Genomic DNA, 56,861 nt, shown 5'->3' on the forward strand with positions numbered 1-56,861 from the left:
CCCCGGCCGGGGGCGCGCCGTCGGATGCTGTCGAGTCGCCTGCTGTCGCGCAGGCCGACACCGCCGCATCGCCCGCGATAGCGCCCGAGGTCGAGGCCGTCATCGAGCGCTGGAATCCGCAGGGCGTGGCCCTGCTGCGGGCGATGGAGCAGACCGGCAACGGCACCCAGGTGGTGCTCTACGCCGTCGACGACGCCAACACCACCCTCGTGCGCACCGAACTCGCCCGCTTCGAACCGCGCATCGATCTCGCCGATCCGGCCACTTTCACACAGGTGGACGAGCCGCCCGCCGCGCTGATCCTGTTCGACGCGGGCAGCGTCCTCGGTGCCGACGTACTGGCCCTGATCGAGCGGTTGCGCGCGGCGAAGCAGCCGATCCTGCTCGCCATGAACGGCTTCCACGCCTATCAGGACTGGCGCGCGACCCGCGAACGCAGTATCGCGCTGCTGGCCGCCCACGGCATCACCGATCTCGACGTGCTCGCTGTGTCCGCGAAACTGGCCGCCGCGGCCCGCGCCGCCGACGACTCCGCCCTGCTCGACCGCTCCGGCCTGGCCGGTCTGCACGCCGCCCTGGCCGCCGCCACCGCCGCCGAACCCACCGACGGCGCCCAGCGCCGCAGCGCGGTGCTCACCCGCGTGCTCGCCGACACCAGGGCGCGGGTCGAGGAGCAGATCGCCACCCTGCGCACGGGCGCCGAGTCGGCCCGGATCAGGGAGGAGCGCGTCGCCCTGCTGGCCGGGCGCGACGGCGGCCGCCAGACCGGCCTGTCGGCGGTGCGCAGCCAGGTGCAGCTGGCCCGCGTCGACCTGACCACCGAACTCGGCGCGCTGGTGCGCACCCTGCACACTCGATCCCGCGCCGAACTCGACCGCTGCGACCGCGCCGAACTGCGCGCCTACCCGCAGCGCTTGCAGCAGGCCACCAGCGAACTCTCCGTCGCCGTCGACGCCGCGATCGACGAGCGCGTGGCCGAGACCGCCCGTCGCATCGGCACCGCCGCGCCCGCCCCGCACAGGCGCGATCCGGCGCCCCGTGTCGGTCCCGATCCCGAACCGAGACACCGTGGTGTCGAAGATCACCTGATGATCGCGCTCGGCGCGTCGGCCGGTGTCGGCCTCGGCCGGTTGATAGTGGCGCCCCTGTCGCTGGTGCCGACATGGGACTTCGCCAGCGTCCCGGTGACGCTGCTGCTCGGCGCGGGCGCGGCCGCCTGGGTGGTGCGCGCGCGGGCCCAGCTGGCCGAGCGCAATCACCTGTCGCAGTGGGTCTCCGAAGCGCTGGTGAATGTGAAAGCCCAGCTCGAGCAGCGTGTCGCGGCGGTGCTGGTGGATGTGGAGGCCGAATTGGCCGAGCATGTCGTCACCGAATCCACGGCTCGGGCGGTCGCTGTCGACCGGCGTGTCGCCGAGCTCGACGCCCTGGCGCGGCGGCTGGTCGCGGAGCGTCCGGCGCAGCTGTCGGCCTGTGAGCGCGATGTCGCCGCGCTCGATCGCTGGGACGCCGCGATTGCGTGAGCGACCTGTGGGTAATAGGAAGCGAACCCGATTCCGTCCCGGCCTTCATATCGCGTTAACCTTGAGGCAGGAACCTGGGCGTCCGCTCCGTGCCGGCTGATGCGCGGCCCCCGTCCGTGGACGGTGCTGTACACCGTCCATCTGGGGTTGTGCGGTGGTTTGCTCGCTGCGGACGTCTGCCCGCCCTTGGGGGAACCACCCATCTCAGGAGAGTTTTCATGACCTCAGCGACCATTCCTGGTCTTCGTGGATCCGACGGCACCGCGCCGACCGAGCACAGCGAACTGCTCGCCTGGGTACAGGAAGTCGCAGAGCTCACCCAGCCCGACCGTGTGGTCTGGGCCGACGGCTCCGATGCGGAATGGGATCGCCTGACCACCCAGCTGGTCGAGGCGGGCACCTTCAAGAAGCTCGACGAGAAGAAGAAGCCGAACTCGTTCCTGGCGCTGTCGGACCCCTCCGACGTCGCCCGCGTCGAGTCGCGCACCTACATCTGCTCCAAGACCGAGGCCGACGCCGGTCCGACCAACAACTGGGTCGACCCCGCCGAGATGCGCGCCACCATGACCGAGCTGTACCGCGGCTCGATGAAGGGCCGCACCATGTACGTGGTGCCGTTCTGCATGGGCCCGCTCGGTGCCGAGGACCCCAAGCTGGGCGTGGAGATCACCGACTCCGAGTACGTCGTGGTCTCGATGCGCGTGATGACCCGCATGGGCCAGGCCGCCCTGGACAAGCTGGGCGCCGACAAGCCGTTCGTGAAGGCCCTGCACTCCGTGGGCGCGCCGCTGGCCGAGGGCGAGGCCGACGTGCCGTGGCCGTGCAGCGACACCAAGTACATCACCCACTTCCCCGAGGACCGTGAGATCTGGTCCTACGGTTCGGGCTACGGCGGCAACGCGCTGCTCGGCAAGAAGTGCTACTCGCTGCGCATCGCCTCGGCGATGGCCCACGACGAGGGCTGGCTGGCCGAGCACATGCTGATCCTCAAGCTGATCTCGCCCGAGAACAAGAACTACTACGTGGCCGCCGCGTTCCCGAGCGCCTGTGGCAAGACCAACCTCGCGATGATCCAGCCGACCATCCCCGGCTGGCGCGCGGAGACCCTGGGCGACGACATCGCCTGGATGCGTTTCGGCGAGGACGGCCGCCTCTACGCGGTGAACCCGGAGTTCGGTTTCTTCGGCGTCGCGCCGGGCACCAACCACAGCTCCAACCCCAACGCGATGGCCACCATCGAGGCGGGCAACACCGTCTACACCAATGTCGCGCTCACCGACGACAACGATGTGTGGTGGGAGGGTCTCGAGGGCGAGCCCGATCACCTGATCGACTGGAAGGGCAACGACTGGTCGCTGCGCGAGACCGAGACGCTGGCCGCGCACCCCAACTCGCGCTACTGCACCCCGATGTCGCAGTGCCCGATCCTGGCCCCCGAGTGGGACGACCCGCAGGGTGTGCCGATCTCGGCGATCCTGTTCGGCGGCCGCCGCAAGACCACCATCCCCCTGGTCACCGAGTCCTTCGGCTGGGAGCACGGCGTGTTCATGGGCGCCACTGTCGGCTCGGAGCAGACCGCCGCCGCCGAGGGCAAGGTCGGCACCGTGCGCCGCGACCCGATGGCGATGCTGCCCTTCCTGGGTTACCACGTGGGCGACTACCTCAACCACTGGATCAATGTCGGCAAGAACGCCGACGCGGACAAGCTGCCGAAGATCTTCTACGTCAACTGGTTCCGTCGTGGCGAGGACGGCCGCTTCCTGTGGCCCGGATTCGGTGAGAACTCCCGCGTGCTGGAGTGGATCGTCGGCCGCATCGAGGGCCGCTCCGGTGCCGCCGCCACCGCCGTCGGCAATGTGCCCTCGGCCGCCGACCTCGACCTCGAGGGCCTGAACGTGGAGGCCGCCGACGTCGACGAGGCGCTCGCGGTGAACGCCGAGGAGTGGCGCAAGGAGATCCCCTCGATCGAGGAGTGGTTCGAGTTCATCGGCGACAAGCTGCCCTCGGGCATCCGCGACGAGTTCGAGGCCCTCAAGGAGCGCCTGGGCTGACCCCCACCTGAACGCCCGAACCGCCCGTACCACATCCGGTACGGGCGGTTTTCGTTTCGGTGTTCAGTCGAGTCCGAGATACCGGATGACGGCACGGTCGAGGTCGGTGAGTTCCTCGCGTGTCAGGTAGGCGATGGGATCGCCCTTCAAGTAGGCGATATCGAGCGAACGGATCTGGTCGACGAGCAACAGTGTCGCTCGTCCATCGATCTTCGTCTCGGGACGAAATCGCGACGGCTGCGCGCTGGTCGAGGTCGGCACCACCGTCACCATCGTCCAGTCCGTCCGTGAAAGCACGACACCGAAGCGGCGACCGCGTTGCTCGTGTCCACGACGCGCTTCGCCGAGATCTATGCGGTAGATCGCACCCCGGATCACCAGGCATCAGGCTCTTCGTCGAGTCTTTCCCCCGCGGCCATGATGCGATCAGCATCAGCCTGTGCTTCGGCGTGCCAGCGTTCTCGATCGAGTACGCGTAATGCACGGCGTAGGACGTCTGATGCGGTCTCGCCGTCGCGGCTGAGACGCTCGACGAGTTCCCTGTCCGATTGTGTGGCGCGGAAGGCGATAGTGCTCATACCAGCGAGTTTAACACTTGTTAAACGACTGCCGGATGGGTTGACGCCCTGACCAGCGCCGGTCGGACCCGGCTTGTCGCCGGGCTCGGCGCGGTTTCTGCTATTCAGCGAAGGGCGCGAGTGCGACGAACTGCCGGAAGCCGGTGGTGTTGAGGCAGTGCACGCGCCCGTTCGGAACCGCGGCGGCCTCGGCCGCGAAGCGGATGGCCAGGTGCTTTTTGAGCTGGTGTCGCGGCTGCCGGGCGAGCAGTTCGTCGACGAAGCCGGGGTCGAGATCGGCGAGTCTGCTGCCGAGGACGTCCACCGAGGCGCCCGCGGACACGAACCCGCCCGGGTCGCCGGGCCGCGCGGCGGCATCGGGGTTGAGATGGGCGGCGATGGCCGCGCCGATCGATTCGGCCCGGTCCTCCGGCGCGCCGTGCCGCCGCGCGAAGACCGCCGCCGACTCCCCGCCGACGACGGCGAAACACCGGCCCGGTGTCGGTTCTTCGAGTTTGAGATCGTGCAGCAGGCTGGCCACGTAGCCGATCTCGTCGTCGTGGTCGACACCATCCAGCTCGGCCAGCGCGCGAGCGAAGAAATAGGTGCGATAGGAGTGGGCGAGCAGTGTGTCCGAAAGATGCTCGCGCGCTTCGAGTTCGGCGGCCCGCGCCAGCGCGGTATCGGGAACGCGCAGCTCGGCCAGGTCGAGCCTGCCCGCGCCACGACGGCCCAGCGCCAGCCGTATCCGGCCCGCGACCAAGCCGGGTGCGGCGCGCAGTACCCCGGCGATGACGTCTCGTCGCTGCGCACCGGTCAGCGTGCCGCCGGTGGTGGTGGCCCAGTTCCAGTCGAGCGTATTCGGCATGGAGATCTCCTCGGGTGTCGTCGGCGGAGCCTGATCCGAGTCTCATGGAGTCCGTGCGCGCGGTGAAGTGGCGTAGATGCCAGCCTTGCATGGATTCGTGCCAAACTGGGGCGCATGATCGATGTCGCCGTGCTCGCGCTGGACGGCGTGATGACCTACGACCTGGCCTGCGCGGTCCAGGTCTTCCGGCACGGGCCGGGCAAGACCGGCGAGCCCGCCGGATTCGACATGAACGTCTGCGGTCAGCGTCCGGGCCCGGTCTGGACACCCAATGGCTTCGGCCTGCACGTCGAACACGGCCTCGAGCTGCTCGAACAGGCCGATCTGATCGTCGTCCCCGGCATCGGTCTACCGACTCTGCCGACCCCGGAACCCGTCCTCGACGCCCTGCGCGCGGCCGCCGCCCGCGAGGCCACCATCGCCAGTATCTGCATCGGCGCCTTCGTCCTGGCTCAGGCGGGTCTGCTCGACGACCGCCCCGCCACGACCCACTGGGCCTACTGCGACGAGTTCGCCCAGCTCTTCCCGGCGGTGAAACTCGACCCCGCCGCCCTCTACATCGACGACGGCGACATCCTCACCTCGGCCGGACTGTCCGCGGGCCTGGACCTGTGCCTGCACATCGCCCGCCGCGAACTCGGCGCGAGCGCCGCCGCCGAACTGGCCCGCTGGAATGTCGTCCCGCCGCACCGCGAAGGTGGCCAGGCCCAGTACATCCCGCAGGCGATGGGCGGCACCGATCCGCGCGGGGGCCTGGCGGCGACACTGGCCTGGGCGGTGGCGAATCCGGCCGCCGCGCAGGATGTCTCCGCGCTGGCCGCGCACGCGCTGATGAGCGAGCGCACCTTCATCCGCCGCTTCAAGGCCGAGGTGGGCACGACCCCGCGCGCCTGGCTCGACGCGCAACGCGTGGGGGCCGCGCGAGAACTCTTGGAAACCACCGCACTTCCGGTCGAGACGGTCGCGCATCGCGCCGGGTTCGGCAGTGTGACCGCGCTGCGCGACAACCTGCGTGCCGCAACGGGGCTCACGCCCTCGGCGTATCGTCGCGCCCGCCGTCGATGAGTCACGGTCGGTTCGAGGCGAGGTTTTCAGACCGCAAGTTTCTCGAATCGATGTCCGGTGAACGATTTCCCGGCTTGTCAGCGGGTACATCTACAGATGTCAGAGAGTCGTCCACGGCGGAGGGTCATCGTCACTTATATTCCTCTCAGCTCCCGAGTACGTCGCATCATCTGAGCTGACTCGCTTTTCGATCCGCCGATGTGGACCACGATGAGATCGACGCTGAGAGGTGATTGACGCATGACCGATCTGGTGACCGGATTCGAGGCCGACACCTACTCGAGCACGCCGCTGCAGCGGGTAGCGGGCCGCCTGCAGCGCGCCCTGCCACCGGGCTGGCAGGTCGACGTGGTCGACCTACCAGCCAAGGGCGAAGTGGCCGCGCAGCCGGTGCTACGCGTCCAGATGCCGGAGGACTAGGCAAGTCCGGAAGGGGATCACTAGCCCGTCCAGCAGAGTGATGCGCACTGCTGTCGACGGTGTGCCTTTGCGGATCGCTAGCCCGTCCACCCCATGGGCATCAGCACCGACTTCTGCTCGCAGAACGCGTCCAGACCCTCCGGACCGTTCTCGCGGCCGATGCCGGAGTTCTTGTACCCACCGAACGGTGACGTCGGGTCGAAGGCGTACCAGTTGATCGCGTACGTGCCGGTGCGCACCCTGGCCGCGATCTCGACACCGTGCTCGATATCGGTGGTCCACACCGACCCGGCCAGGCCGTAGTCGGAGTCGTTGGCGATGGCGACGGCCTCGTCCTCGGTGTCGTAGGGGATCACCGACAGCACCGGCCCGAAGATCTCCTCCTGGGCGATGGTGCTGGAATTGTCGACATCGGCGAAGATCGTCGGCTCGACGAACCAGCCGCGCTCGAGCCCTTCCGGCCTGCCGCCGCCGAGCACCAGCCGTGCGCCCTCGGCCTTGCCCTTGGCGATGTAGCTCTCCACCCGGTCGCGCTGCTTCTCGCTGATCAGCGGGCCGAGCTGGGTGGCCGGATCGCCGGGATCGCCGGTCTGCATGGTCTTCACGTGGGCGACCAGCGCGTCCACGATCTCGTCGTAGCGGCTGCGCGGGGCCAGGATGCGCGTCTGCGCGACGCAGCCCTGCCCGCTGTTCATCAGCCCGGAGAAGGCCAGCACGGGAATGCTCGCCGCCAGGTCGACATCGGGCAGCACGATGGCGGCCGACTTGCCGCCCAGTTCGAGTGAGACGGTCTTGAGCTGCTCGCCCGCGATGGCGGCCAGCTTGCGGCCCACCGCGGTGCTGCCGGTGAAGGTCACCTTGTCGACGCCGGGGTGGCCTGCCAGATATTCGCTGGCCTCGGCGTCGGCGGGCAGCACCGAGAGCACGCCGTCGGGCAGCCCGGCCTCGGTGAAGATGTCGGCGAGCAGATTCGCGGTGAGCGGGGTCAGCGGCGAGGGCTTGAGCACCACCGTGCAGCCGGCCAGCAGCGCGGGGCCGAGCTTGTTCGCCGCGAGGAACAGCGGCACGTTCCACGCGGTGATCGCCGCGACGACGCCGCGCGGTTCCCGTGAGACGCGCGAGGTTCCGAACAACCCGACCCGGGTCTCGTTCCATGCGAACGTCTTCGCGAGCGCGGCCCACGCGTCGAGCGCGGCGACGGCCGGAATCTGATTGAGTGTCAAGGCCGCTGACGCCGGTGCGCCCATCTCCGCGGTGAGCGCCGCGAGCAATTCGGGCGAACGCTGCTCGATGAGCCGGGCGGCCTTGCTGAGTACCTCGGCTCGTTCCAGTGGGCTTGTCGATGGCCACGGTCCGCTGTCGAACGCGTCGCGCGCCGCGGCGACGGCCGCGTCCACGTCGGCGTTCGTTACCGCGGGCACGCTGCCGACGGTCTCCTCCGTTGCGGGTGAGACCACGGAAATGCGGTCACTACCGGCCGGGGTGGTCCACTTCCCGCCGATGAACAGACTGTCGTAGTGCATAAGAACACGTTACAGTTTTGCCGCCGGATTGTCTGCAACATGTTCTAATTCGCTGTCCCGCAACGACTGTGAACAGGGCGAATTCCAACCTGTCGGTTCGCTTTTCGGGTAAACGCACTATTGCGTTCTGTTGTTGAAAAGGGGATGCTTTAGCTACTGATCAGCTCGCTCGATTCATCGGACCTTAACAGCGAATTGGGGAGACCGACTCATGGCTGTGCAAGTGATCGGCCGATCGTTGATGACCAGCGACCAGACCGACCATCAAGCGAAGAGTGTGGGCAGCGGGGGATGGGTTGTGTCATTCCTGCCCGGCCGCACACTCACCATCGAGCAGGCAACTGCCGCCATCCAGGCCGCTGAGGCGGTCGCGCAGGTGGGAATGCTCGCCGATCAAGTCGGCTTGACGACACTGGAGACAGTAGGTCTGGCCATTCAGGAATCGCCGTGGGCGAGTGCGCTGCCCGCGCCGGTGCGCCGCACACGGCGGCTGAGCTGGCTGGCGTGAACGCTACTTGGTAGCCACCACGACCAGATTGCTGACGAATAGCTCGCGCAGTACCGGAACCCGGACGATCCACCACGCCCAGCGCGGGTGATACCTCGGGAACACCGTTCGCACCTCGGCTGAAGTCGTTGCCGCCCAGCGCAGCCCGTCGGCCGCCGACACCGCGAACAACGAACGGCCGAACCTGTTCTTCGGTTCGTGTCCGTGCTTGCGCCGGTACCGCCGCGCCGCGTACTCGCCACCGAGGTAATGCCAGAGCCCGGTCTCGTGACCGCCGAAGGGCCCGTGCCACACCGTGTACGAGAACACGATGAGGCCACCCGGCTTGGTCACGCGCACCATCTCCTCTGCCATCACCCACGGATACGGCACGTGCTCGGCGACATTGGAGGAGAAGCACACGTCGAAGGCGTTGTCGCGGAAGGGCAGTGCCATGCCGGAACCGCGCACCGAGCCGGCCACCCGCAGTCCGGCGGCGTGCATCTCCGACGGGTCGGGCTCCACCGAGACGTAGCGGGCGCCCGCGGCGGTGAACTCGTCGGCGAAGTAGCCGGGCCCGCCGCCGACGTCGAGCACGACGGTGCCGGTGAGATCGCGGTCGGTGATGTCGGCGTAGAAGTCGCCGATCAGCTCCGCGCTGTCGGTGGCGATGCCGCCGTAGAACCGGCCGGGGTCGGACTGCTCGAACCGGAAGCTGGTGAGCAGGCGCAGCGAGCGGCGCAGGGTCGCGCGATCGGCGAAACGCGATGTTCGGCGTCGCTGGACGGGCTGCGCGGATCTCTGCAGGGATGCGGTCGGCACGGCAGGAGTTTATGGGCTCGCCGTCAGGGCGCCGAAGCCGGACGCACTGCGGCGATAGTGGCCGCGCATGTCTGTCGTGTAGAACACACTCCGCTAGGGTAGGGGCCGACGTCTGTCCGACACCGACCCGAAGGCGAGACCCGACCGTGCGTGAAGTCCTCCTGCTGTGCTGGCGTGACACGGGGCACCCGCAGGGCGGGGGCAGCGAGCGGTACCTGGAGCAGGTGGGCGCCCAGCTGGCGGCCCGCGGGGTCAAGGTCACCCTGCGTACGGCCGGTTATCCGGGTGCCCCGCGCCGCGAGCGCGTCGACGGCATCGACATCAGCCGCGCGGGTGGCCGCTTCACCGTCTACCCGCGCGCCCTGGCCGCCATCCTGGCCGGTCGGCTCGGTGTCGGCCCGCTGCGCGGCGTGCGCCCCGACGTGGTCATCGACACCCAGAACGGCATCCCCTTCTTCGCGGGCGCCACCGGCGTGCCCTCGGTGGTGCTGGTGCACCACGGGCACCGCGAGCAGTGGCCGGTCGCGGGCAAGCTGGTCGGGCGGATCGGCTGGTGGATCGAGTCCAAGCTGTCCCCGCGCGTGCATCGCGACAACCAGTACCTCACGGTGTCGCTGCCCTCGGCCGAGGAACTGGCCGTGCTCGGCGTCGACCGCGAGCGCATCGCCGTGGTCCGCAACGGTGCCGAGCCGGTGCCCGCCGAGGTCGTCCCCGGTGACGCCGCCACCCGCGCCGACCACCCCCGCATCGCCGTCCTGTCGCGCCTGGTCCCGCACAAGCAGATCGAGGACGCCCTCACCGCCGTCGCGCACCTGCGCGAGCAGTTCCCCGACGTGCACCTCGACGTCATCGGTGACGGCTGGTGGGCCCCCAACCTGCGCGAATGCGCCGCCACCCTCGGTATCGCCGACGCTGTCACCTTCCACGGCCACGTCGACGAACGCCGCAAGCACGAGATCCTGTCCTCCGCGTGGGTGCACGTGATGCCCTCCCGCAAGGAAGGCTGGGGCCTGGCCGTCATCGAGGCCGCCCAGCACGGCGTCCCCACCATCGGCTACCGCAGCTCCCGCGGCCTCACCGACTCCATCGTCGACGGCGTCACCGGTTTGCTCGTCGACGATGCCCCCGCCCTGGCCCTCGCGGCCGCCGACCTGCTCGCCGACCCGGAGACCCGCCAGGTCATGGGCGAGAAGGCCCGCGCCCGGGCCCGTGAGTTCTCCTGGGAGCAGACCGGCTCCGGCGTCTACGAGGTCCTCGCCGCCGCCGCCACCGGCACCTTCACCACCGGCCTGGTCGCACCCCCCGCCCAGCACTGACCCGCCAGCCGCCTCGATCTCTGTCGCGGTGCCGCGCCGGTCGGGTCAGCGGCGGCGCAGGGCGGTCGTCAGGAGGGCCGTGACGAGGAGTGTGGCCCAGAGGAGGTGGGCGGCGATGGAGAGACGCCGTTGGGTGGAGGTCGCTATGTCCCGTGGGGTGGGGTCGGGGACGCGGTAGAGGGACAGGTTGTCGTCGGTGTGGACGAGTCGGGTCGCGGCCAGGGTCTTCTCGGAGGTTCCGAGGGGGCCGGGGGTGGTGCGTTCCACGAGGATCCAGCCCACGCCGAGGTCGGCGAGGGTGGTGGGTGGGGCGCCTGCGAGTAGGGCGTCCTCGACGGACTGTGCGCGGTTGCCTTCGCCGGTGACCGCGTAACCACGTACGCGGAGTTCGCCGGTCTGGAGCACGTCGTCGGGCAGGATGCGGGGAGCCGGGTCGAGGACGGGAGCTGTTCCGCTGTACGGGAATCGGCGGAACATGCCGCCGGGGAGGACGGCTACGTCGCCGGGTCCGTCGATCTTCTCCACCACCTGTGCCCAGCTGCCTGGATAGTGCACCGGACGCATCTCGTTGCCCACTCCCCAGGCGAGGTCGGCGAGCGGGAGAACGAGGAGCGCGATGAAAAGTGCCGCGACTGCGGATGTTCCAGAAGATCGGCGCTGAAACCACACCGCGACCTGCTGACACGCGGCCGCCGCGCACAGCACATACGCGGGCATCGCCAGCGCCACATACTTCTGCGTATCCCGCAGCAACCCGGCCCCGGGCACGTGCACCACCAGCCACTCGCCGACAGCCAGCCCCCACGGCGTCGCGCCGAGCGCGGGCAGCACGATCGCCGCCGCCGCGATCACCAGCAGGGTCCGCCCGTCGCGCCCGCGCGTCCACACCGCCCGCACTCCGAGCGCCACGATGGCGAGCAGGAAAACGGTCGCTACCAGCGCCAACGGTGTCGTCCGGCTGGCGGGTACCGCTTCGCTGTTCCAGATCCCGCCGAGCCCGGCCAGGCTGCCCAGCGTGCCCAGCCACGGTTCGGCCCGCGCCGCGAACGCCGCCACACCGGCGGGGTCCGAGGGTTCGGCGCCCGAGCCGAGCGCCGTCGCGGTCAGCCACGGCGCGCAACTCACCAACCACAGCACGACAGCCGGGAGCAGCGCCCGACGACCGACCAGCGCGAGTCCGATGATCGCCGCCAGCAGCGACCCGGTGGGTGTCAGTCCCGCCGCCGCGAAGCTCGCCGCCAGCGCGGCCCAGGCCCCGAGGCGTTCCGGTGCGAGGGCCCGGCGTACCCGCACCGCCGCCAGTGCCGCCCACGGCAGTGCCGCGTATCCGGCGAGCAGACTCCAGTGCCCTTGTAGAAGCCTTTCGGCGACAAAGGGATTCCACAGCGCGAGGGTCGCGGCGACCAGCTGTGCTGGCAGCGACGCGTCGACGAACCGGCGGGCCAGCGCGGCGGCGCCGTACCCCGCCGCCCACAGCGCGACGATGAGAATGGCCTTCACCAGAATGCCGCCGTCGATCACCGGCGACAGCACCGCCAGCAGCGCGTCCTGCGGGACCGCGCGCGGGGCGGCGGCACCGAGGCCGAGGGCGGAGTCGGTGAGATAGGAACGGGGGGTGCTCACCGCGTCACGTAGCAGCAGATAGCCCGAGCCCGCCAGCGGCCCGATGATGACCAGCGTGAGCAGCGCACAGTATCCGGCGACCCAGGCCCTCGCACGCGAATTACTCACCACCCGCACCTTACGTCCCGTCCCAGGGCGCGGAGACCGGGGTCGAGTGGGCCGGTTCCCGGTTGCGCCGACCTGGCCCGGTGCGGTCCGTAGCCGGGCGGACACGCCAGGTGAGTCCGGTCGGACTCACATTTTCGGGGTACCGCCCGCGCCCGGCACACACAGGTGCGACGATGAGGCGTGTCCTCGGTCCGTCGCCCCCCTGTCGTTGCTGACCTGACCTGGGTGACGGCCGGCGCGATGACCGCCAACGTCGCCGGTTACCTGCTGCAACTGCTCGCCGGTCGCTGGCTCGGCGTCGCGGGCTACAGCGAGTTCGCCAGCCTGCTGGCCGTGCAGTTGCTGTGCGCGGTGCCCGCCCTGGCCATGCAGAACGTGGTCGCGCGCGAGGTGGTGCGCGGGGCGAGCCTGTCGGCCGTGCGCGCGATGCAGTGGCGTTGCGCCGCGCTGGTCGCCGCGGTGGCGGTGGTGCTGGTTCCGGTCGTCGCCGGGTTGCTCCATGTGGGGGTGTGGGCCGCGGCAGGCGCGTTGGGTGCGGCGCCCGCGCTGGTCATCCTGTCGGGGGAGCAGGGAATCCTGCAGGGCGGCAACCGTTTCCGTCAGCTCGCGGTCGTCCTCGCGATGGCGGGAACCGCCCGCGTCGCCCCCGCGCTGCTGGCCCTCGCGCTCGGGGGTGGAGCGGCGGGCGCCCTGTGGGCCGGAGCCGCGGGCATCATCGGCGCCGCCGCGCTCGCCGCCCGCATAGCCCGCGCCGATGCCGACAACCTTGCCGCCGCGTCGACCGAGGGCGATTCCATGCCGTCGGACGACCCCTCGGCGCGAAACCCGGCGACCCGAGAAGCCGGCACGAGACGACCCGCCATCGGCGTGCTCCCCGTCCTGCGCGCCGTGCAGGTCCAGGCCGCCCTCATGGCCCTGTCCTCCGCCGACCTCATCGTCGTGCGCATCGTCCTCGACGACGTCGACGCCAGCCGCTACTCCCTCGGCACCATCGCCACCAAGATCGCCTTCTGGCTCCCGCAGGCCGTCGGCGTGGTGCTGTATCCGCGCATGGCCCAGCCCACCCACTCCGCGCGGGCCATCCGCGACGCGCTCTCGGTGCTGTCGGTGATCGGCATCGTCGCGGTGCTCGGTGCGGCGGTGGCCGCCCCGCTGGCCCCGCTGTTCGCCGGACAGGACTACGCGCCGATCCAGGGCCTGCTGTGGATGTTCGCCCTGCACGGCGCGATCCTGGCCGTCCTGCAGGGCGCGCTGCTCTCGGCCATCGCCGTGGAACGCACGGCGCTGGCCGCGGTCACCTGGGTGGGTCTGGCGCTCGAGGTGACCCTCATGCTCGCCTTCGCCCGCTCGATCGGCACGCTGATCAGCACCGCGGTCTCCGTCGCCGCCGTCACCACGACGATCGTCGCGGTTGTCGTCCTGCGCACCGCCGCGCGCGCCACCCCGCGCGAACCCGTCACCGCGTAATCGGCGTCCAGCAATCCACAATCCCGCACCCTGTGGACAACTACCTGTGGATAACTTCGGTCCGACCGGAAACCGCCAGCTGGGGCCGGGGAACACCCGTTCGACCCGTTCCTGGACCCTTCATCCACACACCATGCACCGAACCCCTGTGGATAACCTGCAAACCGCGAGCGCAACCGAACCGCTGCCCCGGAAACGCCGACGGCCCCGGTCGTGATGACCGGGGCCGTCGGGATCGAACAGTCCTCAGGGACGCTTGTTGGTGTCGATCTGCTCGGTGGGACCGTCGTAGTCCCCGCGCGGGAACTGCGTGGTCGGAGCGTCGTCGTCATCCCACCTCGTCGCGCCTGACTCACGCGTCTCGGGCTCCGGCGCCGGGGCGGGTGCCGGACGGCCACCGCGCGGGCTCGCGTGGGCAGGTGTGCCGCCACCACCGCGCAGGCCCAGGAACAGGCCGGCCAGCAGCGCGATCACACCGAGAATGCCGAACACGATCGGCACGATCCGGCCGAACAGCGAGAGCTTGTCGGTGTTCTCCTTGGCGATCGCGATCTGCGACTCGATGGTCGACTCGTCGAAGACGATGTGCGACTTGAGCGCGGTCACCTCGGGCTTGTCGCCGTTGCGGGCGTAGAACAGGTGGATCGACTCGCCGCCCTTGATGACGGTGCCGGTCTGCGGCTCGACCCACAGGTCACGCACATTGGTGTAGTAGCGGGTCATGGTGACCGGGGTGTCGTCGTCGCCCACGCCCCACTTCTTGGCGGGCAGCGTCAGCCGGTTGGTCGGCGACTGCACCACGTCCCAGGTGCTGGTGACCGGCGCGATCATCTGGAACCGGTAGACCTTCAGGTTGTTGATCTCGGTCTCTTCGATGAAGTTGGCATCGAAGGACTTGCGCACGTTGATGTCGAAGTACGGGTAGGTCTTCTTCTCGGTGCCGATCGGGAAGCGGTAGCCCAGGCCGGTGTGCTGCACCGGCTCCATGACGCTGCCGTTCTTGTCCACGGTGACCGCGATCGAGCCGTTGGGGTTGGCCTCGACCGGCTCGCCGGTGGTGCGCGAGATGGTGACGCGGTCGATCATGGCGCTGAGCAGGCCGGTGTCGCCCTGCACATCGGTGCGGCGCAGCGTCTGGCCCGCCTGCAGTGTCATCTGGTCGGCGTCGGAGGGCTCCTCGACGGTGACGAAGCGCTGCGAGACCAGCGGCACGTCCTTGTTCACGACGGCCGGACCGTCACCGGTGGTCAGCGACTTGGAGTCGAGCACGAGGCTCTCCTCACCCGGCTGGTTCTCGGCGATGGTGGTGATCTCGAGGTCGAGCGGAGTCTTGGCGACCTTGCTCACCGTGTAGGTGGGGATCATCAGCGCGGCGACGAGTAATGCCGCGCCCAGACCCACGAGCACGCAGGCAACCGTCCTTCTGGTTCCGGCACTCAGTGCCATGCAAACTCTCCTCGTCGTTCGAACACGGATCATCCGGTGGTCTGGTATTGCGACCACAGGCCCTCGTGAGCCCCGACACTAACAGCCCACACCTATGGACATGGGCCCTGCGCCCGGTAAATCGCCGACACGCTCGCCCAGGGAATTGCCGACACGGCAGACTGGACCTCGATGACGATCGCCACAGCCCCCGTTCCGCCCCCACGCGCCTTCATTCCCGCTCTGGAGGGAATGCGCGGGATGGCGGCGCTCGGTGTGCTGCTCACCCACGTCGCGTTCCAGACCGGCAGCGGGCACATCCGGGTACTCGGCCCGATCCTGGAACGCTTCGACATGGCGGTCGCGGTGTTCTTCGCGCTGTCGGGGTTCCTGCTCTGGCGTCCGCACGCGGCCCGCGCGCACGGGTACGGCAGTGCCCCGTCCACCGGCCGCTACCTGCTGCACCGCTTCGCGCGGATCATGCCCGCGTACTGGGTCGTGGTGGTGTTCGTGCTGGTCCTGCTGCCGAGCGCGGCGCAGTCGGCCAATCTGCGGGTGTGGGTGTCGAACCTGTTCCTGCTGCAGGTCTTCGTGCCGCTGACGCTCACCGACGGCCTCACCCAGATGTGGAGCCTGTCGGTGGAGGTGGCCTTCTACCTGGTGCTGCCGGTGCTGGCCTGGCTGGTGGTGCGGCTGCGCGGCCGCGCGGCGCGCTGGCGGGTGCCGGTGCTCGGCGTGCTCATCGCGGTGAGCCTGACCTGGAACTTCTGGCCGGTGCCGACCCCGGACGCCATCCACGCCGACAACTGGCTGCCCGGCTACCTGCCCTGGTTCGGCGCGGGCATGGTGCTCGCTGAGTTGATCCACCTGGTCGCGCCCGCCTCGCGCTGGGGCCGGGTGCTGTCCAACCAGCGGCTCATGTGGGCGATCGCGCTGGTGGCGTTCCTGATCTCGGCGACCGAATACGGTGGCCCCGCCGGTCTCGAACGCGCCGAACCCTGGCAGTACGCGGTGAAGATGCTGCTCGGGATGATCATCGGCTTCGGTCTGCTCGCCCCGCTGGTGCTGCGCCCGGTCGAGGCGAAGCCGCACCGCTGGCTGGAATCGCCCCCCGCCGCCGTGCTCGGCCGCTGGTCCTACGGCATCTTCCTGTGGCACCTGGTGGTGCTCACCATGGTCTTCCCCGTCTTCGCCATCCTCCCGTTCAACGGGCACCTACTCTACGTCCTCACCCTCACCGTCCTGGGCACGCTGCCACTGGCCGCCGCGAGCTACGCCCTCATCGAGGAACCGGCCCGCCTGTGGGCCCGCCGCGTCGACAAGCGCGCCGCCGAGGCCAAGGCAGCCCGCCGCGCCGCCCGCGAATCGACCCCCGCCCCGGCGTCGACGCACTGATCGGGACCGCGCACGTCGACAGCGGCCCGTATCACCGCCGATCGGCGGGGTCGAGCTGTGGCCGAATCCCGGTGCGCTCGCTCGACTGCTGTCAGTCGCGGCGGCGGGGGAGTGCGGCGAGGCCGACCGCGATGACGGCAAGGACCGCCGGTGCCTGAGCCCAGATTGACCCGCCCATGTACGGCGTCCCGGAGCGCCAGGTCCCCGTCGACAACGCCGCCGCCGAGATCAGCGTGCCCACGCCCGCGATCCACGGCAGCGTCTCGGCCGTCATCCGGGGCCGGAAACGACTACACGCCAACCCGATCACCGTGAACGCCGCACCGATCGGCCCGCTGATGACCGCGATCGCACCGGTGAGTCCGACCGCGCCGACCCAGCGCACACCCCAGGTCGTCGGCGCGGGACCCTGATCGGGTAGCGGACGGCGACGCGGAATCGCGAGCAGCGCAAGAGGAATCAACAGCAGCAGGCCACCGAAGATCGATAGGCGATACCACCGGTCGGCCGGGAAGGAGACGGTGATCTCCCCGGTGGTTCCCTCCGGAATCAGCCAGCCCTGCTGCCACCCGTCGACGACCACCGGCGCCAGTTCGGCTCCCGATGCGGTCCGCGCCTCCCAACCCACATTGGTACTGAGCGGCAGCACCAGCAGTCGGGTGCCGGAGGAATCACCACCGGGAGGGGTGCTGTCCGGTGCGGTCTCTTCGCCGTCGGCGGGAACCGGTGAACCCGCCTGGTCCTGTTCGCCGATGGCGGGCGCACCCGGGTAAGGGTCGGTGCGGGTCAGGCGCAGGCGGTCGACCGTGAAGAGTTCGGTCGGGACCACGGTGAGGTCGGGATGTCCGGGCAGCAGTTCGATATCGGCGGCATCGGCCTCGCACGGACGCGCGGAAACCGTTGCGCCGGACCGGAGTTCGTCGGCAGTGGCGGTGATCGTCGTGTGCACCGCACGCCCGCCGACCGCGATCACCGGACCCTGCTCGCAGCCGATGGTGACCAGCCGGTCGCCGGGAGCGGGCGCCGGATAGTCGGGTCCGAGCACCTCGACCTCGGCGAGCCCCGGGGGCTGGGTGAGCACGAAGCCCAGCGCCGTGCGGTCGAGCACCTCACGCCAGGACCGGATGCTGATCTCCACCCGATCGGTCACCGTGGGATACAGCGAGATCCGTGCGGGCTCACCGTGTTCGCGGTCGGGCAGCTCGCGCACCTGCGGCCCGTTGCCGAGGTTGACCACCACGCTGGTGGCGGTGGCGGGCAGGCCGCCGAGGGCGGTGGTGATGTCGAGACCGGTGACCTCGGCGGGCTCCGGGAGTTCCAGTACCAGGGTCGGTTTGCCGCCGAGCGGTTCGCGCACAGTGGATTCCGGTGCGGTCCAGGTGGTCTTCGGATCGCCGTCGGTGGCCGCGAAGGCGGCGCCGCGCAGGTCGGCGACGTCGGCCTTGCCGCGCGCGACCGGGCGGGTGGGATCGGTGAGCAGGGCTTCGAGCGCGGGGCCGGGCCGGGTGCGCACGGTGAGATCGGTGCCGACGGTCAGTGGTTCCGGCACCGCCAGCGTGCGGGTGAACACGCCCGGTTCCTCGGCGGGCAGGCCGAGACCCTTGCTGCAGTGCACGCGGCCGGGGCCGTCGAAACAGTTGCTGCGCCCGGGGAATTCCTGTCCCAGATCCCAGCCGCTGGGCACCGTCCCGGCGGGGACGTCGGGCAGGACGATCCGGTGCCGGATGTCCACCCGCACCGGTGCCTCGCGGTTGGAGTAGTCGTCGAGCGTCAGTTCGCTGATGCCGAACTGTCCACCGGCGGTGCCGGTCTCGGTGCGCGCGGCGGTGATCATCACCCACTCGGTGGACCCCGCGGGCAGCGGAACCGCCACCGGCTCACCGGGTTCGGTGATCCGCGCCGACACGGTGCCGCGCGGCGTGCGCACCTCGACCCACTTCACCGGATCGCCCAGTGCCGCCGCGGTGGTGGTGAAGCGCAGCGAGCCGGAGGTGATCGGCTGGTCCAGGTCGAGCCGAATCCATTGCCCCAGTGCGGCTTCGGAGCCATTGCTGATCCAGGCCGTGCTCGGATCGCCGTCGACGGCCGCCGCGGTGGAACTGCCGGGCGCGGCGCCGCCGATCTGGGTGGCGTCGGCGGCCGAGCTCGACGCGGTCACCTTCGCGCCCGACCATTCGCCCTGCACCAGCCCGGCGCCCTCGACGGGATAGTCCGGAACGAGGTTGTGGGTGCGCCGGGCGTCGTCGGCGGCGCGGACCGCGGAGTTGTGGTTGTCGACGCGGCCGAAATCGGATTCGCGGTCCATCGGGGTATCGGTCAGCAGCACCGGGCGCGGCGGGAGTCCGGCGCGGCGGGCGTCGGCGTCGAGAATCACCGGCGCGGTGGGGTTCTCGTTGTCGCGCCGGACCCGTTCCAGCACCTCGGGCCCGCCCTTGACCACGGGCACCGTGTCGAGCGGCACGGTGTAGGCGCCGGGGAACGCCGGCGGTGCGCCGGTGCCGCTGCGCACCTCGACCGGGGTGCCGGGACCGGGCACCTCGACGCGGTAGATCTCGATCGCGGGATAGGGCGGCAGCAGATCGTTGTCGACCACCAGGCCCTCGTCGGCCGCGCGCGGGCCGATGGGCGCACCGAACTCGGCCACCTTCGTCAGCCCTGGTGAGCCCTCGATCGCGGCGTGCGCCAGCATCGGCCGGGTGGAGCGCGAGGTCTCGGGGTCGAGGTCGTTGCGCAGGACCAGCACGCCGATGCCCTGGTCGGCCAGGGTCGCGGCCAGCCCGGCGGACGGGCGTCCGTCGGCGATGAGCCGCTGCACGGAGTCCATCGCCCGGATGGTGCCCGGCGGGTTCAGCGGCACGGAATCCCGGACGGCCCAAGGGGTTTGCGCGAGCGCCTGGAGGGGTTCGTCGCGGGTGAGTCCCCAGATCTGGCTGCCGAAGGGCGCGCCGGGGACGATCAGCGCACGCGTGTCGGCGGCATTGTCGGCCAGCCACTGCGCGGTGTCGGTCCAGTATCGCGGCACCTCGTCGTAGGCGCCGCGCGGGGCGAGCCTGCCGGTCCAGGCCAGCGAGGTCGCCAGGGTGAGCGCGGCCAGGACCAGCGCGGCCACCGCGACGAGCCGGTCGCGCTCGGGATGGGCGAACGCGGTCAGCGACCGGCGCAGCGGCGCCGAGGCGGGCAGGGCCACCCGGCCGAGCAGATGGGCCAGGCCCAGCACCAGCGGCAGGCGGATCAACGGCTCGAGCTTGTGCACATTGCGCAGCGGTGCGCCGCCCGCGTCCAGGAAGACCCGCACCGATTCGGCGAACGGCCCGCCCATCGTGCCGACATACCCCGCGCAGATCCCCGCCAGCCCGACGCACAGGATCAGCACGATCCGCCCCCGGTACGGCATCGACTTGCGGGCCAGCCCCGCCATGCCCGCCGCCGCGAGCAGCCCGGTGGCCAGCACCGCGGCGGGCTGGGTCACCAGCACCGCGCCCGCGATGCGCTCCGGGGAGACGAACGGCGTCCAGCTGTCGGTGCCGCGCAGCACCTCGCTCAGCGACGCCCACTGCGTGGTCACCCCGGAGGACTCGATGTAGTCCAGGAACGGCGGACTCACCTTCCCCAGCAGCAGCAGCGGCACCACCCACCAGAAGGTCGCCAGCACCAGCAGCGGAATCCACGCCCGGGTGAACTTCCACCAGGCCCGATTCGGCCGGTACGAGGCCCACCACAGCGCCGCGGGCAGGAATGCCGCCACCGTCGCGACCGCGTTCACCGACCCCATCAACGCCAGCGCGAGTGCGCTACCAGCAGGAGAGAGGGCCCCGCCCCGCCGGATCGCGGGCACGTCGTCGCCACCCTGGCCGGTCGGCGGCGCGTCTCCGCCCGCCACGCCGCCGCGAGCGCGCCCACGCAGCGCCACCCCCAGCGCGGCGGGCGCGAGCAGCACCCACGGCGCCAGCATCATCGGCAGCGTCTCCGAGGAGATCGAACCGAGTGTCGTGAGCACCCGGGGCGACAGGGCGAAGGCGATACCCGCGATCACGCGTGACCCGCGCGCGCCGATGCCCAGCGTCTCGCACAGTTTGACGATGCCCCAGAAGCCCGCGAGCAGCAGCAGCGCCCACCAGACGCGCTGGGTCACCCAGGCGGGCACGTGCAGCAGATGTCCGGCGGAGAAGAAGGTGCCGTGCGGGAAGAAGTAGCCGTACGCCTGGTTCTGGACCTGGCCCATCGGGGCCTGGCTGTTCCACAGATGCGAGGCCCGCGCGAGGAAGCCGAGCGGGTTCTGCGCGAGATCGTATTTGGTGTCGGCGACGGTGAGGCCGGGCGCCTGCGCGAAGGTCAGTACGAAGGCGGCTACCACCGAGCCGACGAACCAGCGCCAGCCCAGTGGCGCCTTGTTCAGTTGCCCCGAACCGGGGCGCGACGCGCGGGCGTCGGCCTCAGCGGCTGCCGTATTCAGGGGCGTTGAGCAGCGAGGAATCCTTGTCACCGCTGCGGTCGATCGAGGGCGCCGTGTTCTGCTGCACCGCGGCCGTGATCGCGAAGACGGCGATTGCGCTCAGCAGGGCGCCGCCGACCGCGCTGGCAACAGCCGGAACAGCAAACTTCATCGCGCACTCCAATACGCTCGACGTCGGGCCTTTCTCCGGCCAACCTAGCAGGTGCGAGCCCGTTGGTCAGTCTTCGGGCAGGTGACAATCCAGCGCGCCGAGCAGGGTGCGGAGTTTGGCCGTGGTCTCGGCCAGCTCGGCCGCCGGATCGGAATCCGCGACGATCCCGCCGCCCGCGCTCGCCCGCAGGCCGCGCCCGTCGGCCGACAGCTCACCGCCGCGAATCGCCACCAGCCACTCGCCGTCGCCATCGGCCGCGCACCAGCCCACCGCGCCGCCGTAGAAACCGCGCCGCGGTTCGTCGGCGGTGATCGCGGCGAGCGCGTCGTCGAAGGGGGTGCCGTTGACGGCAGGCGTCGGATGCAGCAGCAGGGCCAGTTCGAGCGCGGTGGTCGACGGATCGCGCAGCACGCCGTGGATGGGAGTGGCCAGGTGCCACACCTGCTCGGTGCTCATCAGTTCCGGCGAGTCGGGGATGTGCAGTTCGGCGCACACCGGCGTCAGCTGCTGCCGGATCCACTCCACCACATACCCGTGCTCGTCACGATTCTTGCTGCTGGACAATAATTCTCGCGCCTGTGCCGCATCGTCTGCCGGATCGGCGAGCCGGGGCAGCGTCCCCGCCAGCGGGTGCAGAGACACCCGATCACCGTGCCGTTCGACCAGCACCTCGGGCGTCGCGCCGAGCAGCGTCTCCCCGGGCCGTCCGGCGGCGCTCAGATCCACGGAGTAGATATTCGCCCGCGGATGCGCGATGAGCAGATGCGCCGCAACGACTTCCGGCTCCAGCGAGGCCGCCGCCTCCACGAGCACCGAACGCGCCGCGACCACTTTCACCAGCGCGTCGTCCAGCGCGGCGAGCTGCTCGACGAGCTTGGTCACCCGGGCCACATGCTCTGCCTCACTGGGTATTTCGGTGACGACCCGCACGGCGGGCAACTCCGGCACCGCGGCGGGCCGCCAAGGTCCCGCGGTGTGTTCGACGGTCTCCGGCTGCCACAGCGCGGCGGGCTCGCGCGGATCGAAGGGCAACGCACCGACGATCACGCGCGGCGCTCGGTCCGCGCCGTCCGCTCCGCCATCGACGTGCGCCATCGCGTCGGCCCCGTCGGCCACCGTCGCCCCGGGCAGCACCGGATCGCCCAGCCCCTGCCACGAGCGCAGCGCCGCGACAGCCTGCCGGGGATCGGCGAAACTCGCCACCACCCCCGACGCACGCAGCACCGAGTCGGGTCGGGCGAGCAGGAACCGGTTCATGGTCCGTCGACCCTAGCGCCACCCACCGACGCGAACAGCGACCCAGCTCACTGCGGTGGCGGCGGCACCAGGAAGACCGGCCGGTGCCCGTGCTTGAGCACCGCCTCGGCCACGCTGCTGTGCAGCAGCGCCCGCAGCCCGCTCGCCCCGCGCGTCCCCGCGACGATCACGTCCACATCCAGCTCGTCGGCGCAGTCCACGATGGCGTTCCAGATGGTGGTGGTGCATTCGGCGGTGCGCGGTTCGGCGGCGATCCCGGCCAGTTTCGCCAGGTGCACGCCCTCGGCGTTGATCTTGCGCGCCTCGACGTAGGCGATGTCCTCGAGCTCCTCGTCGGGCACCCAGTCCGGCTGCATCACCCCGGCCAGCCCGGAGATCCGGGCGGCCTGCCGCACCATCGGTTCCCAGGCGGTGAGCAGGATCGCGCGCTCGGCGCTGAGGAAGCGGCCCGCGTACTCGATGGCCCGCTTGGCGTGTTCGGAACCGTCGTAGGCGATGAGCATCCGATCGCAAGCCATGACGACCTCCTGCGCAGGTCCGGCGTCTTTGGCACCAGATTACCCCGGTCGCGACCGGGCCAACCGCAAGCTGTTCTCAACCTGTTGCGATGCGATGCGGGCAACGCGGACTACCGTGGAGCTCATGCGGAAATCGCCTGTGGTCGTGTTCGCAGTCCTCGCCGCCGTCGCCACCGCCTGCTCGGGAGGGTCGTCCTCGGAGACGACGCCCGCGGCGAGCAGCGGCGCCCCGTCCTCGGCGGCTCCCGGCGAGGCGAGCCCGGTGGCTCCGGTCCCCAAGGACTGCGGCGCCGACTACCTCGCCCAGTTCAGCCAGCGCGAGAAGCTCGCCCAGTTGCTCACCGTCGGCATCACCGGCTCCGACGACGCCACCAACGTGGTGAGCACCGAGCAGGTGGGCGGCATCTTCGTCGGCAGCTGGACCGATCCGAGCCTGCTGGACAAGTCCCAGCTCGACGCGGTGAAGGCGCTGGCCAAGGTGCCGCTGATGGTCACCATCGACGAGGAGGGCGGCCGCGTCTCGCGCGCGGCCAACGTCATCGGCGCGATCCCGTCGGCCAGGGAGATCGCGCAGACCGATACGCCCGAGCAGTACTACCAGGACACCCTGGCCCGCTCGAAAGCCCTCAAAGACCTCGGTATCACCGTCAACTTCGCCCCCGATGTCGACGTGAGCAGCCAGCCCGACGACAGCGTCATCGGCGATCGTTCCTTCAGCGACGACCCCGAGGTGGTCACGAAGTTCGCCGACGCCTACATCCGCGCGTCCAACGAGGTCGGCCTCGGTTCGGTGATCAAGCACTTCCCGGGCCACGGTTCCGGCTCCGGCGATTCGCACACCGGCGCGGTCACCACCCCGCCGCTGTCGGAGCTGCAGGACAAGGACCTGGTGCCGTTCCGCAACCTGGTCGGTTCCGGTGCCGCCGTGATGGTCGGCCACCTCGACGTGCCCGGCCTGACCGATCCGGGCGTGCCCGCCAGCATCAGCCCGGCCGCCATGTCGCTGCTGCGTGAGGGCACCGGCTACGGCGCCGCGCCCTTCGACGGCCCGATCTTCACCGACGATCTGGGTGGCATGGCCGCCATCACCGCCCGGCTCTCGATCGAGGAAGCGGTCGAGGCCGCGCTGGTCGCGGGCGCCGACAATGCCCTGTGGATCAGCACCAGCGCGGTGCCGCAGGTGCTCGACCGTTTGGAACAGTCGGTGGCGAGTGGCAAACTGCCCGCCGACAAGGTCGACGCGTCGGTGCTGCGGATGGCGCGCTACAAAGGCGCATCGCTGCCCTGCTGAGCGGCGTGGCGACTGTGCGGCAAATGGGCACGGGTGAACTTACCTTGAAGTAAGATATACGTTCACCCTGCGGTAGGAGTAGTGGATGGCGGGCGGAACGAAGCGACTTCCCCGTGCGGTTCGTGAGCAGCAGATGCTCGACGCCGCGGTCGAGGTTTTCGCGCGCAAGGGCTTCCACGACACCTCGATGGACGCCATCGCGGCCGAGGCCAAGATCTCCAAACCCATGCTCTACCTGTACTACGGCTCCAAGGACGAGCTGTTCCGCGCCTGCATCCAGCGCGAGGGCCTGCGCTTCATCGAGGCCGTCGCGCCCGCGGGCAACCCGCAGCTGACCCCGCACGAGCAGGTCCGCACCGCGCTGGAGGGCTTCCTCGATTTCGTCGACCGCAACCGCCAGTCCTGGCAGGTGCTCTACCGTCAGGCAATCGGTCAGCAAGCTTTCGCCTCCGAGATCGACAATGCCCGCGAGCGCGTCATCGAGCTCACCGCCAAGCTGCTGGAATCCAGCGCCAAGCACGCCGAGCCCGGCACCAACTTCGAGGTGGTCGCCGCGGCCGTGATCGGCGCCGGCGAGGCCATCGCCGACCGGGTCGCCGGCGGCCGCATCGAGGTGGCCGAGGCGGTCGATCTGCTCGACGATCTGGCCTGGCGCGGTCTGGCCGGTCGCAAGAAGAACGACTAGCGCTTGCCAGAGTCCCGTCGGCCTGCGAATGTGCACGGCTAGAAGTTTCTCGACAGACGGGGTGGGAAGTGTTCGGCATGTTGAAGCCGTGCGCACATGGCGCGGCGAAGTACGGCATCGATCCGGGGCGGTGGCAGGCACACATGTGCGGGCTGTGTCTGGGCCTGCGCGACGGGCACGGCCAGCTGGCCCGCACCGCGACCAATACCGACGCCATCGTGCTGAGCGTGCTCACCGAAGCGCAATCCGCTGCCGCCGATACCCGCACCACGGCCGGACCCTGCCCCCTGCGCGGGATGCGCCGGGCCTCGGTCGTCTCCGCGAACGCCCCCGGCGTCCAGCTCGCCGCCACCGCGTCATTGCTGTTGGGAGCGGCCAAGATTCGCGACCACGCCGACGACGGTGACGCCGCCGCCCTCGCCCGCCGTCCCATGCGCCGAATGTCGAACGCGTGGACCGCGCACGCCCTGCGCGAAGCCGATCGGATCGGCCTCGACGCCCAACCCCTGTTGACCGCCATCGCCGACCAGCCCCGCCTCGAGGCGCTGGCAATGCGGACCGTGCTGGACCGGCACGCGGCCCAGCGGGCGGTGAGCTCCGGGCGGTCCCAGCTCGAGGTGCCGCGTACGGCCGCTGCTCGGACGGGGCTGGATGCTTCCGAACCGCGCGTGAACATGGGTGCGGCTGAGCCCGGCCCAACGCCCCAAGCTGGGCCGCGTGCCGACCTCGCACCGGTCACCCTCGATGATCTCACCGGCCCCACCCAGCTCTGCGCGGCCACCCTGTTCGGCCACACCGCCACCTTGGGGGGCCGCCCGGAAAACGTTGCCGCCCTTCAGGAAATCGGCCGCCACATCGGCCGCATCGCCCACCTGGCCGACGCCATCGAAGACCGCGAACGCGACCTCGCCCGCGGCCGCTTCAACCCCCTCGAAGCCACCGGCACCGACATGCCCCGCGCCTACCAGCTGGTGCGCGAGAGCGAGCGGATCATCCGCCGCACCGCCGCCGCCGCCGAACTCGACCAGCTGCCCACCGTGCGCTGGGCACTACTCGACCCGCTGACCGCCCTGCTGCGGCGCATCGGCACCGGCCTGGGGATCGCGGTGGGTCACGCCTGCCGCACTTCCGCCGCGGCCCAGCCGCATTCCGCACACCAGGCCCCGCAGCGGCCCGGCCCCACGCGCCCCGGACCGTTCAAGGCGGGCGGGGTCGTCCTCGGTTTGTACTGCACCGGTCTGGCCTGCTGCTTCGACCACACCAGCCCGTGCACCGGCGAGCAGAAGGACGCGTGGATAAAGCGCTGCGACTGCGGCAGTTGCTGCGACTGCGGCAGCGCGTGCGGCGACTGCTGCAGCTGCTGCGGTGACGACGGCTGCTGCGGCGACTGCGGATGCGATTGCTCCTGCTAGGAAATCCTCACTCGCACTTGACCACCGGGATCGGGTCGTACTTCACCGTGCGGGTGTGCCGCGACACCTGGGCGCCGGTCTTGCGATCGGTGATCACCCGGGTGTCGGAGATGGTGAAGCCCGGCGCGCCCTCGGTGGCGATGCAGTCCTTGCCCTTGGGCAGGGTGATCTCGTTGGGCTCGGTCGGCTTGGTCTTCTCGCCGGTGATCGACTCCACGTCAACGGTTTTCGTGCCCCACAGGCGCACGGTGATGTCGGAGCCGGTGGCCACCGTCTGGATATAGACGCCGGTCGCGTAGGTGTTGCGGAAGGCCAGGTCGATCGCGCCGTCGAACACGGTCGCCTCGCGCGCCGCCGGGTACCGCGAGATGTAGTAGCTGTGCTCGGTGTGCCCGCCGTCTTCCATCCCGGCGAAGTAGGCGGCGTTGTACAGCGTGGTGGCGAACTGGCTGATGCCGCCGCCGACGGCCGTACTCGGCCTGCCCTTGTCGATGATGCCCGACTCCACGTAGCCCTCGGCCGCGGTGCGCGGACCGGTGAACTCGTTGAGCGAGAACGTATCTCCCGGCTTCACCACCGCGCCGTCCACCTTGGCGGCGACGGTGCGGATGTTCACCCCGGACGGGCCGCTGAAGCCACCGGTGGTGAACTCGCCGATCATCTCGGTGATGCCCAGCCCCTCGGCGGCCTCGGTGGTGAGCTTGGGCTCGATGCGCTCGTAGACCGCCGCCACGGTGCGATCCCCGGACAGGCTCAGCAGCGAGGGCAGCTTCTCCAGTGTCTTGGCCCAGTCGACCTTCTCGCCCACCACCGCGGGCACCACGGTGGGCTTGCCCGCGCCCACGGTGAACGTGGCGTCCTTGGGTTCGATCTCGGAGGCCGCCAATTGCGGTGCGAGCGCGGCGATCACGGCGTCGTTGTCGATCTTCGGGGCCAGCCCGCCGTTGCCGTCGGGTACGAAGCTGAGCACGCTCGCGATCTGCACGGGCGAGAGCTCGGCCCGGATGTCCTTGCCGGACACGACGATCGGCGCGGCGATGGCCGGATTCGCGATCTGCGCCAGCGCCGCCTGCACTGCCTCGATGCGCACCGCGACCGGCGCCGCCACCACGGGCAGATCCAGGGCATTGCCCTCGGCCCAGTGCGTGGTGATCTCGGCGCGCGCGCCCTCGGTGTCGAGCACCCGGCCCGGCACGGGGGCGACCGCGACCGGCGTGCCGTTGTCGAAGCGCACGGTGCCCTCGACGGTCGGGTTGTCGTGGGTGCGGAACTGCGCGAGCTGCTCGTCGAGCGCGGCGGTGTCGACGGCGCTGGCCACCTGCACCTCGCGGCTGCCGAACAGTGACACCAGCCTGCTGACCGGATTGAGCGGCTGGTCGCCGACCGCGTCCCAGGTGCCGTCCCAGTCCACCTGCAGGCCCGCCGTGGCGGGCACCATGCTCGACTGCACGTCACCGATGCGCACCGCCAGCGGCTGTTCGGCGCGCGGGCCGAGCTGGTCGTGCAGCAGTGCGTCGGCCTCGGCCTTGTCCATCCCGCCGACATCCACTCCGGCGACGATGGTGCCGCGCGGCACCTCTCCGGCGCTGAAGGCCAGGTCGGCCAGGTAGGCGGCGGTTCCGAGGGCCAGCACCGCGCCCACCGCGATGCCGATCCGCTTGATCAGTTGCTGCTGGTCACCGGGCTGGGTGGGCGGCTGCGGCGCGCTCGACCAGCGGTCACGGGTGACAGTGCTCAGGGGCATGGTGGGCAGGGCGGTGGTGTCGGCATCGAAAGTGCGATTTGCTTCGAGCAACTTGCGTAGTCCGACCTCGCCCCTTCGGTCGGCCGGTTGCCCGGCGGTCGACTCGGTGGGCACGGAGGTCCTTCCGTCGAATTGTTCAGCTCCCGATGTTTGCGGGGCCCCGGCCAAGGGTAATGCGCGTCGGCATTCTCGGCAGCCCGGCGATCGGGGGCGGACGTACGAAGGCTCCGCGTAGTTGCCGGGTCGGGGGTCTGGCAACTACACGGAGCCGATCTGTTTATCGCGGCCCGGAGCGGGGCGTTACAGCCGTTTCCGGGGAATTTCCGGACGGTAGTGGACGGCCGCCAGCGACCGGCGGGTGCCCGCGCGCGACAATCGGGGGTGAGACTCGCCACCACGGACCGGACAACGAGGGAGAACTGATGCAGCTGGGAATGATCGGCCTCGGCCGGATGGGGGCCAATATCGTGCGCCGCATCGTGGCCGACGGGAACACCGCGGTGGGTCACGAGCGCCACCAGGGCCACATCGACGAGCTCTCCGAGGAGCTCGGCGACAGCTTCCAGGGCAGCACCGACCTGAAGGAGTTCGTCGGCATGCTCGACGCGCCCCGGGTGGTCTGGGTGATGATCCCCGCCGGCGCGACCGGCGCCGCGATCGACGAGCTGGCCGAGCTGCTCGAGCCGGGCGACATCATCATCGACGGCGGCAACAGCCGCTACCACGAGGACATCAAGCGCGCGAAGGCGCTGGCGCCCAAGGGGATTCACTACCTCGACATCGGCACCTCCGGTGGTGTGTTCGGCCTGAAGCGCGGCTTCTGCCTGATGATCGGTGGCGAGGCCGAGCAGGTGCGATACCTCGAGCCGCTGTTCCAGTCGATCGCCCCCGGTGTCGAGGCCGCGCCGCGCACCCCGGGCCGCACCGGCGAGCCGACCCCGTCCGAGCAGGGCTGGCTGCACTGCGGCCCGGCCGGTGCCGGTCATTTCGTGAAGATGGTGCACAACGGCATCGAGTACGGCGCGATGTCGGCCTACGCCGAGGGCCTCAACATCCTCCAGCACGCCAATATGGGCGCCGCGCACGGTGACGGCGAGCACTCCGCCGAGGAGACCCCGCTCGAGCACCCCGAGTACTACCAGTACGACCTGGACATCCCCGAGATCACCGAGGTGTGGCGGCGCGGCTCGGTGGTGGCGTCCTGGCTGCTCGATCTCACCGCGGGCGCCCTGTTCGCCGACCCCAACCTGGACTCGTTCAGCGGCCGGGTGTCCGATTCCGGCGAGGGTCGCTGGACCATCGACGCCGCCATCGACACCGCGGTCCCGGTCCCGGTGCTCTCGGCCGCGCTGTTCCAGCGCTTCTCCTCGCGCGGTGAGGCGCTCTACGCCGACAAGATGCTCTCGGCCATGCGCAAGGCCTTCGGCGGCCACAACGAGCTGCCGCAGAAGTAACCCCCTCGCGGACCGCGGCCTCCTGCCATCCGGCGGGAGGCCGCGAGCGCGCGAATCCTACCTGCGACAACGCCGCCGCAAGAGTAAAACGATTATGTTCCACAAAAGTGAGAACACGTTCTTGTTTTCCCGGACAACCGTCCAGTCCGGCCGCTACGGTGTCGCCAGAAGGGGGATGGAGCAGGGCTTTGGAGGAAAACATGATCCGGACTTCGCGTCTCGCCGCTGGCGTCGCCACCACCGCGCTCGTCGTCGCCGGTGTCGGCGTAGGGCTCGGTGCCGGCGTCGCCACGGCCGCGGGCGACTGCTCGGTCAGCAGTCACGCGACCAAGAAGGACGCCAGCACCGTCGGTGTCACCCACGTCTACGACAAGGTCGCCAGTGCCGAGGAAATCGGCGTGGGTACCACCGTCACCTACAAGGTGATCGTGGGCACCACCGGCATCGGCAACCCGTACGTCAACACCATCACCGACTTCCCGCCGACCGGCTTCGGCGCCCCGGTCAAGACCACCATCACCGCCTACCACGCGATCGGCGGCCAGGTCACCGAAGACGTCACCCCGGTCCCCAACGCGGGCGGCTGGAAGGTCACCAGCACCGGCTGGTTCGTCAACTCCGGCAACCCGGTCACGCTCACCATCACCTACCCGGTGCCCGACAGCGTCAAGGCGGGCCAGCAGATCACCAGCGGTGGCGTCGGCGTCGCGGGCACCGTGGGTGTCGGCAACGAGATGCCCAACCTCACCGCCTGCTTCACCGCGCGCGCGGCCAACGCGGGCGAGACGGTGATCGGCAGCCTGGGCGAGAACGGCCTCGGCTCCTCGGATGGACAGCTGAGCTCCACCGGCTCGCTGTCGGACATCCTCTCCGACGTGCTGCGCAATCTGATCGGTAGCTGATCGCGTAGCACCAGGCCACCGGGACGATTCGCGCTGTCGTCCCGGTGGCTCGGCAGTATCCCCTCGCTGTAAGGACTTTCCCCGTGCTCCTCCGTGCCCTGGCCGCCGCCGCGGCCCTGCTGCTGTTGCCGACCGCGACGGCCGGTGCCGACGCCTCACGCCTGGACCACATCGACCGGCCCGGCCAACGTCAGCAGACCCTGCACGTGTACTCCGCGGCCATGGGCCGGGTGATCCCCCTGCAGGTCATCACCCCCTACGACACCAGCGAGCCCCGCCCCACCCTGTATCTGCTCAACGGCGCGGGCGGCGGCGAGGACATCGCGAACTGGTACACCCAGACCGACATCGTGCAGTTCTTCGCCGACAAGAACGTCAACGTGGTGACCCCGGCCGCGGGCAAGTTCTCCTATTACACCGACTGGCAGCGCGACGACCCGAAGCTCGGCCGCCACCAGTGGCAGACCTTCCTCACCGAGGAACTGCCCCCGATCATCGACGCCACCCTGAACACCACCGGCGTCAATGCCATTGCCGGACTGTCCATGTCGGCCACCGCCGTGCTCAACCTGGCCATCGCCGCCCCCGACCGCTACCGCGCCGTCGGCGCCTACAGCGGCTGCGCCTCGGTCTCCGACCCGATGGGCCGCGCCTACGTCGACCTCGTCTTCGCCCGCGCCGGTGCCGATCCCGCCAATATGTGGGGCCCGCCCGGCGACCCGGCCTGGCGCGCCAACGACGCCTACCTGAACGCGGAAGGCTTGCGCGGCAAGGCGATCTACCTCTCCAGTGCCACCGGCCTGCCCGGCGTCGCCGAACAGATCCCGGCGGGCGCGAGCCCCGGCAAGGTCATCGGCCTCACCGACCAGATCCTGCTCGGCGGCGCCATCGAGGCCGCCACCAACCTGTGCACCCAGCGCCTGGCCGCCCGCCTGCACGAGCTGAATATCCCCGCCCAGACCGTCTTCCGTCCGGCGGGCACCCACACCTGGAAGTACTGGGAAGAGGATCTGCACAATTCCTGGCCGCTGCTCGCCGAAGCGATCGGCGCGCACTAGTCAAGCCCCTGAAAGTTAGGCGGAACAACAACTTCGAGTCACCCGATGTGTTGATCAGCTCCACAAAATTCTCGAAAGGCCAGTCAATGCACCGTCGTATGGCACGAATCCTGGTAGCCACCGCCGCCGTCGCGGGCATCGCCGCGGGCGGCATCGCCCCCGCGCTCGCCGCCCCCGCACCCGCCGCCCCCGCCGTCATCGCCGAGTCCGGCTCCGCGGGCACCGGTTCCGCCCTCATCGACTTCCCCCTCGGCTTCATCAAACTCCTGATCTGCGGCCCCTGGGGTTCCAGCCAGCCGCACCCGAACCCGATGTGCCGCTGACAACGGATGCATCCACAACCGGTCTCGACAGCCCGGTAGCAGCACCCGACATCCCGGTCACAGAACTCGAAGTCTCGAAAGGCTCATCAATGCATCACCGAATGATCCGTCTCCTGGTCGCCACCGCCGCCCTCGCCGGCATCGCCACCGCCGCCCCCACCGCCCTGGCCGCCCCGGCCACCTCCACCCCGACCGCCATCGCCGAATCCGGCTCCGGCGGCACCGGTTCCGCCCTCCTCGACGCCCCGGTGGGCCTCCTGAAGGTCATCCTCTGCGGCGGCACCGCAGGCCCCCACCCCATCCCCTTCTGCAACAGCTGACCCGCGAGAAAGGCCGCGGCGACACCCGTAACCGGATGCCGCCGCGGCTTTTTCGCTGTGTGTGGTCACCTTCTGTAGAGTCGCGGCAATTGTGCACCCGTCCGGCATTCGGCAGAATACTGCCGAATGCCCCCCGGGGTTGCAGCTGCTCACCGTCTGCGCTGCAAATCGGCAGAATATTGCTGAAACTATTGGCTGGGGGTAATGTACTCCGTTGTCGAGGGTAGTTCGGCAGAATTCTGCCTATCATAGGAGGCCTGGGTGGAGGCGTTGGGGGAAATCGGATCCTGCATACGTGCTGAGCGTCGCAGACTCGCGCTGACGCAGGAACAACTCGCGGAGATCGCCGATACCTCCACACGCACAGTGCGCGACATCGAGCACGGTACCGGCTCGACCAGTATCGGGACCGTGGCTGCGGTCGCCGGGGCGGTGGGGCTGACGTTGCGGGTAGCGTGATGACGGACCTCGAATCATTGCGCCGAGTGGGTAGCGCCGATGTCTACAAGGCGGGTCAACTCGCGGCCTCGATCAACCGGACAAGTGCCGGGGGGACCGAGTTCGCGTACATACCCGGTTACGCCGGAGATCCGGTGGCATCCACCCTTCCGGTCGGCACCGCAGTGATCAGGAATGGATCAGGCTCGCTGCCGCCGTTCTTTGCCGGTCTGCTTCCGGAAGGGCACCGCTTGACGGTTCTGCGCCGGGCTGTGAAGACCAGCGCTGACGACGAACTCAGTCTGCTGCTCGCTGTCGGGGCAGACGTCCCGGGTGACGTGCAGGTCATTCCTGCGGGCGAGGAACTCGCCGACGGCCCAGCGCTGGCCGATTGTGCGTCGGCCGAAGACCTGGACTTCGATCGGCTGGTCGACGATGTCGACCGGCAGGCAATTCCCGGCGTGCAGAACAAGGCGAGTGCATCGATGATCAGCACGCCGGTCGCGGCTGGATTCGGTCGATTCATCCTGAAGCTGTCGCAGTCGGGTTTTCCCCACCTGATCGATAACGAGGCGGCACATCTGGCTGCCGCACGGGTGATGAAACTTCCGGTCGCGCAAGCTGATCTCGTGTGTGACAGGAGTGACCGGCCCGGCCTTCTCGTCCGCCGATTCGATCGCATCTACGAGAATGATGGGTGGCAGCGACTGGCGTTCGAGGACGCTACCCAGGTTCTGGGACTACCGCCATCGGCCAAATACAACATCGACGCTGTCGATGTCGTGACGGCAGTCGCGGGGATAGTTGGAGCGCCGCTGGTAGCAGTTCGAAGCCTGTACCTGCAGTATCTGTTTGCCTGGCTGACCGGCAACGGTGACCTGCATGGAAAGAACATCGGGGTGCTGCGGGACATCGTGGGGCGTTGGGAGATCTCGCCGATCTATGACATCCCCTGCACCCTGATCTATGGCGACGAATCGATGGCGTTGCCGATAGCGGGGCGAACGAAGAACCTGCGAGTGAAGCATTGGCTCGATTTCGCGGGAGAGATAGGACTGCCCCGCAAAGCTGCGGTATCCGCACAGCGCATTGCCCTACGAGCCGCTGCCACAGTTGATTTCGATCGCCTGCCATTCACCGGTTCGCCCAGGAACCGGGTAGTGCGCGAGCTGCGGTTGCGTCGCGCCGAACTGGAGTAGCCGTCCTATTCCCTCTGAGAACGCCGACGGCGGGTACTTTCGACTGCCAGAAAGCACCCGCCGTGGCCTTTAGTGTGTGACTACCGCTCGATGATCGCCACGACGCCCTGGCCGCCCGCGGCGCAGATGGAGACCAGTGCGCGGCCGGAGCCCTTCTCCGCCAGCATCTTCGCGGTCGAGGCGACGATGCGGCCGCCGGTGGCGGCGAACGGGTGGCCCGCGGCCAGCGAGGAGCCGTTGACGTTGAGCTTGCTGCGGTCGATCGAGCCCAGCGCGCCGTCGAGGCCCAGGCGCTCCTTGCAGTAGGCGTCGGACTCCCACGCGGCCAGCGTGCACAGCACCACCGAGGCGAAGGCCTCGTGGATCTCGTAGTAGTCGAAGTCCTGCAGGGTCAGGCCGTTGCGGGCCAGCAGACGCGGCACCGCGTAGGTGGGCGCCATCAGCAGGCCGTCGGGGCCGTGGATGTAGTCCACCGAGGCGACCTCGGAGTCCACCAGGTGCGCCAGCACCGGCAGGTTGCGCTCGGTGGCCCACTCCTCGGTGGACAGCAGCACCGCCGACGCGCCGTCGGTGAGCGGGGTCGAGTTGCCCGCGGTCATGGTGGCGTCGCCCAGCTTGGTGCCGAACACCGGCTTGAGGGTGGCCAGCTTCTCCACGGTGGAGCCCGGACGCAGGTTGTCGTCGCGGGTCAGGCCGAGGAACGGGGTGATCAGGTCGTCGAAGAAGCCCCGGTCGTAGGCGGCGGCCATGTTCTTGTGCGAGAGGTAGGCCAGCTCGTCCTGCGCCTCGCGGGCGATGCCGAACTCCTTGGCGGTGATGGCGGCGTGCTCACCCATCGACAGCCCGGTGCGCGGCTCGGCATTGCGCGGGATCTCGATGCCGAGGAACGAGGGGCGCAGCTGCCCGACCAGCTTGAGCCGGTCCTTGTTGGTCTTGGCGCGGTTGGCGGTGAGCATCCACTCGCGCATGTCCTCGCTGACGCCGATCGGCGCGTCGGAGGTGGTGTCGGTGCCGCCGCCGATGCCGGACTCGATGCGGCCCATCGCGATGGCGTCACCGACGGTCGCGATGGACTGCAGGCCGGTGCCACAGGCGAGCTGCAGGTCGTGGGCGGGGGTGTAGGGGGAGAGCTTGGAGCCGAGCACGCTCTCGCGGATCAGGCTGTGCTCGCCGACCTTCTTGAGCACCGCGCCACCGACGACCATGCCGAGGCGCTCGCCCTGCAGGCCGAACCGGCTGACCAGTCCGTCCAGGGTGGCGGTGAACATGTCCTGGTTGGAGGCCTTGGCGTAGGCCTTGTCGGAGCGAGCGAACGGAATGCGGTTACCGCCAACGATCGCGACCGGACGCTGGGTCTTCGCGGTCTTGGCAGGGGTCTTGGCCTTGGCCGTCGCCGAGCGGGCTTTGCTTGTCACTCGAGTTCTCCATGGTCTCGTCGGTTCCGGATACGCCGGGCGTATCGGTTTACATTAAACTTACTCTGGAGTAAGTTCGTTTGTCGACACCGTACCCGCAAATGTGATTCACCCGGGGGACACTGGGCGAGCACGGTCATACAACACGTCGAGCACAGAGAAGGTAGGAACAGTGGCAGCCAAGAGCAAGGGTGCACCCAACCTCTACGGATCCTTCATCCACTCCGCCCCCGGCGCGTTCCTGGCGAGCAAGCTGGGCCTGCCCCAGCCGGCTGAGCTGCGCCGCTACAAGGCCGGCGAGCCCGCACTGCCCGGCCCCGTCCTGCTGGGTGGCAAGGGTCGCCTCGCCGAGCCGGTCCGCGCCCTGCTGGCCGACGGCTACACCGTCGCCGATTCGCTCGACTCGGGCACCAAGTACGGCGCGCTGGTCTTCGACGCCACCGGCATCGACTCCATCGAGGGCCTGTCGCAGCTGTTCGAATTCTTCCAGCCCGCCATGCGCAACCTCGCACCTTCGGGGCGTGTCGTCGTGCTCGGCACCACCCCCGAGCTCGTCGGCTCGGTCGACGCGCAGATCGCCCAGCGCGCGCTCGAGGGCTTCAGCCGCTCGATCGCCAAGGAACTGCTGCGCGGCGCCACCGGCCAGCTGGTCTACGTGCACCCCGAGGCGGGCGCCGCCGCGACCGGCCTCGAGTCCACCCTGCGCTTCCTGCTCTCGGGCAAGTCCGCCTTCGTCGACGGCCAGGTCATCCGGGTCGGCAAGGACGATTCCACCGCCCCCGCCAGCTGGGACAAGCCCCTCGCGGGCAAGGTCGCCGTGGTGACCGGTGCCGCCCGCGGCATCGGCGCCACCATCGCCGAAGTCTTCGCCCGTGACGGCGCCACCGTCATCGTCGCCGACATCCCCGCCGCAGGCGAGGCCCTGTCCGAGACCGCCAACAAGGTCGGCGCCACCGCCCTGGCCCTCGACGTCACCGCTCCCGACGCCGCCGAGCGCCTGGCCGAGTTCGCCACCGAGCGTTTCGGCGGCATCGACATCGTCGTGCACAACGCCGGTATCACCCGCGACAAGCTGCTCGCCAACATGGACGAGGGCCGCTGGAACTCGGTCATCAACGTCAATCTCGCAGCCCCGCACCGCATCACCTCCGGCCTGGTCGCCAAGGGTGTGCTCAAGGAGGGCGGCCGCGTGATCGACGTGTCCTCCATCGCGGGCATCGCGGGCAACCGCGGCCAGACCAACTACGGCGCCTCCAAGGCCGGTGTCATCGGCATGGTCGACGCCGAGGCCCCACTGCTGGCCGAGAAGGGCATCACCATCAACGCGGTGGCCCCCGGCTTCATCGAGACCGCCATGACCGCCGCCATCCCCGTCGGCACCCGCGAGGCCGGCCGCCTGATGAGCTCGCTGCTGCAGGGCGGCCAGACCGTCGACGTCGCCGAGACCATCGCCTACTTCGCCAGCCCGGCGTCGAACGCGGTGAGCGGCAACGTGGTTCGCGTCTGCGGTCAGAGCCTGATCGGCGCCTGATGACCCAGACGATCACCCTGTCCGAGGTCCCGAAGAACGGCGGCCTCTACGCGAAGGCGGCACTCGGCGCCGTCCCGCTGCCCGGCCCGCTCTCGGGTCGCAAGCCCACCCTGCCCGACCGCCGCGTCGTCCTCGACGGTTTCCAGGTCGACCCCGATCACCTGGCGGCCTACTGCCACGCGACCGGGCTGCGTTTCAGCGACACCCTGCCGCTGACGTACCCGTTCATCCTGTCGTTCCCGCTGATGATGGAACTGCTTGTGGCACGGGACTTCCCGTTCACCGCGGTCGGCTCCGTGCACCTCGAGAACGTCATCGAGCGCACCCGCGAGATCTCCGTCGCCGAGCCGCTCGACTTCACCGCCCACATCGAGAACCTCCGGGAACACCCGAAGGGCCTGCTGATCGACGCGGTGACCGAGATCCGGGTGGGTCGCGAACTGGTCTGGCGCCAGGTCTCGACCATGCTGCACCAGCAGCGCACCTCGCTCTCCGGCGGCCCCAAGTCGGCACCCCCCGCCGACGAGGTCCCCCCGCCCCCGCTGCGCGTGCAGCGCGTCGATCAGAAGATCATCAACCGCTACGCCGCCGCCTCGGGCGACCGCAACCCGATCCACATCTCCGGCCTGGGCGCCAAGGCCATGGGCTTCCCCCAGACCATCGCCCACGGCATGTGGTCGGCCGCCACCATCCTCGCCACCGTCGAGGGCCGAATCCCCGAAAAGACCACCTACGCGGTCAAATTCGGCAAGCCCATCTTCCTCCCGTCGGCGATCAACATCTACGCCGACCAGGCAGAAACCGGCTGGGACCTCTCCATCCTCCACCCCAAAAAGGGCTTCCCCCACCTCACCGCCACCCTGCGCTGAGTTCTCCGCAAGCGAAAGGCCGTATATCCCGAATCGGGATATACGGCCTTTCGGCTGTGTGCATGGTTATATGTCAGGCAGTGAATGGGTGGAAGGAAGAAATCATGACGTCGTCAGATAACGAAGAGCGCGAGCATACGACGTTTTTCTCGTACAGTGAGAAGCCTGAAATAATTGACATTCAACTAATCCTCACACACCCGCACCTTAAACCCGAGCATATCACTACGATAATTGGAGTCGAACCAAGTCGTATTGCCAGCCTGAACCTCTCCAGCCGGACACCGGGTCGGTGGACGCGCCGCTTCAGCGGCTACCCCGCTGGCGGGGAGAACCCAATGCTGGCAGCTGTCGCAGCAATCGAAGCATGCAGCGAAACGCTCCGCAGCCTCACTTCCAGCTGGCGTAACCAGCATGCCGGACCTATCCGCGACTTCGCGGTCGGCTCGAAGATCCGGCGGTCGGATTACCTACCCAACGTTGCTTGACGCGGCACTAGAACTTTCTCTGCTCGACCGGGCGACGGATCCTGCGGTCGCCCAACGCGTTTCACCTGATGATTCTTTGTGCGAGAAATGGTGTGGAGGAAGCGTTGAAACGAACAGCGGCAATCACGATGGCAGCGGCGGCGTGGTCGGTGATGGTGCTACCTGGGTTGGCCGGTGCCGACACGGGGAGTGGCGGTACCGGCAGTGGCGTGATCGACACCGGGAGTGGGATTCTCGGCGATCTGCTCGATACGGGTAGTGGGATCCTCGGTGGGAGTTCGAGTGGGTCCTCGGAGACTGTGCAGCCGTGCAACAGTTCGACGAAGTCCGGCGGGGAAGGGGTGACGAACACCGTGCACCAGCTCGGCGTCACCGGGCCTACCTCGTTCGTGCTCTCGTACGAGACGCTGAACATCCCCGATCGCATCCAGGTCTTCTACGAGGGCGGCCAGGTGCTCGACACCGGCTACATCGGCGACAACATCAACCAGGGCACCGGCTCCGCGGTGGTCTCACTCCCGGCCGGGTCGGCCACCACGGTGACCGTCCGCGTCAGCGGCCAGGACGACACCCAGTGGGAGTACACGGTCAACTGCCCGTCCTGATGGACGAGTGACGAATACCCCCGTCGGCCAGCGGGGGCATTCGTTGTTTCGACCACCAGCTATTCGCTGTTCCTCGCCGCCCGCAGCCCGTTCACATAGGCCGCGACGATCTGCAGGTCCCCCTCGGACAGACCCGACAGGTCGACGATGCCCTCCTGGACCTGCGGCCGAGCGCGCTCGGCCGGAACAGCCTCCAGCCCAGCCTGTTTCAGAAGCGGCATCGCATCGACCCCGACGGCCTCGGCCATCGCCTGCAGCGTCTCGGCCGTGGTGCTGGCGGGCACCTTCTGCCCTCGCTTGTACTGCGTTCCGTTCTCGACCTGGGTCCACAGACTAGTGCTGATCCGGGCTGCTTTCGCGGCGCGGTCCATCGACATCTCGCGCTCCTTGCGAGCCAGTCGCAGGGTGGCGCTGACCTCGGGCGGGACCACCGCGCTCCGTTGTCTGACCATGCAGCGATGGTAGCAGGTTGTTTGCACTGATGCATGAATTGTATGCAGGGCAGGTTCGCAGACTTCGCCTGGGTCGTTGTCCATCATCGCGGATAGAGGGGGCAATGGATTGTGCTGCAGCCATGCTGGGTAGGCGGTGAGACCGTTCGGCTTGACATACCGGTTGTAACAACGTTGCATACAACGAGTGTTGGACCGTGTATCTCGGTAGGGGGAGCGGCTCGACTCTGACCAGGCATGCCGAAGGCTCACGTCCCACAGCGCTTGGTGTCTGAGATTTCGACCGAAGGAGTGTGTACATGGGTGCGAGCGGTGCCGGAACGGCGTCGAGCCGCATGCGGGAGGATTCGTGTGGCGTGACGCCGTTGGACAGGTGGGTCGACGACGCTCACCTCTATATCGATCGAGACATCGCCAGGGAGCTGGCGGGGACCCTCGGTGCCATTCCCGACCTGGCTGAGGATCTGTCGGACGCGCGGACCCGACAGACCCGCTTCGGAGCCGTCGACTATCGCACGCGCAATGGTGCACGGGAGCAACGACTTCCGTTCAACCCCGCCGCGGCGCGAGTGGAGGACGAACTCCAGGCCGTGCTGGTCTCCTGGGTGCGGCTGGTATGTGAGCAGCGCGCCATCGACTACAGCGGTGCGGCGAGCATTGCGGGTATCGCGGAGTGGCTGCAGCGCAATATCGTCGCCTTCGCCATGACGGAAGGCGTCGAGCAGGCGCCCGCCGAGATCGCCGCCGCGGTGGCGGCCGCCGAAGCGGTGGTGTGCCCGCCGGCGCAGGTTGCGGCGGCGGATTCCGACCTGGTCGTCAAGGCGAGGGCGGTGCGCCTCAATGTTTCCGGGATCTGCAAGCTGGCGCAACGGCTCGGGGAGGGGTACCAGAACCTCAATGCCCGGCGGATGCGCACTCTGCGGGAGGCGGGGTTGATCGCCCCGGTGCCGGGACCGTGGGCGCCGGAGTGGCCGGAACTGTTCGTCGTCGGCCAGGTGCTTGATGCGCACCGGGCGCTCCCGGTGCGACAGCGAGTGAAGAACGCATAGTGATTGCAGTGCCCAGCGGGGCGTCGGTCGATGTGGCCGGCGCCCCGCTGTCGTGTGTCGCATGGGCGTCTGGCCGCCTTGGGGCACAGCCGATTCGCTTAAGCCAGAGCCTGATTCGTCCCGAAAGCAAAGCTGGCTCGACTGTAAGACCCGCTTTTACCAGGCATTTCGAGAAACTTTGCGACAGGAGTTGACACTCGATCGCCGGTGATAGAAGATAGTTCCAGCGGGCTTCGCCATGCGCAAAATCGTTCAGCGACAACAAGTTCGGTTCGGTACCCGCAGTTCACCGACAGGTCCTGACGTCGGCTTACTTCTTTCCCGACGGTAGAATAGACGCGTGCTCTCGACCGAGGGCTTCGCGGATTTCGACTGTTGGATGAGGTTTCCTGTGTCAGGTGCGTTCGATGCGTTCACCCCCGACGAGTCGGGCAGTCCGGCGGAGGATCCTCCTCCCCGTGAGTACGAGCGCGGGTTCCGTGACGCGGAGCCGGCGCACAGGCAGAAGGCGTTCCGTGCTGGTCATGTCGACTTCTCGGATATCTGCCTCGAAGACCTGCAGGTGGTAGCGGGGGCCGTGGATCGCTGGCGCTCGCTGCGCCCACCCTTCGTCGGGGCACACTCCATCTCGCGGTGAGTTCAGGTCTGGCATCCGTCGCTGTCGGGGTGGCATGGGTGCGACAGATCCTGTCGAGCAGCGAGTGTGAGAGTTGTGTTTCCCCATGGGTGTTGAGGACGAGTCCGACGCGGAGATGCCGGACTTACCAGGTATAGCGGTGCAGCGCAATGGGTTCAATGCCCACGAGGTTGCGTTCAGTCAAGGAATTCGTGTCGATTCGGTGATTGTGTACGACTTCGTTTCGTACTGGTCGATCGCCGACCGTGCCATGTTGATCCAAGCGGATCTGTCGGGCCGGGTACGTAACGAGGTCATCGCGCATTCGATCGCGCACATCGAGATGGCCGAGTCGCCGGAGCTCATCGCCGCACTGGACGGTGATCTGTGGCGGGGTCGGATAGAGATGCAGGTGCACCATGTCGTGTCGCAGCGGCTGATCCCCCTCGCGGATCTACGCGATGCGCTCGAGATCGGGACCCGAGTGGCCGACGTGTCGGCGATACTCGGGGTGACCGATTTCCTGCTCGGTTGGCGCCTGCAGCATCTGAGCGACGAGGATCTCAGCCTGATCCCGCCGCACCTGCTGAACAGACTCGGGTGGATTCCCGGCATGCCGACCGAATATCCGTACCAGTGCCTGTGGCCGACCTCCAGTTCCGGGCACATGCTGCGCCAGCTGGCCCCCGGCCGCCACCACAAATAGCTTTTCCCTGAAGAGCCCTCGCCCCTGATCCGGGAGCGAGGGCTTTGTCGTGGGCGCCTCGCGCCCCCTGATCCATGCGGCCTGCCCCCGAAAGAAGCGCGTTCGACCGAAGCGGGTTGAGAGCCTGCCGCATGCCCGCCCCTGACGCGCCCGTCTCCCGCACTCCTTCCGCGGTCGTAGACGTCGCCGCCGCGCAGGGGCGATTCGGTCCCGCTCCGGACGAGCCGTCCGGAGCGGGACCACCCACGTCACGTCGCAGAGAGGTTCCCTCATGTCGTTCTGGTCCAGCCGTTCACCCCGTCCCAGCTGGGACTCCCGCACCGTCGATGTGCTGGTGGTCGGCGGCACCTGGAATCCGGGCGGCGACGGCGTCACCACCGCGTTCACCGACGCGCTGAACAAGTCGATCTTCACCACCCGCATGGTCGCCTACCCCGCCGACTACGGCACCCACGTGAGCTATACAGAGAGCGTTGCCGCCGGCAAGCGAGCGCTGCTGGCGGCCGTCGACAGATCGCCGAACCCCGTTGTGCTGGCAGGCTATTCGCAAGGCGCCGCAGTGGCTGGCGACCTCGCCGCCGAGATCGGCCGGGGCGAACATCCAGGCCGCGAGGTAATCGCCTGCGCGCTGATCGCCGACCCGCGCCGACCCGCCGGGAAATATCTCGGTGACAACGATCCCGGCGGCTACGGTGTGGTCGGCGAACGCCCGATCACGAACATCCCTGCCTACTGGGCAGCGGCCCCGGGCGACCCCATCACCGCGCTCCCCGCAGGCAACCCCCTGCGCACCATCGCCGACCTGAGCGCCTTCTTCAGTTTCGCCGACGCGAACGCCGCCCTGCGCTGGGCGCAGCGCATGTTCGACACCGCGCTCCGTAATCAGCTGCAGCGCTGGTGGTCGCCTGCGAACTGGCGGGAATGGGCCGGCGCTGTCGCCTACGCCCGCGGCTATCTCGTCGACGGCCGCCACACCGACGACTACGTCCGTGGCGGCCACGCCCGCGCGCTGGCGCAAGCCCTGAACCGCGACATCGCCGAAGGGCGAATCTGACGGCGCGTTCCGTGAACTTGGAAAGGAATCATCGTGCGTATCAGCAAGGTGCCCGAACCGGCACTGATCCGGTCGGTGCTCGTCGCCGTCACCGGCGTGATCGCCTATCTGCTCGGCCGCGAGGTAGACACCGCCTGGGTCGAGACCCTGCTGACCCTCTACGGCCTGGCCACCCCGGTCATCGCCGGAGCGATCATTCGACCGTCGGTCACTCCGGTCACCGCGACGATAAGCGAGGCACACGGTGACGTGGTTGAGCCCTGAACTGATCCAGGCGACCGGTGTCGCCCTCGCCACCGTCATCGGCGCCGTCACCGCTTGGCAGGCACGAGAAGTCGCGAAACTGCGCGAACGTGTCGTCGCCCTGGAGGAACAGGCCGCCGACGACAAACTGCGCTTCCGCGACGCGATCCGCCTGATCCGCGCCCTGCAACGTCACATCGACGAGCTGCTGGGTTTCCTGCGCCTGCACGTCCCGGGGCAAGAACCCCCGGCCGCGCAGTACAAGATCCCCGCCACTCTGCAAGAAGAAATCTGACGGCACCCACACGGTGCCTTCCCGAAACAGCATGCGGTCGGCCCCCGGAGAACACTCGACACGGTGCGGGATTCGAGCCCGCCGCATGCCGCGCCCCTGATGCGCCCGTCTCCCGTAGGTGGTCTGCGGTCGAGACGCCGCCGCAGCGTCAGGTGCGCCGGTCCCGCCCGCGGCACTTCCCCTCGTCACCCGGGGGCGGGACCACCGAACCCCTCAAGGAGAACCTCATGAGCTGGACCGGAGACCCGGTATGGCTGGCCGACGTGCTGCGCGAGGCCGGGCTCGACGTGATCGAACACGACGGCTGGCGCGACCGCGGCCACGGTGACTTCCGCGACATCCGCGGCGTCCTGTGCCACCACACCGCCGGCGGCGGCGCCAACGACTGGCGCATCGTCCAGAACGGTCGCGTCGACCTGCCCGGCCCGCTGGCCCAGCTGGTCCTCGAACGCGACGGCACCTACCGCGTGATCGCCGCCGGTGTCTGCTGGCACGCGGGCCGCGGCTCCTGGCCCGGCTGGCCCACCAACAACGCCAACTACCACGTGATCGGCATCGAAGCCGTCTCCCGAGGCGACGGAACCGACTGGACCCCAGCCCAACTCGACGCCTACAAGCGCGGCTGCGCGGCCATCCTGGCCCGCATCGGCCGCACCGCCGAGGACTGCGTGGCCCATCGCGAGTACTCGAGCGAAGGAAAAATCGACCCCGCCGGTATCGACATGGACGAATTCCGTTCCGAGGTACAGGCATTCATCGACGGAGAGGACGCCCCGATGAGCGCATCCGAAGTCACCCAGATCCAGGATTTCATCACCGCTTTCTGCGGCCCGATCGGCACCGATGTCAAAGACATCCGCGAACAGCTGTGCGGTAGCCAGCAGCGCGATGTGGGCATGTACGGCGGCTGGGACCAGCTCGACGGCATGACCGTCGTCGACGCCCTGGCCGACATCCTGGACCGCCTCAAGGCCCTCGAAGCCACCCCACCCGCCCTCCAGGAAAGGGGGTGAATCCCATGCTTCCCGTCCTTCTCCAGCTGCTCGAACTGGCCGTCGTCCTGGCCCCGGTCATCCTGCCGCTGCTCGGACTGTCCTGACTCCACACACCCAACCACGTAAGCCCGGCCGATAGGCGCGGGCCTTTTTAATGCCCAAAGCTCGGGAGGAACCACATGTCCGGCAAGGAAATCATCGGCTCGGTCGACTTCAGCACCAGCGAAACGTCGCCTCCGGAATACATCCAGACCGAGTCCGGACAGCTGGTCACTCCCGAGTTCCTGGCCCTCCTCCAGCAGACCCTGTCCGGCAAGCTCGCCGAACCGGACGCCGGCGACGACCTCGATCCCGAGGTCCGCGCCCTGGCAGAGGAACTCTCGGTCATCCACCTCCCCGAATGGACGAGCCCGATCGGCCGCAAGCTCGCCGAGCCGACAGTCACCTCGATCAAACAGGCGAACCGAGTCGCGGAATACCTCGTCAAGCGAGGCGTCCGCGTACACCCGGAACTCGAGACGATCCGCTGGGTCCCCACCCCATCGGGCGCCCCCGGCGCCTTCGACACCGGCGCCCACATCACCCCCGACGACGAAGGCAACTGGCCCACCCCAGACGCCGAGACCTTCTATGACTTCGACGAGATCTCTGTGAAGCAGGTCGAAGGAAGCGCCTGGTACGCGACGCATCCCCGCGGGATCGCCTGCGAGGGGAAGACGAAGTCGGAGGCGTACGCGGCAATGGTCGCCGAGTTGCGACGCCGAATCGACGATGCCTCGGAGTCGAAATGACCGTCGCCGCCGACTGGGTCACCGCCGGTGCGGCCTGGCGCGCATCCCTGACACCTATCGGCGCGCAGTCGGCGGAGGCTGAGAGTGGTCAGCGCCGGGTCTACAACCACGCGGGAATGACCCCGGCTGCTGCTGCGAGGGCGTACAACAGGGTGCTGGCACAGCGCGAACTGTCAACGCAGGCCATTCCCTCTGATCATCCAGGCATTCAGTTCGTCAACGACCAAGGGCCGTCCGCGGACGGCCCGGTCCTCACGGCTCAGCAGATCGACGGACCGATACCCGGTGGCCCCGACCAACTGCCTCAGCCGGTCGTCGTCGGTTCCGAGAAGCCGAAGACCGTTGTTCCGGAGGGCCTGCCGGACGATCTGAATGTCACTCAGCCAACAAACAACGGTGGTAGCCAGACGATCACAGTGGTCCCGGGAACCGGTGGCCAGAGCTACGACACCGTCACCACGAACCCCGACGGGTCGACGATGACCTCGCGTGTCGTCTCCGATGGCGCCGGCGGAGCGACCATCTGGACGACTCTGCCGGACGGCACGCATTCTGTGACCTACGTTTCCCCGCCGAATGCCGATGGTCATTCCGAGACCGAGACCTATTCGTACTCGTCGAGCGCGCCTCAGGCGAACATGACGGCGGTCACTGTCGGTGATGGGGACGGATCGTGGGATAAGCAAACAGTGGGCCCGAACGGCGCGACCGTCACCTCCCATGTCGAGATACAGTCCGACGGAACTACTTACAACGAAACGATTCCTACGCCTGGTGGCGGCACCGTGACAGTCGCGTCCCGGCCGGGATCCCCTGATTTCCAGGATCCATGGACAGTCGGCGTCCACAACCCGGATGGTTCAGGCTGGTTCAACAGTGTGACGGGAACACAGGCTACATTTGGAGCCGATTCGTGGGGCCAGCCTTACAGGCAAGAATATGATCCCGTCCGAGGGCAAATAGTCACCCGCGTTGTCAAAGGCTCCGGCACGGATGCCGAATGGGTCGAACTCATTGTCAGTGATCTCAATGGGAATAATGAGTCGCACTATCGTCTGCACCCCGATGGCAGGCAAGAACTTCTATGGCGTCGCGTCGACCTGCCAACATCGGCAGCCGCGATGTTCGGTCCGCAGTCGTCAGTACTCGAAGGTCGGAAGTATCGAATAACGCAGACCGAGGGCAACGGATATAATATTCAATTCGATGACGGATCGAAGATTCGCCTCGACAGTTCGGGCACTATTGTCGAACAGTCCGACGGACCTGATAATCGTTCGTTTCTCCATAAGACTGGAGACTTCTTAGGAAACCTGGGTAGCGGCCTCGCTGAATGGGGTTCGAGTATGACCTCTGTGTTTCGACTTGGCGCTGATATCCGGGCAGCTGGAAACCCCCTGAATCCTGACGCTGTAGCTTCGGCATCTACCAAGTATGAACGGATCGCACAAGCAAATGGTGCTACCGCAAACTTTGCATACAGCATGATATTAGAGCCAGTTGTCGACATGAGCAAGTACCTCTACTACCACTCGATGTCGGCGACTACTGGCATGACAGGAGCTGCGGCAGGCGGGCCCTTGACATCCCAAGGGCGCCAATATGAAAACTATGCTTCTGATTATCGGGAGCAGGCTCCATCCATTGTGAAGATTGGCGTTGAACTCGCCTCTACCTTGATTCCGTTGCCACCCCTTCGAGCGTTTAGTTGGTTGCCGAAGATCGGCAGAGCGGGAAACACCACGACCCGTACTGCGGGGCGGCCCATGTCTACCCCTCATCCCGAGGGAATCAGCTTTACCGATGGTACTGACGTGAGCTCTTTCCTGCGAATGCAAGGGTTGGAACTGCCGCGAGGCGACGTTAACGGAAATCTTTGGGTGCCACTCGATGAACCAATGTCGTCGAATTCTTTGGCAGAAGTGGCCTCCGCCTTTATGAGGTCGTACGGCGACGGCCCTGTCCACTTCAGTTGGGACATGCCAATGCCGCAGCCGGGACTCGGAACGAATGCGCAAAAAGTTTTTGACGCAGCGCGTGTCGCTGAACTTGCTGTGCAGGGTCATGCGCCCCAGCGGCATTTGATTCCGACCGATGACCAACTGAAAGCCCGGCTGGGATCCCCAGTTATCTCGGGCGGCAAGAACCCAAAGGTGGTCTACCAGAGTGGATACGTGCAGTCCAACAAAAAGATCGATCCAGCCAAAGGGCCAATTGAGTTGCTCACGCGTGATCGATATATGGATAAATACGCGTTCGACAGCAATGGTTGCCCACTAAGGCACAAGTGTGGACAATTCTCGACCGCATTCGGTGACGAGAGGAGTATGGTTGCTGCAGATGCTGCAGCGCGTGCGAAGATACCGCCGAATAGTTCACTGAGTCAAGAGGTGGTAACTCTGAACCCGAGCGAGGTCCGCGCTGCGATTGGAGACAAGGGGATTGCCAACCTACGCGGATACTACATTAACCCGGCGAATCCGCTGAACGGTGTCAAGGTCAACTACAAGCCGGTAGACTTCACCGGTACAACGGTGCTGGCTGTGTATCGCAGGAATACTAACGGAGACTGGGATCTAAACACGATGTACCCCGAGCCGGAAGAAGCAGTGAACCGATGACGAAGCAATACGATACGCGCTGGCATTATGATGTTCCTCACATTGACCGAGTGTATTGGCCAGTATTTACCATCCACTCTGTCGAATACGTCGGTGAGATGTGGCGCTACGGTCCGGAATTGTTGGCCGATATCACCAAGGATGCAGAGTATAAAGAAATGGTTTTCGACGCGCTCGAATATATAATTTCGCGCGCGACTTCTCGCGAGGAGTGGTTCAACCGGACGCAAATATGGTTTCAACGGCAAGGAGACCTTGACGAGTACCTCCGCGCCTTTTTGGAATACTTGCGCGGTGATCGTATTGAGCCCATTTATCTGCCGGATGAAGATGACATTCCAGAAGTTGTCGAATCCGACTCCGATATTTGAAGCCAACAACGACATAATGGAGATGTAATGCGGGAAGCGCATACCTATGTCGGACCATGGGCGACGAGATTCGACTCGGAAAATGCGATCACAGTTGCGGAAGGTGCCGCACGCAGGGCGGCCATTCGCGATCACGATCTCAATCCCATTCTGTCGATGACGGAGGTGTACGGTCAAGGATGCTGTAGCGACAGAGCGACTGCAATGGGCTTCGACCCATGTGAACCGGTGGCCGCAGACGGTAGCTCGAATTATATCCGGGGCGACTTCGATGGTGGATTCATCTACTCGGTCTATCGTCCAGCAGAATGGGTTCGATCTGGAAATGGTCATATAGTTTCCACGGACTTGCTCAATACAACCATATGGCCGTATCCCGGTGGTCGAATTGATCCGACCACTGTCGAATTGGATTCGCTTGGACTCGATATTGATGGCATTGACCGCCGGTTCATAAATTTCTGTGCTGCTGCACTAGGATGCGAAGCCGCAGGTGATCTCGACATGTTGAGGCCGACTTTCAAATCCGCCTGGCCGGACTATGTGAGCACCATTCGCCACGGTCTCCTTCATATGATCGAGAGCCGTCCTATCGATCTCTCGGAATGGTATGACCTCACCTACATTCGGTTTAAGGATGCCGATGCGTTCGCTCGATATATTGCGCAGGTCTATGCCTTTCTCTTCGAGGGATTCGATTCAATGCCGGTCGTGAATGAGTGCTAGTGCAGCGTTATGCAACGTTCGGTTGATCATCCGGTTGTCGGATCGTCAAGCCGACGGCGCAGTCCCGGATCGTGTGGTGTCTCGGTTGCGCCAGTGCACGTAGTCACTGATCGCCGCGTCCTTGTTCATTGTGGCTGTGGAGGTCGGTGCCGTTTGGCGAGTAGTAGCGTAGCGCCGCGAACTCGCACTCGATCCCCCCGGCCCGACGAATCCGGTCCAGTTGCATACTTAGCCGCGCGATCTGGGCCAATTCGCGACCCTCCTAAGGCGTCACTGCCCTGACGAAAACACCCCGGCTTCCGAGTCGCTGGCCACAACCTCCGACAGGCAGCATCACCGGTCACGCGGGTGGCGGGCAATCCGCCGCCCTACAGCTGCCGCTTCAACCACCTTACGGCCACGTTTCAAGGATTTGACATGAATGAAAGAGTCTTGTTTCCTGATATCGAGCAAGTTTTGGTCGATTACTTGACGGCGCAATTTGCCGCAGTTTCTGACCCTGCGAATGCGGTCACCCGGGTCCCCGATCCGCGCCCTACCCGCCTGGTCCGCGTAAATAGAAACGACCGAAAAGCTCGAGTAGATGTCGAGGATCGCGAGGGCCGCCGTAGCGCCCAGCTGATCCTCGATCGTCCTCGCGTCGTTCTCGAATGCACCGATGACGCCGGCGCTGCGGCAACCCTTGCCGCGCTCGTGCGTTCGATCCTGAGTGCAGCCGCCCCCGGCTACCTGGGCACCGTGTGGTGCGACCAGGTCGAGGATGCCGGCATGGAGAACGACACCGATCCGGCGACTGCCGCTCCGCGGTACACACTGGTCGCCGACCTGATTGTGCGAGGCACCGTCCTCGCCTGACTCCGACCGGAGTCGAACTGAAGTACCCATCCCGAGGGCCTGCGCAACAATCCCAAGGGAGATAACACAATGGCTCTGCCTTCCAGCAATTTCATCGGCGCCGGTACCCCGAACCTGGCCGTTTCCGGCGGTGTCCTGGTGGCGCCGCTCAACACCAGCCTGCCCACCACCGCGGCTGGCGTCATCGATCCCGCGTTCAAGCCGCTCGGCTACGTGTCCGAGGACGGCATCGAGTCGCTCGGTGAGCGCAAGGTCGAGACGGTCAAGGACTGGAACGCCGATATCATCGCCCAGCTGCAGACCGAGCACTCGGTGCGCTTCGGCCTGACCCTGTACGCGGTGTGGGACCAGGATGTGCTCAGCGAGATCTTCGGTGAGAGCAACGTGACCGCCACCGCGGCCACCTCCACCTCGGGCAAGCTGATCACTGTCCAGGAAACCGGCCTGGTGCTGCCGCGTCGCTCGTGGGTCTTCGATATGAAGACCGAGGAGAAGAAGCTCCGTATCGTGCTGCCGAACGCCAAGATCTCGTCCATCACCGAGAAGAAGTTCGTTTCGAACGAACTGGCCGGCTTCACCATCAATGTCGAGGCGTTCAAGGATGACTCCGGCGTCAAGGCGTACCGCTACCTCGACGACGGCATCAAGACTGCCTGATTAAAGCCCCCAACGGCGGCGGGTAAAACACCTATGCGCAGGCCCGCCCGCCGCCGTTGGGCCCCAATTCATTTCAAGAAATTTTCTATATCTACGAAAGGGTCTGCTACCCATGACTTCTCCTGCTGCTCCCATCAAGGTCGCTCAGCCGACTCAGGTGAAGGACGACTTCACCTACACAGTCGACGGCGCCGAGATCGTGCTGCCTTCGCTGTCCTACCTCAAGCCCGGCCTGGTACGTCGAATCCGTCGTCTCGGCGATGTCGACGCGATGTACACCCTGCTCGAGCTGAGCCTGGCGCCCGAGGCGCTCGCGGTGCTCGACGACATGGATCCCGACGCATACCACCAGATGCTCGAGGCGTGGCGTGCGCACTCGGGGCTGAGCCTGGGGGAATCCTAGGCCTCGATGCTCTTCTCGAAGAGCATGGCGAGGCAATCGAATACGACCTGATCGCCCTCGGTCTTCGGTTGCGTCTGCTCGGTACCGACGCGCTCGGTTGGGCAGACCTGCGCGTGATCGTGAAGCACCTTCCGCTCGACTCGGCGCTGCTGCGCACGATGTATCCGGAGGAGAGCCGTTGGCGAACCGCTGAACACCTGCTGGCCGATGTTTCCGACAGCCTGCGCTGGTTGGTGTGGGCGCGTACCGACGACGGCCGACGCGGCCGGAACCGGCCCGAGCCGATTCAACGGCCGGGCCGCCAGTCGGATCGTGAACGGGTCGGAACTGCCACGCAACTCGATCAGATGAACGAGTTCCTCGGCTGGAACGGGTAGGCGGCTGCAGGACCGGAGCGGTCGAACGCAGAAAGTGGATACCAATTGTGAAGAAGAAACGCCCAACGGCGATGACATTGCCGGACGTTCTTGCGATGACCACCAGCGGCAAACCGGCTCCGGGACAACGGATCAGGCTGCCCAGCGGTGCTGTCTGGCACGGTGGAACCGGGTCGGGCACCGCGACGATCACGCTGCCGGATGACGACCCGATCACCCTCGATGCAGACGGCCGGATCCCGCCGAACAGGCTGATCGGTACGGGCCTGTTCGGCGTGCTCGACAGCGTGCTGTCCGATGTGCTGGGCACCCAACCCGGCACCATCGCCGAACGAGTGGCGGGGCAGGCGATGGACCTGCTCCGCCCGGACGGCGATGAGGCCGATACAAAGACTCGGCTGATCAAGTTCTCGTCGAAGACGACGTTGCACAATCCCGCGAAGCCGGACTCCGGTGTCGACCACACGATGGTCGACACCGCCGGCTCTCCGGACGGGTATGCCCGAGGCGGCCCGGTGAGCGGACCCGGTACCGGTAGCAGCGACTCGATTCTCGCCCGGCTCTCGAATGGTGAGTACGTAGTCAACGCAGCGGCGACAGCGAATGCGCTACCGCTGCTCGAAGCGATCAACGCGGGCTGGGTGCCGTCGGCGGGCTATCTGGCAGGCATGCTGCCGGGATTCGCCAACGGCGGTCTCGTCGGTGGTACCTCGGTGGAGGACCCCCAGCGTTGGCGTGCGCTGCTCGGAACCGGGCTGGCCGCTGATGTACTCGGCGGGGTCGCCGGTGCGGCCATCGATGCGGCCGGTGTCGCCGGTGCGGCACTCGGTGGCGTGCTGGCCCCTGTGTTCGGTATGGGTGGACCGTACAGCCGCCGCACTCAGGACCCCGTGAAGGTCGACCTGTCACAGGGTTCGCCGTTCAGCGCGGATGCCCCACCGCTGTCGGCCGAACTGGCAATCCAGCCTCAGGGCGTCATGAATGTGGCGCCGGTCTTCGCGGCGCCGTCCACGACGAAAGCCGGTGGTTCGGTCGCGCCGCTTGCCGCGCTGTCGGAGGCGCTCACCGCAGGGATCATGTCCTCGGCGACCGAGGCCGGTGGCCGGGTCGGGTCAGCGCTGGGCGAGGCCATCGCGCCGGCGCTGGGTCCGGCGGGCCTGCTGGCGCCCGATATCGGCAAGTCTCTCGGCGAGTCGATCGGCTCGCGCTTCGGCGGTGGTTTCGCGGCGTCGATGTCGTTGAAGACCGAGATCGGCGCCATGCCGGAAACTTCGGCGCTGGCTGGGAGCGGCGGGCCGGGGGGTGCGGTCGCGCCTGGCGGTGCTTCGCCGACGACAGTCACCAGCTTGGGTGACGGCACCAACGGCGGCTCCAACAGTGTGACCGTCACCGGCGGGTCGACTGGCGGCAGCACGAACACGGTGATGACCTACGGGTCGCCCGCGACAACCGGACCTGCGACAACACCACGCACTCCCAGCCTCAGCGAGGGCCTGCACGGCACCAATCTGGCAGAACAGGAGTACTGGACCACCTTCGGCGGTGCGGACTACATCGACCGTGCGTCCATTGTGGGCAGCGAGCTCGCGAGGAACTTCGGTGAATCGCTCGGGCTCGGGGACAACGCGGCACTCGGTGACGTGGGATCGACTGTCGGCGCGCTGGTCGGTGCGTTGGGAATTCCGCAGGTCAATGCCGCCCTCGGGGTCGACGGCGAACTCGCCAAACAGCTCGGGATCGAATCCGACACCAGCTTCTTCGTCCCTTGGGAGCAGCAGAAGGCCTTCGACTACGACGAAGGATCGAACCTTACGGCGGGCATTCAAGGGTTCCTCTCCGGCGCGTCTTCCGGCGGCCTGGTCAAGGGCATCACCGGTGCGGCGAAGGGGCTTGCGCAGGATGCGGCAGGTCAGCTCGGCAGCTTCATCGGCACCGGCATCGGCACCGCGGTCGGCGGTCCCGTCGGGGCTGCCATCGGTGGCGTCCTCGGTTCACTCGCCGGCTCGGTCGTCGCGGGTAAGGCAGTCGACCTGGTGACGAAGCCGGTCGAATGGGTGGCCAGCACCGCCAAGGAACTCGTCGGCACCGGATTCGGTCTGACCGACCTTGCCGAAGGCGTCGGTGGTCACACCGCTCGCGGCGACATCTTCAACTTCAACGGTATGGACCCCAAGAGCGTCGCGATGTCGATCGCCCGCGTCCAGCGCCGTCAATCGTTTGCTCAGCAACGCGGAGGAGGGCTCGGGCGATGACCCACCAACTGCTCACCAGCCAGGACACCAAGATCGTGGTCTGGGATATCAATGGCCGAGTCTGGCACCTGGCCGGTCCCAACGCCGGCCGCGAGGGCGTAAGACTCTCTGCGCAAGCGGGATTCATGTTCGCGCCGGTCCAGTTGCTGACCACTGAGGGCGCGCGCCAAGACGGTGCGACCTTCGCGCGGTCGGTCCGCTGGAAGAAGGAATGGGACTTCCTCGCGATCATCTCGACCGCCGCGGGAGCCCGGGAATCGAATCCGGTTCGTGAGTTCCTGGCCGTCCACGACGCCTGGTTCCGCGGGTGGTCCACCGACAAGCCGGTCACAGTCGGATACTTCACCCGGCACCAGGGCTGGCGGTTCCAGCAGTTCCAGCTCGACAGCGCGCCCGAACCTTCGGGTGATATCGATCCGGCCCGCAACGGCTTCGCCATGTACAAGATTTCGGCGACCGCCATGGACCCGCTCGAACGTCACTTCGACGAGACGCAGGTCTGGAGCAACGCTTCGGGAACGGGGGAGGGCATCCTTCGCATGCGGAACGCGGCCGACCAGCCGGCGTGGCCGCGCTACACCATGAACGGCCCCGGTCGGTGGTCGATCCTCGACCCGGTCCCCAGCGACTCCGGCCAACCGCGCATGGTGCAGACCCCGCGCCTGGTCGCCGGTCAGACTTTGCGGATCGATACTCATCCCCGCCATCGCACCGCGCGGTTGTACACCGAGGACAGTTCGGCGGTGGTGAATGTGTGGGGTCAGTTGGCCGGTCGTCGCTGGCTGGCTTCGCTGGACCCGTGGACCAGTACCGACATCGTGGTGAAGGTCGAGGACGGAACTGTCGACTCGAGTGTGATCGGGGCGGTGACGCCGAGGTCTTCGCGACCGTTCTGATCCTGCGTATCAAACGGAAAATCGATCGTGAGAGCCCAATCCCCATGCGGGATTGGGCTCTCGATCTTTAAGGAGCGAGCGCGATGACGGTTCCAAAACTGGTGATGGCATACGACCCCGCAGGGTTTCAGCAGTGGTTGGCTTCCTTGGTACCCGCAAATGCGCCGCCTCGGACGGACGCGACGCGGCAGTCGCGCGTACACACGCAAAACGGGATGACGGCAGCATCGGCAGTGCGCGCATTCGAGCGAGTGCATAGAGCGCGCGAAATAGGGACCCGCTTCCAAGACCGTGTACCTGATGCGCAGTTCGTCGATGCCCCGCTATCACTACCTAACGGGCCGACGATCCCAGGGCTGACCTCCGACTATCCCGCGTTGTCGGACAGGCCGGCAGTGCCGATTGACCTCCCACCCACGGCCCCGTCGAAGCAGGCTCCGTCACCCGCTGCGCCTGTGCGTACCCAAATACCCTCGCCCGCCCCGCAGTCCGCGCCTGCTCAGGTGGTGTCGCCGGTTTCCGCTACGCTCATTTCGGACCCATATGGAATGCCGGATACTACAGGAAAGGTAGAGGGCGATACCTGGACTGTTCCTATGGAGGGTGGTGGGACCAGAACTTACACGATTCCGATGGGTAACGGCAATCAATCAGTTGACATCGTTGAAAATCGTGTTGATGGCACCACGAGTTCGTCCAGGATTGTTTCGAACGGGCAGGGTGGATATCAAAAATGGGGCAAGAACGAATTCGGTGGAGAATATTACATCAACAAGCCCTCTGTCGAATCGGACGCTTATGGTCAGAACTTTCTGCCAGGCAGCGATACGGCCGCATCTCCCCACTCGGAGTTCGGTGCGACGGCCGACTGGAAGGATGTTGGAACACCGAGCTACGATACCAACGGTAACCGGATTGGGACAGATTACGGCACGCTGAACGAAACTGGTACGTACGACAATGCTCACGTTGACAACTATGCCAATAAGACATTCAGCAAAACGACCGCTAAAAATGGCGGAGGAGTGGAGAGTTCCTTCGTCGGGCAGATTGACAACAGTGGTCGTGGATGGAAGTTCGACGAAAAACAACGTCTCTGGCACTACGACATCGATATTCACGGTAAGCCGGTTGCCAGTCAGTATGACGAGAAGACTCGTCAGCGTACTTTCCTGACCTCGGACGGTCCGAATACGAAGTTGGAGACTATCGACGCCTCCGGTCATCCGGTAGCGCGGGTGACCTTCGATCCACAGGGCATGCTGTTGGCTGGATGGATGGCGGGTGATGAAAACCCAGTGTCCTTGACGACGATGTCCAAGGGAATGGCCGCCCAACTGTCTGCGGTGGATGCGACTCGAGCGTACGGAGCCGCGATCGCTAAGGCTGGAAGCACTTCCAGCACCGAATTCATGACTGATCCGACCCGGGTGGCGACCGAGAAGCTGACAAGGATGATCAGTAAGCTACCGGTTGGCAACGATGCGCGCATAGCGATCGAAAAAGACCGCGATGGCAACGTGATTTCCGTCAGCGCGGTCGACCCGGAGGGGCTGAAACATACAGTCCAATCCTCAGACATTCCTGATCCGAGCGGGCCGAACCAGGGGTGGCTCGACAAGCTCAGTATCGGCGGTACCTTGCGAGTTTTCAAGGATATCAGTGTGGGATTCTTTGCGATGACTGATATCGGTGCGGCTATCAACGGCATCGGCGGCGTATTCGGCAAACACCCGAATCTCCCGACCAGTGACACAATCGGGCAGGCCGTTGCTGACCAGGTGAAGGCGGCCAAACACGAGTATGACAACGACAATTACCTCGGGGCGCTCAACCATGCGGGTCAGGTAATCGGCCTTCCGGACTGGCGCGACCCGAATTCGGTCGTAGCTGTGGGAGCCACCTGGTTCGGTGCGCGAGCGCTCGGACGTTCTGCGGGCGCTGCTGGTGAGGCGCCACGAAACAGCACCAAGGAAGCACCCCATGTTCTCGCGGAGGGGAATGCCACTCATCTGTCAGACGGGTTGTCATTGGTTGACATGCAGGATGTCAGCCCGCACCTTCGTATGCGCGACATCAGACTCCCGCAACGCGGAGATGAAGCCATGCCTTGGGGATCGCCACTGGAGGGTGACTATGTCGGGCTGGGAGAGTCGCCCAAATATCCGACACTCTCTCCGAAGGAGATCAAGAACGCGAAGAAGGCCGATGATCTCCTTGCGGCGCACGGCTTCGATGGTAGGAAAATATTCGGAGATACGGCCTTGAATGACCCGGCGCGTATTCGCGCTTTTAGCGTTCTAGCGAATACAAGCTATGCTGGTAAGGCATCTGCCATGATTCCTGTGGCATTGAAGTTTTCTCTTGACCATGCCGGCCCTGCGAATCCGCGAAGCTTCGCGAATCATTACGAGTACGTCAAGTCGATGTTTGATGAGCATAGTAAGGCAATCGACTATTCGGGCAAGCGATCTGGCGAGAAGAATGCGACATATGCCGCCCGGACAATGGATATTGAATCGGTGCGACAGTCTCTCGCCAATGACGTTAAATGGGTGGAGTCAAGCGGATGGCGGAGCCGGGTAATGGAGGAAGGCTTCGCCAGTAGGCCATTGACGCCTGCTGTACAATCACTCGACGGACTCGGGTTCGGTGATCCTGTGGCGGCAGCATACCACGCGATCAAACATAGGCGTGAACTGCCCGATTCGGAGATTTCAGGCTTGTCGACGCTCGACGCGT

General features: G+C 67.2%; 54 protein-coding genes (1 of these 54 running past the window's edge). 40 read left to right on the top strand and 14 right to left on the bottom strand.

All coding sequences use genetic code 11. The features are described from left to right. Together ACWEMY_RS16100 and ACWEMY_RS16105 are read left to right on the top strand one after the other, a co-directional pair. On the top strand, positions 1-1,520 hold a 1,520-nt coding region (locus ACWEMY_RS16100), incomplete at its 5' end, for a hypothetical protein (protein ID WP_452390635.1). Positions 1,521-1,738: 218 nt separating this feature from the next. Next, positions 1,739-3,571 carry a phosphoenolpyruvate carboxykinase (GTP) gene (locus tag ACWEMY_RS16105; RefSeq protein WP_375931520.1) on the top strand — a complete coding sequence of 611 codons (1,833 nt, stop codon included), beginning with the start codon at positions 1,739-1,741 and terminating at the stop codon, positions 3,569-3,571. Between the two features lie 63 nt (positions 3,572-3,634). Here ACWEMY_RS16105 and ACWEMY_RS16110 read toward each other — a convergent pair whose 3' ends face one another. The 3 genes from ACWEMY_RS16110 to ACWEMY_RS16120 all read right to left on the bottom strand — a co-directional run bounded on the left by ACWEMY_RS16110 (position 3,635) and on the right by ACWEMY_RS16120 (position 4,996). Continuing rightward, complete coding sequence (locus ACWEMY_RS16110; RefSeq protein WP_452390636.1) at positions 3,635-3,949, bottom strand: type II toxin-antitoxin system PemK/MazF family toxin; 315 nt, start codon at positions 3,947-3,949, stop codon at positions 3,635-3,637. Then, the gene (locus ACWEMY_RS16115) at positions 3,946-4,149 is read right to left on the bottom strand and encodes a hypothetical protein (RefSeq protein ID WP_452390637.1); all 204 of its coding nucleotides are present in this window, start codon (positions 4,147-4,149) and stop codon (positions 3,946-3,948) included. The genes ACWEMY_RS16110 and ACWEMY_RS16115 overlap by 4 nt, the downstream gene beginning before the upstream one ends. Before the next feature lie 100 nt (positions 4,150-4,249). Continuing rightward, positions 4,250-4,996, bottom strand: coding sequence for a phosphohydrolase (locus ACWEMY_RS16120; protein ID WP_452390638.1), 747 nt, complete (start codon positions 4,994-4,996; stop codon positions 4,250-4,252). Positions 4,997-5,110: 114 nt separating this feature from the next. On the opposite strand from ACWEMY_RS16120, the gene ACWEMY_RS16125 reads away from it, so the two are divergent. Next, a complete protein-coding gene (locus tag ACWEMY_RS16125; RefSeq protein ID WP_452390639.1) occupies positions 5,111-6,061 on the top strand; it encodes a GlxA family transcriptional regulator in 951 nt (316 codons plus the stop codon). A gap of 240 nt (positions 6,062-6,301) precedes the next feature. Beyond that, positions 6,302-6,481: a hypothetical protein gene (locus tag ACWEMY_RS16130; RefSeq protein ID WP_278261119.1), complete on the top strand. Its 180-nt coding sequence runs from the start codon at positions 6,302-6,304 to the stop codon at positions 6,479-6,481. A 77-nt stretch (positions 6,482-6,558) separates the two neighbouring features. On the opposite strand, the gene ACWEMY_RS16135 is transcribed toward ACWEMY_RS16130, so the two are convergent. Beyond that, a complete protein-coding gene (locus ACWEMY_RS16135; protein WP_452390640.1) occupies positions 6,559-8,004 on the bottom strand; it encodes an aldehyde dehydrogenase in 1,446 nt (481 codons plus the stop codon). Positions 8,005-8,215: 211 nt separating this feature from the next. Here ACWEMY_RS16135 and ACWEMY_RS16140 point away from each other — a divergent pair, with 211 nt between their 5' ends. Beyond that, positions 8,216-8,512 carry a hypothetical protein gene (locus tag ACWEMY_RS16140; RefSeq protein WP_278261121.1) on the top strand — a complete coding sequence of 99 codons (297 nt, stop codon included), beginning with the start codon at positions 8,216-8,218 and terminating at the stop codon, positions 8,510-8,512. Between the two features lie 3 nt (positions 8,513-8,515). Here the strand turns inward: ACWEMY_RS16140 and ACWEMY_RS16145 are convergent, their stop codons facing one another. Next, positions 8,516-9,313, bottom strand: coding sequence for a class I SAM-dependent methyltransferase (locus ACWEMY_RS16145; RefSeq protein ID WP_452390641.1), 798 nt, complete (start codon positions 9,311-9,313; stop codon positions 8,516-8,518). 146 nt (positions 9,314-9,459) lie between these two features. Between ACWEMY_RS16145 and ACWEMY_RS16150 the strand changes: the two genes are divergently transcribed. Continuing rightward, positions 9,460-10,629 (top strand): glycosyltransferase family 4 protein, encoded by a 1,170-nt coding sequence (locus ACWEMY_RS16150; RefSeq protein WP_452390642.1) that lies wholly within the window; start codon positions 9,460-9,462, stop codon positions 10,627-10,629. 45 nt (positions 10,630-10,674) lie between these two features. Here ACWEMY_RS16150 and ACWEMY_RS16155 read toward each other — a convergent pair whose 3' ends face one another. Beyond that, entirely contained in the window at positions 10,675-12,363 is a 1,689-nt protein-coding gene (locus tag ACWEMY_RS16155) for a hypothetical protein (protein WP_452390643.1), read from the bottom strand. A 237-nt stretch (positions 12,364-12,600) separates the two neighbouring features. Between ACWEMY_RS16155 and ACWEMY_RS16160 the strand changes: the two genes are divergently transcribed. Next, the gene (locus ACWEMY_RS16160; protein ID WP_452390644.1) at positions 12,601-13,827 is read left to right on the top strand and encodes a polysaccharide biosynthesis protein; all 1,227 of its coding nucleotides are present in this window, start codon (positions 12,601-12,603) and stop codon (positions 13,825-13,827) included. 246 nt (positions 13,828-14,073) lie between these two features. On the opposite strand, the gene ACWEMY_RS16165 is transcribed toward ACWEMY_RS16160, so the two are convergent. Beyond that, positions 14,074-15,273 carry a DUF3068 domain-containing protein gene (locus tag ACWEMY_RS16165; protein WP_452390645.1) on the bottom strand — a complete coding sequence of 400 codons (1,200 nt, stop codon included), beginning with the start codon at positions 15,271-15,273 and terminating at the stop codon, positions 14,074-14,076. A 171-nt stretch (positions 15,274-15,444) separates the two neighbouring features. Between ACWEMY_RS16165 and ACWEMY_RS16170 the strand changes: the two genes are divergently transcribed. Next, a complete protein-coding gene (locus tag ACWEMY_RS16170; RefSeq protein WP_452390646.1) occupies positions 15,445-16,647 on the top strand; it encodes an acyltransferase family protein in 1,203 nt (400 codons plus the stop codon). Between the two features lie 91 nt (positions 16,648-16,738). On the opposite strand, the gene ACWEMY_RS16175 is transcribed toward ACWEMY_RS16170, so the two are convergent. The 4 genes from ACWEMY_RS16175 to ACWEMY_RS16190 all read right to left on the bottom strand — a co-directional run bounded on the left by ACWEMY_RS16175 (position 16,739) and on the right by ACWEMY_RS16190 (position 23,026). Further along, positions 16,739-21,001 carry an alpha-(1->3)-arabinofuranosyltransferase domain-containing protein gene (locus ACWEMY_RS16175; protein WP_452390647.1) on the bottom strand — a complete coding sequence of 1,421 codons (4,263 nt, stop codon included), beginning with the start codon at positions 20,999-21,001 and terminating at the stop codon, positions 16,739-16,741. A 79-nt stretch (positions 21,002-21,080) separates the two neighbouring features. Next, on the bottom strand, positions 21,081-21,251 hold the full coding sequence (locus ACWEMY_RS16180) for a DUF2613 domain-containing protein (RefSeq protein ID WP_022566695.1): 171 nt from the start codon (positions 21,249-21,251) through the stop codon (positions 21,081-21,083). 66 nt (positions 21,252-21,317) lie between these two features. Then, positions 21,318-22,508: an isochorismate synthase gene (locus ACWEMY_RS16185; RefSeq protein WP_452390648.1), complete on the bottom strand. Its 1,191-nt coding sequence runs from the start codon at positions 22,506-22,508 to the stop codon at positions 21,318-21,320. Between the two features lie 47 nt (positions 22,509-22,555). Next, complete coding sequence (locus tag ACWEMY_RS16190; protein WP_452390649.1) at positions 22,556-23,026, bottom strand: universal stress protein; 471 nt, start codon at positions 23,024-23,026, stop codon at positions 22,556-22,558. Positions 23,027-23,150: 124 nt separating this feature from the next. On the opposite strand from ACWEMY_RS16190, the gene ACWEMY_RS16195 reads away from it, so the two are divergent. From ACWEMY_RS16195 to ACWEMY_RS16205, 3 genes are all read left to right on the top strand, one after another. Beyond that, a complete protein-coding gene (locus ACWEMY_RS16195) occupies positions 23,151-24,317 on the top strand; it encodes a glycoside hydrolase family 3 N-terminal domain-containing protein (protein ID WP_375931479.1) in 1,167 nt (388 codons plus the stop codon). Positions 24,318-24,402: 85 nt separating this feature from the next. Next, on the top strand, positions 24,403-25,002 hold the full coding sequence (locus tag ACWEMY_RS16200) for a TetR/AcrR family transcriptional regulator (RefSeq protein WP_278261132.1): 600 nt from the start codon (positions 24,403-24,405) through the stop codon (positions 25,000-25,002). Positions 25,003-25,079: 77 nt separating this feature from the next. Beyond that, complete coding sequence (locus ACWEMY_RS16205) at positions 25,080-26,414, top strand: DUF5685 family protein (protein WP_452390650.1); 1,335 nt, start codon at positions 25,080-25,082, stop codon at positions 26,412-26,414. A 7-nt stretch (positions 26,415-26,421) separates the two neighbouring features. Here the strand turns inward: ACWEMY_RS16205 and ACWEMY_RS16210 are convergent, their stop codons facing one another. Beyond that, positions 26,422-28,272 (bottom strand): VanW family protein, encoded by a 1,851-nt coding sequence (locus ACWEMY_RS16210; RefSeq protein WP_452390651.1) that lies wholly within the window; start codon positions 28,270-28,272, stop codon positions 26,422-26,424. Positions 28,273-28,580: 308 nt separating this feature from the next. Between ACWEMY_RS16210 and gnd the strand changes: the two genes are divergently transcribed. The 7 genes from gnd to ACWEMY_RS16245 all read left to right on the top strand — a co-directional run bounded on the left by gnd (position 28,581) and on the right by ACWEMY_RS16245 (position 33,852). After that, complete coding sequence (gene gnd / locus ACWEMY_RS16215; protein WP_375931469.1) at positions 28,581-29,612, top strand: phosphogluconate dehydrogenase (NAD(+)-dependent, decarboxylating); 1,032 nt, start codon at positions 28,581-28,583, stop codon at positions 29,610-29,612. A 200-nt stretch (positions 29,613-29,812) separates the two neighbouring features. Beyond that, positions 29,813-30,514: a hypothetical protein gene (locus ACWEMY_RS16220; RefSeq protein ID WP_375931466.1), complete on the top strand. Its 702-nt coding sequence runs from the start codon at positions 29,813-29,815 to the stop codon at positions 30,512-30,514. A gap of 83 nt (positions 30,515-30,597) precedes the next feature. After that, a complete protein-coding gene (locus tag ACWEMY_RS16225; protein ID WP_452390652.1) occupies positions 30,598-31,572 on the top strand; it encodes an alpha/beta hydrolase in 975 nt (324 codons plus the stop codon). Between the two features lie 98 nt (positions 31,573-31,670). Continuing rightward, complete coding sequence (locus tag ACWEMY_RS16230) at positions 31,671-31,895, top strand: hypothetical protein (RefSeq protein WP_452390653.1); 225 nt, start codon at positions 31,671-31,673, stop codon at positions 31,893-31,895. A 101-nt stretch (positions 31,896-31,996) separates the two neighbouring features. Next, on the top strand, positions 31,997-32,215 hold the full coding sequence (locus ACWEMY_RS16235) for a hypothetical protein (RefSeq protein ID WP_375931457.1): 219 nt from the start codon (positions 31,997-31,999) through the stop codon (positions 32,213-32,215). A 261-nt stretch (positions 32,216-32,476) separates the two neighbouring features. Next, positions 32,477-32,674 (top strand): helix-turn-helix domain-containing protein, encoded by a 198-nt coding sequence (locus ACWEMY_RS16240; RefSeq protein WP_452390654.1) that lies wholly within the window; start codon positions 32,477-32,479, stop codon positions 32,672-32,674. After that, positions 32,674-33,852 carry a type II toxin-antitoxin system HipA family toxin gene (locus ACWEMY_RS16245; RefSeq protein WP_452390655.1) on the top strand — a complete coding sequence of 393 codons (1,179 nt, stop codon included), beginning with the start codon at positions 32,674-32,676 and terminating at the stop codon, positions 33,850-33,852. The genes ACWEMY_RS16240 and ACWEMY_RS16245 overlap by 1 nt, the downstream gene beginning before the upstream one ends. Before the next feature lie 80 nt (positions 33,853-33,932). Here ACWEMY_RS16245 and ACWEMY_RS16250 read toward each other — a convergent pair whose 3' ends face one another. Beyond that, on the bottom strand, positions 33,933-35,267 hold the full coding sequence (locus ACWEMY_RS16250) for an acetyl-CoA C-acetyltransferase (RefSeq protein WP_375931451.1): 1,335 nt from the start codon (positions 35,265-35,267) through the stop codon (positions 33,933-33,935). A 172-nt stretch (positions 35,268-35,439) separates the two neighbouring features. Here ACWEMY_RS16250 and ACWEMY_RS16255 point away from each other — a divergent pair, with 172 nt between their 5' ends. From ACWEMY_RS16255 to ACWEMY_RS16270, 4 genes are all read left to right on the top strand, one after another. Beyond that, positions 35,440-36,798, top strand: coding sequence for a 3-oxoacyl-ACP reductase (locus ACWEMY_RS16255; RefSeq protein WP_375931448.1), 1,359 nt, complete (start codon positions 35,440-35,442; stop codon positions 36,796-36,798). Next, positions 36,798-37,667 (top strand): MaoC family dehydratase, encoded by an 870-nt coding sequence (locus ACWEMY_RS16260; RefSeq protein WP_452390656.1) that lies wholly within the window; start codon positions 36,798-36,800, stop codon positions 37,665-37,667. The genes ACWEMY_RS16255 and ACWEMY_RS16260 overlap by 1 nt, the downstream gene beginning before the upstream one ends. 104 nt (positions 37,668-37,771) lie before the next feature. Beyond that, positions 37,772-38,155, top strand: a complete 384-nt coding sequence (locus tag ACWEMY_RS16265; protein WP_452390657.1) for a hypothetical protein — start codon at positions 37,772-37,774, stop codon at positions 38,153-38,155. A gap of 341 nt (positions 38,156-38,496) precedes the next feature. Further along, positions 38,497-38,760 carry a hypothetical protein gene (locus ACWEMY_RS16270; RefSeq protein WP_452390658.1) on the top strand — a complete coding sequence of 88 codons (264 nt, stop codon included), beginning with the start codon at positions 38,497-38,499 and terminating at the stop codon, positions 38,758-38,760. A 59-nt stretch (positions 38,761-38,819) separates the two neighbouring features. On the opposite strand, the gene ACWEMY_RS16275 is transcribed toward ACWEMY_RS16270, so the two are convergent. After that, positions 38,820-39,212, bottom strand: coding sequence for a helix-turn-helix domain-containing protein (locus ACWEMY_RS16275; RefSeq protein ID WP_452390659.1), 393 nt, complete (start codon positions 39,210-39,212; stop codon positions 38,820-38,822). A gap of 299 nt (positions 39,213-39,511) precedes the next feature. On the opposite strand from ACWEMY_RS16275, the gene ACWEMY_RS16280 reads away from it, so the two are divergent. The 18 genes from ACWEMY_RS16280 to ACWEMY_RS16365 all read left to right on the top strand — a co-directional run. Continuing rightward, a complete protein-coding gene (locus ACWEMY_RS16280) occupies positions 39,512-40,261 on the top strand; it encodes a hypothetical protein (protein WP_452390660.1) in 750 nt (249 codons plus the stop codon). 340 nt (positions 40,262-40,601) lie between these two features. Beyond that, complete coding sequence (locus ACWEMY_RS16285) at positions 40,602-40,898, top strand: hypothetical protein (protein ID WP_452390661.1); 297 nt, start codon at positions 40,602-40,604, stop codon at positions 40,896-40,898. 85 nt (positions 40,899-40,983) lie between these two features. After that, positions 40,984-41,583 (top strand): ImmA/IrrE family metallo-endopeptidase, encoded by a 600-nt coding sequence (locus ACWEMY_RS16290; RefSeq protein WP_452390662.1) that lies wholly within the window; start codon positions 40,984-40,986, stop codon positions 41,581-41,583. 271 nt (positions 41,584-41,854) lie between these two features. Further along, on the top strand, positions 41,855-42,637 hold the full coding sequence (locus ACWEMY_RS16295) for a PE-PPE domain-containing protein (RefSeq protein WP_452390663.1): 783 nt from the start codon (positions 41,855-41,857) through the stop codon (positions 42,635-42,637). A 33-nt stretch (positions 42,638-42,670) separates the two neighbouring features. Continuing rightward, positions 42,671-42,901: a hypothetical protein gene (locus ACWEMY_RS16300; protein ID WP_452390664.1), complete on the top strand. Its 231-nt coding sequence runs from the start codon at positions 42,671-42,673 to the stop codon at positions 42,899-42,901. Continuing rightward, positions 42,891-43,175 (top strand): hypothetical protein, encoded by a 285-nt coding sequence (locus tag ACWEMY_RS16305; protein WP_452390665.1) that lies wholly within the window; start codon positions 42,891-42,893, stop codon positions 43,173-43,175. The genes ACWEMY_RS16300 and ACWEMY_RS16305 overlap by 11 nt, the downstream gene beginning before the upstream one ends. Before the next feature lie 227 nt (positions 43,176-43,402). After that, positions 43,403-44,188, top strand: coding sequence for a peptidoglycan recognition protein family protein (locus ACWEMY_RS16310; protein WP_452390666.1), 786 nt, complete (start codon positions 43,403-43,405; stop codon positions 44,186-44,188). Between the two features lie 161 nt (positions 44,189-44,349). Further along, on the top strand, positions 44,350-44,961 hold the full coding sequence (locus ACWEMY_RS16315; RefSeq protein ID WP_452390667.1) for a hypothetical protein: 612 nt from the start codon (positions 44,350-44,352) through the stop codon (positions 44,959-44,961). Beyond that, positions 44,958-47,582 carry a hypothetical protein gene (locus ACWEMY_RS16320; RefSeq protein WP_452390668.1) on the top strand — a complete coding sequence of 875 codons (2,625 nt, stop codon included), beginning with the start codon at positions 44,958-44,960 and terminating at the stop codon, positions 47,580-47,582. Before ACWEMY_RS16315 ends, ACWEMY_RS16320 begins: the two co-directional genes overlap by 4 nt. Continuing rightward, positions 47,579-47,953 carry a hypothetical protein gene (locus tag ACWEMY_RS16325; protein ID WP_452390669.1) on the top strand — a complete coding sequence of 125 codons (375 nt, stop codon included), beginning with the start codon at positions 47,579-47,581 and terminating at the stop codon, positions 47,951-47,953. The genes ACWEMY_RS16320 and ACWEMY_RS16325 overlap by 4 nt, the downstream gene beginning before the upstream one ends. 27 nt (positions 47,954-47,980) lie before the next feature. Beyond that, positions 47,981-48,679: a hypothetical protein gene (locus ACWEMY_RS16330; protein WP_452390670.1), complete on the top strand. Its 699-nt coding sequence runs from the start codon at positions 47,981-47,983 to the stop codon at positions 48,677-48,679. A 417-nt stretch (positions 48,680-49,096) separates the two neighbouring features. Further along, positions 49,097-49,534, top strand: coding sequence for a hypothetical protein (locus tag ACWEMY_RS16335; RefSeq protein WP_452390671.1), 438 nt, complete (start codon positions 49,097-49,099; stop codon positions 49,532-49,534). A gap of 69 nt (positions 49,535-49,603) precedes the next feature. Further along, positions 49,604-50,191 (top strand): phage tail tube protein, encoded by a 588-nt coding sequence (locus tag ACWEMY_RS16340; RefSeq protein WP_452390672.1) that lies wholly within the window; start codon positions 49,604-49,606, stop codon positions 50,189-50,191. 112 nt (positions 50,192-50,303) lie between these two features. Further along, entirely contained in the window at positions 50,304-50,594 is a 291-nt protein-coding gene (locus tag ACWEMY_RS16345; protein WP_452390673.1) for a hypothetical protein, read from the top strand. Then, a complete protein-coding gene (locus ACWEMY_RS16350) occupies positions 50,555-50,971 on the top strand; it encodes a DUF5361 domain-containing protein (RefSeq protein ID WP_452390674.1) in 417 nt (138 codons plus the stop codon). Before ACWEMY_RS16345 ends, ACWEMY_RS16350 begins: the two co-directional genes overlap by 40 nt. Positions 50,972-51,018: 47 nt before the next feature. Next, positions 51,019-53,223 carry a hypothetical protein gene (locus tag ACWEMY_RS16355; protein WP_452390675.1) on the top strand — a complete coding sequence of 735 codons (2,205 nt, stop codon included), beginning with the start codon at positions 51,019-51,021 and terminating at the stop codon, positions 53,221-53,223. Continuing rightward, the gene (locus ACWEMY_RS16360; protein ID WP_452390676.1) at positions 53,220-54,119 is read left to right on the top strand and encodes a phage tail protein; all 900 of its coding nucleotides are present in this window, start codon (positions 53,220-53,222) and stop codon (positions 54,117-54,119) included. The genes ACWEMY_RS16355 and ACWEMY_RS16360 overlap by 4 nt, the downstream gene beginning before the upstream one ends. A gap of 632 nt (positions 54,120-54,751) precedes the next feature. Beyond that, positions 54,752-56,861 carry the 5' portion of a hypothetical protein gene (locus tag ACWEMY_RS16365; protein WP_452390677.1) on the top strand. The gene runs 218 nt beyond the window's last position, so only the first 2,110 of its 2,328 coding nucleotides appear in the window; it begins with the start codon at positions 54,752-54,754; its stop codon lies off the right edge, out of view.

The sequence above is a fragment of the Nocardia sp. NPDC004415 genome (assembly GCF_053602435.1).

What these genes read in the sequence shown, in the direction of transcription:
- ACWEMY_RS16105 (WP_375931520.1), top strand. Translation starts at nt 1,739, where the DNA reads ATGACCTCAGCGACCATTCCTGGTCTTCGTGGATCCGACGGCACCGCG.
- ACWEMY_RS16115 (WP_452390637.1), bottom strand. Translation starts at nt 4,149, where the DNA reads ATGAGCACTATCGCCTTCCGCGCCACACAATCGGACAGGGAACTCGTC.
- ACWEMY_RS16120 (WP_452390638.1), bottom strand. Translation starts at nt 4,996, where the DNA reads ATGCCGAATACGCTCGACTGGAACTGGGCCACCACCACCGGCGGCACG.
- ACWEMY_RS16125 (WP_452390639.1), top strand. Translation starts at nt 5,111, where the DNA reads ATGATCGATGTCGCCGTGCTCGCGCTGGACGGCGTGATGACCTACGAC.
- ACWEMY_RS16130 (WP_278261119.1), top strand. Translation starts at nt 6,302, where the DNA reads ATGACCGATCTGGTGACCGGATTCGAGGCCGACACCTACTCGAGCACG.
- ACWEMY_RS16135 (WP_452390640.1), bottom strand. Translation starts at nt 8,004, where the DNA reads ATGCACTACGACAGTCTGTTCATCGGCGGGAAGTGGACCACCCCGGCC.
- ACWEMY_RS16140 (WP_278261121.1), top strand. Translation starts at nt 8,216, where the DNA reads ATGGCTGTGCAAGTGATCGGCCGATCGTTGATGACCAGCGACCAGACC.
- ACWEMY_RS16160 (WP_452390644.1), top strand. Translation starts at nt 12,601, where the DNA reads ATGACCGCCAACGTCGCCGGTTACCTGCTGCAACTGCTCGCCGGTCGC.
- ACWEMY_RS16165 (WP_452390645.1), bottom strand. Translation starts at nt 15,273, where the DNA reads ATGGCACTGAGTGCCGGAACCAGAAGGACGGTTGCCTGCGTGCTCGTG.
- ACWEMY_RS16170 (WP_452390646.1), top strand. Translation starts at nt 15,445, where the DNA reads ATGACGATCGCCACAGCCCCCGTTCCGCCCCCACGCGCCTTCATTCCC.
- ACWEMY_RS16180 (WP_022566695.1), bottom strand. Translation starts at nt 21,251, where the DNA reads ATGAAGTTTGCTGTTCCGGCTGTTGCCAGCGCGGTCGGCGGCGCCCTG.
- ACWEMY_RS16185 (WP_452390648.1), bottom strand. Translation starts at nt 22,508, where the DNA reads ATGAACCGGTTCCTGCTCGCCCGACCCGACTCGGTGCTGCGTGCGTCG.
- ACWEMY_RS16190 (WP_452390649.1), bottom strand. Translation starts at nt 23,026, where the DNA reads ATGGCTTGCGATCGGATGCTCATCGCCTACGACGGTTCCGAACACGCC.
- ACWEMY_RS16195 (WP_375931479.1), top strand. Translation starts at nt 23,151, where the DNA reads ATGCGGAAATCGCCTGTGGTCGTGTTCGCAGTCCTCGCCGCCGTCGCC.
- ACWEMY_RS16200 (WP_278261132.1), top strand. Translation starts at nt 24,403, where the DNA reads ATGGCGGGCGGAACGAAGCGACTTCCCCGTGCGGTTCGTGAGCAGCAG.
- ACWEMY_RS16205 (WP_452390650.1), top strand. Translation starts at nt 25,080, where the DNA reads ATGTTGAAGCCGTGCGCACATGGCGCGGCGAAGTACGGCATCGATCCG.
- gnd (WP_375931469.1), top strand. Translation starts at nt 28,581, where the DNA reads ATGCAGCTGGGAATGATCGGCCTCGGCCGGATGGGGGCCAATATCGTG.
- ACWEMY_RS16220 (WP_375931466.1), top strand. Translation starts at nt 29,813, where the DNA reads ATGATCCGGACTTCGCGTCTCGCCGCTGGCGTCGCCACCACCGCGCTC.
- ACWEMY_RS16230 (WP_452390653.1), top strand. Translation starts at nt 31,671, where the DNA reads ATGGCACGAATCCTGGTAGCCACCGCCGCCGTCGCGGGCATCGCCGCG.
- ACWEMY_RS16235 (WP_375931457.1), top strand. Translation starts at nt 31,997, where the DNA reads ATGATCCGTCTCCTGGTCGCCACCGCCGCCCTCGCCGGCATCGCCACC.
- ACWEMY_RS16245 (WP_452390655.1), top strand. Translation starts at nt 32,674, where the DNA reads ATGACGGACCTCGAATCATTGCGCCGAGTGGGTAGCGCCGATGTCTAC.
- ACWEMY_RS16260 (WP_452390656.1), top strand. Translation starts at nt 36,798, where the DNA reads ATGACCCAGACGATCACCCTGTCCGAGGTCCCGAAGAACGGCGGCCTC.
- ACWEMY_RS16265 (WP_452390657.1), top strand. Translation starts at nt 37,772, where the DNA reads ATGACGTCGTCAGATAACGAAGAGCGCGAGCATACGACGTTTTTCTCG.
- ACWEMY_RS16275 (WP_452390659.1), bottom strand. Translation starts at nt 39,212, where the DNA reads ATGGTCAGACAACGGAGCGCGGTGGTCCCGCCCGAGGTCAGCGCCACC.
- ACWEMY_RS16280 (WP_452390660.1), top strand. Translation starts at nt 39,512, where the DNA reads ATGGGTGCGAGCGGTGCCGGAACGGCGTCGAGCCGCATGCGGGAGGAT.
- ACWEMY_RS16290 (WP_452390662.1), top strand. Translation starts at nt 40,984, where the DNA reads ATGGGTGTTGAGGACGAGTCCGACGCGGAGATGCCGGACTTACCAGGT.
- ACWEMY_RS16295 (WP_452390663.1), top strand. Translation starts at nt 41,855, where the DNA reads ATGTCGTTCTGGTCCAGCCGTTCACCCCGTCCCAGCTGGGACTCCCGC.
- ACWEMY_RS16310 (WP_452390666.1), top strand. Translation starts at nt 43,403, where the DNA reads ATGAGCTGGACCGGAGACCCGGTATGGCTGGCCGACGTGCTGCGCGAG.
- ACWEMY_RS16315 (WP_452390667.1), top strand. Translation starts at nt 44,350, where the DNA reads ATGTCCGGCAAGGAAATCATCGGCTCGGTCGACTTCAGCACCAGCGAA.
- ACWEMY_RS16320 (WP_452390668.1), top strand. Translation starts at nt 44,958, where the DNA reads ATGACCGTCGCCGCCGACTGGGTCACCGCCGGTGCGGCCTGGCGCGCA.
- ACWEMY_RS16325 (WP_452390669.1), top strand. Translation starts at nt 47,579, where the DNA reads ATGACGAAGCAATACGATACGCGCTGGCATTATGATGTTCCTCACATT.
- ACWEMY_RS16330 (WP_452390670.1), top strand. Translation starts at nt 47,981, where the DNA reads ATGCGGGAAGCGCATACCTATGTCGGACCATGGGCGACGAGATTCGAC.
- ACWEMY_RS16335 (WP_452390671.1), top strand. Translation starts at nt 49,097, where the DNA reads ATGAATGAAAGAGTCTTGTTTCCTGATATCGAGCAAGTTTTGGTCGAT.
- ACWEMY_RS16340 (WP_452390672.1), top strand. Translation starts at nt 49,604, where the DNA reads ATGGCTCTGCCTTCCAGCAATTTCATCGGCGCCGGTACCCCGAACCTG.
- ACWEMY_RS16345 (WP_452390673.1), top strand. Translation starts at nt 50,304, where the DNA reads ATGACTTCTCCTGCTGCTCCCATCAAGGTCGCTCAGCCGACTCAGGTG.
- ACWEMY_RS16360 (WP_452390676.1), top strand. Translation starts at nt 53,220, where the DNA reads ATGACCCACCAACTGCTCACCAGCCAGGACACCAAGATCGTGGTCTGG.